The organism is Mucilaginibacter dorajii (assembly GCF_024808255.1).
Taxonomy (GTDB): Bacteria; Bacteroidota; Bacteroidia; order Sphingobacteriales; family Sphingobacteriaceae; genus Mucilaginibacter; species Mucilaginibacter dorajii.
On record NZ_JANTYS010000005.1, the window covers coordinates 173,014 to 230,684 of the forward strand.

Below are 57,671 nucleotides of genomic sequence, written 5' to 3' on the forward strand. Positions count from 1 at the left end.
CGTCAGAAGCATTTGACCTGCGCTGTTACATCCGCGAGAACCTGGTGAGCTATATCCAGCAAAATTATCCGGGTAGTTTACCAAGAATCCGTAACGAGATCAGCAACCTTGAACAATACATGCAGCCTAAAACAACTAACTAAGCAGCGTTGGCCAATTCAATGCCACTGCCTATAACCAGGGCATCTTCAATAGCGCCAACAAGCGGATCCATCACATGACTGGTTTTAACAGCGCCTTTGCGCAGGTAAAAGCTGCCGAAGGTAGAAGCCAGGGCCGAAGCCCCTCCAATTAACGCGCCCATAGCAGCTTTGCCGCCAATGGCTTTGTAAACACTGGCCCCGGCCAGGGCACCAGAAAGCATCCTGAAGCCTATAGACGATCTTTTAATTCGGTTTGGGGTTGATGGTAGTTTATCGCCTATTACTTCGCCAACGGCAAGTACTTTTAATGCAAGCGCTACATTTTTTGATTGCATGAACTGTAAAGGCGAATGATCAAGCTGCCTGGATTGGTGATGACTTAGTATATGACTTGCAATAGCAGGCGCAGCTGTTGAACGCATACCCGCTAACGCGCCCAGACCTACCACCTGCCAAAACGGTTCCGATATTTTGAGTTTCATGGTTGATATTGAATTGATAATTATAAAACCCTGCAAATTGCATTATGTTTCTGATTAAAAAATATAAAGTAATAACGAAGACAACCGACGGAAGGGAGTTCATTAATTCCTATAAAAAACAAATTATTATGTTAAGAGCCCAGGGCAAACGCATCTAATTGGGTTAACATAACTTAACATATTTCAGATAAGACACATCGCAATTAACTATAAATCAATATTTTATATTTTAACAAGGTTAACACTAAACTGATGTATCACGTAATTTAGGTGCACCCAAATATTTGGCTGATTGAGCGCTGAATATTCGCCTCATAGATCATATAAAATATTCTTCAAAGAAATTTAAACGGGCTCTAAATCGGCTATTTAAACCAATTCGGTTGAATGGGCTGATCAACAGCATTAAATTTTAACTTCCTTATAAACCAAAATAGCCGCCAGGATTACTCCGTGCGGCTATTTGGTTTATTTTATTTAGTTATTTAAAGTATTTCTGCTTCTTCCAACACCGGTTTTGTATGATGTTCTTCTTCCTTTTTACCAAAAAGTTTCAATTTAAGGTTATAACGGATAAGATACATACATGGCACCAGGATAAGAGTGATTACGGTAGCGAAACCTAAACCGAAGATCATTGTCCAGGCCAAAGGTCCCCAGAAAGCCACGTTATCGCCACCGAAGTGAATGTGTGGTGCAAAGTGACTAAACATCTCTACAAAGTCGATATTGAAACCTACGGCTAATGGGATTAAGCCCAATATGGCGGCGGTAGCAGTTAATAATACCGGCGTCATACGGGTATGGCCAGCTTCAACAACGGCATCGTGTACACTTGCACCCTGTTCTATCAGCATATCGGTAAACTCAACCAGCAAGATCCCGTTTCGCACCACAACCCCCGCAAGCGCTATAATACCAACGCCAGTCATTACAATAGCCATGGTCATACCAAATATGCTTACTCCTAATAATACACCAATGATACTAAAGAAGATCTCACTGATGATAATGAGCGTTTTACCTATCGAGTTAAACTGGATCATCAGGATGATTAAAATCAAACCGAACGACGTAGCCAAAGCACCACCAAGGAATATTACAGCTTCCATCTGATCTTCCTGACCACCACCCTGACGGATGATCACATTATCAGGTTTTTTAAAATTGTTTATGGCTTTTAAGATCGCAGCATTTACATCATTGGCGTTATATGGTTTAATTACATTAGAACCAAGTGTCAAAACTCTGCGTTGCTGCTTGCGTTTAATATTACTATACGTATTTGTATATCTTACATCTGTAAATGCAGAAATTGGAACCTGACGGATTGCACCACCTGTGGCCAGATCACGGTAAGTGATTTTAAGGTTGCGTAATTCGTCGATATTTCCACGCTGACTTTCTAAAGCCCTAACCTTAATCTGGTAATCGTCCTCTCTTGTATTTCTAAAATCGCCGGCTTTGGCACCAAATATTGCCGTACCTAATGCTTTATTAATCTGGTCGCTACTTATACCTTCGCGATTTGCGCGCTCCCTGTCAATGTCAAACACAATCTCCGGTTTATCATTTTGAACATCTGCTATAAGGTTTTCTATACCTGCAATGTTCTGTTTGGCAAGGTAGCTTTTTAAGCGATTGCTGGTTTTAACAAGGGTATCAAGATTATCACCTGCAATCTCTATAGATATATCTTTTTGAACAGGCGGCCCACTGTTTTCCTGGGCTACAGATATTTTTGCACCAGGTACACCCTGAACAGACGCGCGGATTCTTTTCAGAATTTCTTTAGTATCCTTACCGTTACGTTTACCAAATTCAACAAAAGCTACTGTTATTTTACTCTTGTTTTCGTAATCTCCCTGATCTTCATCAGTCGGATCGCTGACACTTTTAGTAACGTTTGATATAACCGATGAAACGACGTCCTTATCTGGTTCAACCACTTTAGCTACGCGTTGTTCAATTTGTTTGGTTATCTCGTTAGTTGTCGCCTGATCGGTACCGATAGGCATTGTCACATATACATAAGCAAAATTCGGATCTCCAGAAGGGAAAAACTCTGGTGTTTTGCCTAAAAAGTGATTGATTACCAAGGCAAGTACAAATAAAACAAATGTACCGCCAAGTACTGTTGCCGGCCTGTGTACTGCGCGTTCAAGCCACTTGGCATACCATTTTTGAAATTTAGGCCAAACATTATTTTGGAACCTATCTATCACCCTCAGTAATACAAAATGATTAAGCAGGTATAATATGATACAAAGCACCAAAAGATTACCCATGCCCATAGTCCATTTACCGGCCATAAACATCCCATAACTCAACAGCGCTAATACGCCCATTACAAGCGTAGCACGGATGGTTTTTTTATCGAATTTTGGATTATCATGTTCGCCTTCGATGTGTGGTTTCATAAAATCAACCGCGAAAACGGGGTTCATGATATAGGCCACCACAAGCGATGCAAGTAATGTAATGATTAGCGTTATAGGTAAAAAGAACATGAAATGACCTATCAAACTATTCCAGAATGCCAATGGAACAAAAGGAGCCAAAGTAGTCATGGTACCAGAAAATACAGGTAAAAACACCTCTCCGGCAGCCATTTTTGCCGCTTGTTTAATAGGCACCTTTCCGTTGGCAAAAATACGGTGTGTATTCTCGATAACCACAATGGCATCATCTACCACAATCCCGAGTGCTAACAGGAACGAGAACAAAACAATCATGTTCAAGGTAAACCCGATAGCCGGCATTATTAAAAACGCGATAAAGCACGATAAGGGAACCGATAGCGCCACAAATATGGCGTTTGTAGTACCCATAAAAAACATCAGGATTACGGTAACCAACATAAAGCCGATTACAATAGTGTTGATCAAATCATTAAGCGTTGTACGTGTTTTATCAGATTGATCACCGGTTACTGTGATATTTAATCCTTTAGGGAAAACTGTTTTTTGCTTTTGCTTAATCAGTTCATTTATTTTATCTGAAGCCTCTATAAGGTTCTCGCCTGACCTTTTACTTACATTTAGGGTAATTACATTTTTAAATTTGGGGTTTTCCGGCGTTTTTAGGCGTGCATAACTTTCTTGTTCCAAAAATGAATCTTTTACTTCTGCTATATCGTGCAAATAAACCGCCTGGCCCTTAGGATTTCTAATAACCATCGCTTTTACTTCATCGGCACTTTTAAAATCCTGTTTAATATCAATACTGCGGCGAACCCCGTCTGTTTTTACTGTACCTGCCGATGAAAGTATATTTTCATTTCCTACTGCCTGGATAATGTCATTGAAGCCAATTTGAGCGGCTGCCATTTTATCCATGTCAACGTTTACCTGAATCTCTGGAGTTAAAGCCCCAACTTCTACAACCTGCGAAATTTCCTTAAATCCTTCAATCTCATCTTTTAAAACATCAGCATATTCCTTAAGTTTTTTAAGATCATAATCGCCAGAAATATTAATGTATAAAATGGGAAGATCCGCAACATTTATATCTGTAATTGAAGATTCTTTTAAGTTTGGGTCGCTTTGCGGTAGATCTTGTTTAGCTTTATCTACAGCCTCTTTTACATCTTGTTTAGCATCCCTGATCTTAACATCCGCCTGAAATTCAGCCGTAATGATAGAAACATTTTGCACAGAGTTTGAAGTAACTTTTTTAAGTCCTTTTAGTGATTTCAGTTGTTTTTCTATCTGCCTGGTTACCAGGTTTTCCACATTTTGAGGTGACTGCCCTAAAAACTGCGTAGTTACAAACACCTTTGATTGCGCAATATCCGGGAAGTTTTCTTTGGGCAGATTATTATAGCTAATTAAACCCAATACCGTGATCAGAAATATGAGCACGTAAACTGCCGTTTTATTATCTATGGCCCAGCTTGAGGGGCCAAATTCTTTGTTCAGATCTTTCATAATTAACAGATCAAATGATTAATATAATTAATTGGCACCTTGTAAAACCTTCACTTTATCGCCATCCTCTATTTCAGTACCACCTTCGGTGATCAATTGGTCGCCTGCTTTTAAGCCTGACAGTATTTCTGTTTGGCCTCCATAAGTATTTCCAGCTTTAACGTTAACACGTTTAGCAATTCCGTTTTCGTTTAGCAAAACATAATCACCTTCTTCTGATTTCTGGATAGCTTTTACAGGAACCGAGATAGCATTGGTTTTAACATAGTTGGCTATCTGGATAATGGCAGTCATGTTAGGACGCAGGGTTTTACGTACTGGCAGTTTCACCTCTACACCAAAACTACGGGAAGTTGGATCAATTACTTTGGCCGCAAAGGTTACCTTGGTAACCAGGGAATCATTAGCATCGGGAACTAAAATCTTAACTTCGTTACCTGTGTTAACACTACCTGAGTAAGATTCCGGCACATCTGCTTTAACTTTTAGGGCATCGGCGTTAACAATACGGATGCCCACAGGGTTGGTTGGGCTAATGGCCTGACCTAATTTAAGATCCATTTGATCAACTGTTCCGTTTATTGGAGATACAATTTTATACAAACTTGCCTGCTGCCTTAGAGCATCCAAAGCTTTTTTGCTGGCTTGCAGCGTAGTTTGAGCCTGCAAAAATTGAACCTCGGTACCAATTTTTTGATCCCATAAATTTTTCTGACGATCGTACAACGTTTGATTTAAATTAACCTGCGCTTCAGATTGTGCAATGTTTTGCTTAACTACGCTGTTATCCAGTTGTGCAAGTACCTGGCCTTTGCTTACGTGATCACCCGGCTTTACATAGATGCCGGTAATAACAGCAGAGGCCTGCGGATAAGCGGTAACATTATCCTGTGCATCTATTTTACCCTGAATTTGTACATAGTTAGTAAAAGTACCTTGTTTTAGCGTCACAGTACTCACATCGGTAGTTTTTGAAGAATCGTTTGAACCTAACTCTGCTTGTAATTTTGTTATTTTAGAATTTAAGTCGGCCTGTTGATTTTTAAGGTCGGCAAGTTCGGCTTTTTTATCTTTTGGTTTGTTGGTGCAGGCTGCGGCCAAAAGAACCAAAGCAGCCGGTATGTATAATATTTTTTTCATGTCGTGTTTATATAGTGAGTTTAGTTTGTGTTTTATTGAATGCGTCCGTAGGCCTGGTCAAGGTCAACTTTGCTAACCAGCGCGTCATATAATCCCTGTATGTATTTATTATCAGCATCTTCAAGCGCTGTTTGGGCTTGTGTTACCTCAATACTTGAGCCTACCCCCTGCTGATATTTAATTTTTGATACCCTTAAAATTTCCTGGGCAAGTGCCTGGTTGGCCTTTTGATTGTTAAGCGTTTGCAGGCCATTAATAAAATTAACATTAGCCGTTTTAGCCTGAAGACTCAATTGATTTTTGAGGTCGTTAAGGTCATTTTGAGACTTCTGAACAGTTATTTTTGATTGCCTAACCTGGTTTAGCCTTTGACCGCCACTAAAAATAGGCACATTTAATGATAAGCCTATATAACTTGACGGAAATACAGCGCTATATAAATTACCAAAACTGTTATTTTGATATGAGGCCGTGTAGTTTCCATTGAAATTTAAAGATGGCAAGTAAGCTGTCTTTTTATTTTTAAGATCAAGCTGATTTAGTTTTACATTGGTTTGTTGTAAATTATACTCAATCCGATTATGGTAAAACGCAGTATCAACAGCTAAATCACCAGTATTATCTGTAAGATTTATATCCTGTAATTTACTGGTTAACAGCAAATTGTCTTCAATAGGCATACCCATTTGAAATTTCAATAACTGGTAATTTAACGCCAACGACCTGATTACGTTTTCGCGTTCGGTTACCAGGTTGTTGTATTGAACTGTAATTCTATCTACGTCAATTTTTTCAACGAAGCCTTGTTTATTCTGTGCTACTGTTTGATCTACTTGTTGTTTTAGCTGGGCAATATTGGCATCAAGCAATTTAACCTGCTCATTACTTACCAAAACCTGGTAGTAGGCCTTGGTTACATTTACATTAGCCGTGATTTTTGAGCGGGTATAATTGCGGGTTGATAACTCTTTATAAGTTTTTGAAGCCTGCAACCCTACAAAATAGCTACCGTCAAAAAGTTTCTGGGTTACGTTTACACCTAAGTTCGATTGGTATTTAACGCCAAATTTTACAGGTACAAATGTTCCCGGAGCACCAAAAAACTCGCCTGGTAATAAAGTGGTAGGAATTTTAAGATAATCCTGAATGCCGGCAGAACCGCTTACCTGTGGCAAACCTATACCGGTTGTCTCTTTAACTTTATATTCCGCGCTTTTAACATCCAGCCCTGAGTTTACTACTGCATTTTGGTGTTCATACGCATAGTTTACGCACTCCTGAATGTTGAAACTAAAGGTTTGACTATTAGGTGGCGTTTCCTGGGCATAGCTTTTGAAGGCTATGGCACAAAAAACTGTCGCCGTAAAAAGTAAATATTTCATTGTATATATATGTTGTTGGGTTATTGTTCTGTTTGTTGCTCAAATATCTTTTGCGTTAATGACAGCCGTGTGTCAGCAGTATTAACTTATTCTTCATTTATGTTTCTGTATTGGTTTAAAAGCTTATAACCTTTAAGCGTGCAAATACCATAGTTAAAATGATCTAAAAACTGCACCTGAATTTTCCAGGTGTTAAACTCTGCAACCGGGAAAAGCGAAGTATTAAAACCCAGTTCAACCGTGTTAACCCGCATGCGGGCAATAATTTTTACATCAATCTCCGGTCGAATGTACCCCTGTTTAATCCCTTTGGTTAAAAGCTCTTCTAACGTACTCACCAATACATCCGATTTAAAGTTTTGAAACTCTTTCCATGCTTCCGGGTGATATTTCTGCATATCATGGATCACAATGGGGTTAATGCGGGAAAACATTTCTTCCGAGCATTTAGTCATATTGATCATCTCTTCAATCACGTTGGTTGATCTGCTCATAAATTCGAGCATTTGATCTTCATCTTCTTTCAACTTCTTTTTCACCAGGGCTAACACCAACTCATTTTTATCTTTAAAAAACTGGTAAATGGTTTTTTTTGACATGCCCAGGTGTTTGGCAATATCATCCATGGTGACGCTTTTGATCCCTGCCTGCAAAAACAGATCTTCACCGCCCTGTATTATTCGTTCTAATGTTTGACTTTGACTCATTGACTTTCCGAGTCAAAACTAAGGAAACATTTTTTGATTTCAAAGTTTCCAAACGAAATGACGTTTCCAAGACAAAAATGTTAGATGTGCAGATTTCAGATGTGCAGGCGTGCAGATGAAAAAGCATGACTTTGTTTATAATGTGCAGATCTCAGATGTGCAGGTGTGCAGATGAAAAGCATCGTTTTTTATAAATCAATTTTTCAATTGACTATCGGCCATCCCTAAATTGGACATCGGCCATCAAAAAAATCTGCACATCTGAAATCTGCACATCTGCACATTCATTTTCCTATCTTTGCAAAAAATTATATTTCAATGAACTTTTCTCCTCTTTCAGCAATTTCGCCAATTGATGGCCGTTACCGTAACACCACCGCTGAACTTGCCGACTACTTTTCTGAATATGCCCTGATCAAGTACCGCGTATTTGTCGAAATCGAATATTTTATAGCATTGGTTGAATATCCACTGCCTCAGTTACAACAATTTGATGTCAATCTAACAGAAAAGTTACGCGATATTTTCAGAAATTTTGATGAAGCGGATGCCCAAAGCATTAAAGAGATAGAGAAAACTACCAATCACGATGTTAAAGCGGTTGAGTATTTTATTAAAAACGAATTTGATAAAATAGGTGGATTGGATGCTTTTAAAGAGTTCATCCACTTCGGCCTTACTTCACAGGATATCAATAACACAGCCATACCTTATACTTTTAAGCTGGCTATCAATAATACCTACTACCCTGCTATCAATGACCTGGTTAACACCCTTAAAGGTTATGCTGCCGATTGGGACCAGGTATCTTTATTGGCACACACGCATGGCCAGCCGGCATCGCCAACACGTTTAGGTAAAGAGATCACCGTGTTTGTTGAGCGTTTGGAAGGTCAATTGGAAATATTAAAGTCTGTTAAATATTCGGCAAAATTTGGTGGCGCTACAGGCAACTTTAACGCGCACCACATTGCTTATCCGGAAAAGAATTGGAAAGCTTTCGGTAATCATTTTGTAAATGATATTTTGGAGTTAAGCCGCTCACAGTTTACCACCCAGATTGAGCATTATGATAATTTTGCAGCGCAATGCGATGCGTTGAAAAGGATCAACAATATCCTGATCGATCTTGACCGCGATATGTGGACCTACATATCCATGAACTACTTTAAGCAAAAAATTAAAGCAGGCGAAGTAGGTTCATCGGCCATGCCACATAAGGTTAACCCTATCGATTTTGAAAACTCGGAAGGTAATTTAGGTATTGCTAATGCTTTATTTGAACACCTGGCAGCCAAATTGCCTATATCAAGGCTACAGCGCGATTTGACTGATTCAACTGTGCTGCGTAATATCGGCGTTCCGGTGGCGCACACACTGATAGCCATTAAATCGACCATTAAAGGATTAAACAAACTGCTGCTTAACCAGGACGCCATCACCGCCGACCTGGAAGCCAACTGGCCTGTAGTTGCCGAAGCCATTCAAACCATTTTAAGGCGCGAAGGCTATCCTAACCCATACGAAGCGTTAAAAGACCTTACCCGCACCAACCAGCAAATTAACGCAGGCACAATAGCCGGGTTTGTAGATACGTTAGATATAAGCGATAGTGTTAAAGATGAGTTGAAAAGGATAACGCCTTTGAATTATACAGGAATATAATTTGAAGATTTGAGAATTTGAAGATTTGAAAATGATAGCTGCGGTTGGATTTTCAAATTCTCAAATCATCAAATTTTCAAATGATCATTAAATCATAAAGGTGTCATAACATTTTAACTATTGCTTTTAAATCAAAAAGGTGATTAAATTTGTTTAATTAATCTAAATAGAATTTCCGATGAATATCAACGTATATACAGAATCAACGCCAAACCCGGCAACTATGAAATTCATAGTGAATAAATTGCTGATTAATGGCAGTGCCGATTTCGCTACAAAAGAAAGTGCCGAAAAATCACCCTTCGCTAAGGAACTATATAAATTCTCTTTTGTAAACGGCGTTTTCTTTGCCAGCAACTTTGTTACCATCACCAAAACTGATGATAGCGATTGGGCCGATGTTGAGCCAATAATGAAGGAGTTTGTGAAAGGTGCAGTAGAATCGGAATTGAAGGTCCAATTAGAAGAAACATCTGAAGAAACAAACTTTGAAGGATCCGACACTGAAGTAAAAATTCAGCAGATCTTACATGATTACGTTCGCCCGGCAGTTGAGCAGGATGGCGGCGCTATCTCTTACCGTTCATTTAACGAAGGTGTGGTAACTGTTGAGCTACGCGGCTCATGCAGCGGTTGCCCTTCATCAACCATCACGCTTAAAGCCGGTATCGAAAACCTGTTAAAACGTATGGTGCCAGAAGTTACCGAAGTGGTATCCGAAGCATTATAATTGCACACGAATGGCACGGATTTGATCGAATTTCACGAATTAAATAAAAACACGAATGGCACAAATTTATTCGAATTACACGAATGAATTTGTGCCATTTCAGTTAATAACTATTTCGCATAGAATTGTCAATCAAAGGAATTTCGAGCCAATTAGCTGCAATTCGTGAAATTAGTGTTACTTAAAATATTTCTGTATAGCGCTCAGCATCTCCCCTGTTATCTTTCCGTTAGTAGCTAACAATTCCCTTGCTTCTAATACCTCACTGCCGCCTTTAAAATTCAAGATTTCGCCGCCTGCTTGTTTTACTATAACTATACCTGCAGCTACGTCCCAAGCGTTTAGGTTGTATTCGTAAAAGGAATCGAACCTGCCACAAGCCGTATAAGCTAAATCTACCGCTGCAGACCCTATCCTGCGTAAACCGTGACTGGTCTTCATCAGCTCGGTAAACAGTTCAATATAGGCGGCCTGTTTGGTAAAATCATAATACGGGAAACCCGTTGCAATTAAACTTGTAGCCACTGTATTATTTTTGCTTACGCTGATTTGCTTACCATTCAGATAGGCCGGTTCATCCTTACAGGCCGAAAAACATTCGTCCTGGTTTATTTCATAAACAACGCCTAAAACAAGCTCGTCGTATTCTTTAAGTGCTATGCTTACCGAAAACGCGGGTACGCCGTGAATAAAGTTGGTGGTGCCATCTAATGGATCGATGATCCAGTTATAACGTTCGCCAACAGTTGTGGTCGTTTTTTCTTCGGTAATAAAGCCAGATTCGGGCAGGATTTTTTTTAAGCCCTCTACAATGATCCGCTCGGCATTTTTATCAACGTAGGATACCATGTCGTTAAGCCCTTTGTACTCAATCTTATCAGGATCGAATGACCTGCGTTCCTGCCTGATAAAGTCGCCGGCCTGTTTGGCAACTTCAATTACCTGGTTGATTATATTTTGGAGTGCCATGATTTTTTAATGATAGGCTAAATGAAAATGCTTTATGTATAAAAAAGCTTGCGAAAAACAAACTTAAAGCCGCGCCGATCCTGGCTATAGGCGGATAAATACCAAATACCTGGATCAGTATTTTGATAACCCCCAAATTTGCAAAAAAGCCTACAAACGCAACACCGGCAAAACGGAAGAATTGCTTGTAAAACGACGACTTTGATTCGGTAAAAACAAGGTATCGGGTGATCAAAAAATTTACCATAACACCCAGCACAAACGAAATTGCTAATGATAAAGTAGAGTTGCGAAAAGTGTATGCCCCTATAAGATAAGTATGCCTGGCAAGCAGGTTATGGTAAAACAGGTAAAATGCAGATACATCAACCAAAAAGCCGGCACCTGCCGAAAGTACAAACCTGAATACCTGGTTATTCAACAGTTTATTTGCATGACTTTTATTAGCCATGCTTTAAAGTAGCGTTTTCTTTATTCCTCATTCCGTTGATGATCAATGCAGCACCACCTACTACCATGATCAACGAGATCATTTCGGCCTGAGTAAAGCGAATGCCGGCTACATTATACTTGGTATTAACGCGGATCAGTTCGATAAAAAAACGTTCAACGCCGGCCAGTATCATGTAAACACCAAACAAAACGCCCGATGATTTAAAAACGTGCCTTAGCTTCCACAATAAAAAGAAAAGTAATAAACATATTACACACTCATAAAATGAGGTAGGATAAACAGGAGTTTGCAACTCATGACAAAACTTACCAATACAATTGGACATCGGTACACCTTCGTCATTTACATTGTGTGGGAATTTAAACGACCACATCCAATCTGGTGCCCAGCTTAACCAGCCCGGTTTAGGTGCTAAATTAGGTACCCCCCAATCACCATCGCCAGACATCTGGCAACCTACCCTGCCTAAAGCGTAAGATAGCATCATGCCAGGCCCGCCAATATCAAGCATATCCAGCGGTTTAATACCATGTTTATGTGCAATATAAAGCACCGCGGCACCACCGCAAATCAAACCGCCATAAAACGTTAAACCGCTAAAACCAACCAACATGCCCACAGGATCTTTCATAAACTGATCCCAGTTTTCAAGACCGTTAAATAATTTAGCACCTGCAAAACCAAATACAGCTGCCCAAAGTAAAATACTGCCCATTAATTCGGCCGGATGAGCATCTACTTCTTTTGTTTCGGGCTTGGGTAATTTATGTTTTTCGCTTTCGTAATAAGCCCAGTAAGCAAAAGCTGCTGCGCCTATGATCCCACCAATCCAGTTGCCGCGTGTGGACAAAAGGAAGCCCTGGGTATCCTCTAAAAGTTCGTGGTAATTAAGTATACAATCTACTATTTTATAGCCCAAAACAAAGCCAAAAATGCCATTGCCGACCAATTCTGTGGTACTTGCAGGGGCACCAATAGTAACCGTTTTTTTAAAGGTATGAATGATCCCTAACTGCTCTTTTCGTTTAAATTCCTGCGTAAAAGCCCAATAAGCCGCAACAAAAGCTATTGCCACAAAAAAACCGAAAGTTTGTATAGGCAAAGGTAAATTGAAGCCAAAAAGATATTGCAGAAGCGATGTTAAAGTAGGGAACATAGGTGTTATTTTGAAGCGAATATAGTGTTTTAATGCACTAATATTTCCTGGCTTTCTGTTATTTCGACGTCACCATCAGGTGAAATATTTGTTAAGTGAACCATTTTCAGCTCATTAACCAATACCGGATCATATTTAGCTTTTACCTTCACATAGTTGCGGGTAAAGCCGTGCATGTAGCCCTCTTTGATATCGCCCTCAAATAAAACCTCTTCGGTTTTATTAAGCTGGGATTCATAAAAGGCCCTGCGTTTTTTTTCAGATAAAATATGCAGCATTTTGCTCCTATCGGCCCGCATTGAACCGGGCACAGTACCTTTCATTTCGGCTGCCAATGTATTCTCCCTTTCAGAGTAGGTAAATACGTGCAGGTATGATATATTAAGATCATTAAGGAAATTGTAGGTATCGATAAAATCTTCCCTGGTTTCGCCGGGGAAACCTACAATAACATCAACTCCTATACAGCAATCGGGCATTAACTCCTTTATTTTGGCAACACGGTTTACATACAGGTCGCGCTTGTAGCGGCGGCGCATTAAACCAAGGATCTTATCAGACCCTGATTGCAGCGGTATATGAAAATGCGGTACAAAGCGTTTTGATGTGGCTACAAAGGCTATGATCTCGTCGGTAAGCAGGTTTGGCTCGATGGATGAGATCCTGATACGGTCAATTCCTTCTACTTCATCAAGGGCTTTCACCAGGTCGAAAAACTTATCCTCGCGGTTACCGTTGCGGATCCCGAAATCACCCAGATTAACACCTGTCAATACTATTTCTTTAACTCCCGAAGCACTAATCTGTTTGGCTTGCTCAATAACGTTTTCAATGGTATCGCTTCTGCTTGCACCACGTGCCAATGGGATGGTACAAAAGGTGCAGGAGTAATCGCAACCATCCTGAACTTTCAGGAACGTGCGGGTCCTGTCGCCAAAAGAATAAGCAGGCACAAATTGATTGGCCTCGCTCACCGGCTGGTTGTAAACAACAGCTTTAGGCTTTTTGGTCAAATCGGTAATGTGGTCAATGATCTGAAATTTTTCGGCGGCGCCTAAAACCATGTCAACGCCGGGTATTTCGGCAATTTCCTGTGGCTTTAGCTGGGCGTAGCAACCAACAATGGTTACGTAAGCATTCGGGGAGATCTTGAGTGCCTCCTTAACTATCTTTTTACACTTTTTGTCGGCATTTTCGGTAACCGAACAGGTGTTGATCACAAAAACATCCGGGGTATTGGAAAACTCTACCGTATCATAACCAGCCTGGCTAAACAGCCTGCCGATGGATGATGTTTCGGAGTAATTGAGTTTACAACCTAAAGTATAAAAAGCGACTTTCTTATTCATTGCAAGGGCGCAAAGATAAGCAATTATTGAATTACTGAATTATAGAGTTATTGATTTTGACAATCTGTTAATTATTAAGCGGTTGAAACGTTATATTTACTAAACACTAATCGCCTTAAAATTTACCGTATGAAACCCCAACACGAGCTAATTCGCGAACAGCAAAAACTATCATGGGATAAGTTTTCACCAGGATGGAAAAAGTGGGACCAATTTAACATGGCGTTTTTGCGACCGATGGGCGAAGCTATTATTGCCGGTTTGCATATTAAAAGTGATGATGAAGTATTAGACATCGCGGCGGGAACCGGTGAACCCGGATTGACCATTGCCGCCCTTGCTCCTGATGGACAAGTAACCGGCACCGATCTTTCTGACAACATGCTTAGCGTGGCCCGGTCAAACGCCGAGGCTAAAGGGATCAAGAACTACCAAACCGTAGCAGCGGATGTTTGCGAATTACCTTTTAGGGATAACTATTTTGATGCGATCAGCTGCCGGATGGGTTTTATGTTTTTCCCGGATATGGATCTGGCAGCCAAAGAAATGCGCCGGGTATTAAAACCAGGGGGCAGAATAGCCACCTCGGTATGGAGCGGCCCCGAACTGAATAACTGGGTAACTACCATTATGAGCGTTATTCAGAAACACATTGAAATGCCGCCACCGGTTGCAGGGGCACCCGGAATGTTCAGATGCGGCAAGCCCGGCCTGATGAAGGAAGTATTTACGCGGGCTGGATTTAATAACATTAAGGAACAGGAAATAAAAGGAAGCGTAGATTATAAAAGCTTTGACCAATACTGGGAGATCATGTTAGATGTGGGCGCACCAATTGTAGCTGCCCTGTCAAAAGCCGATGACGAAACAAAAGAAATTATCCGGAAAGAAGTTGGGGAATCATTCAGATCAAGAAATGCTGATGGCGAAGCAAAGCTAAACTATGCCTCCATTGTAATTTATGCAGAAAAGACTGTATAGAAGACTTATTTTATTTAGTGCAATATTTAAAATTCCTATAAATCAATACCGTTACACTAATTTCCATCAATAATATAGAGGTTCTATATCAAGAAAAATCCGAAATCGAAGATCCGAATTCCGAAATTCTTACATTCCCTTCCACTCGTAGCTCTCATTCTCCAGACCAATCAAATCAATCACCCGGTTCACAACCGTCATGGCCAGTTCTTCAATGGTTTGCGGCTTGCTGTAGTACGAAGGAATGGCCGGGCAAATAATACCGCCTGCTTCGGTAACGGTTGCCATGTTGCGGATATGAATGAGGTTTAAGGGCGTATCGCGGGCTACCAGGATAAGTTTACGGCGTTCTTTGAGGATTACATCAGCGGCCCGGGTGATTAAATCGTCAGAAATACCTCCTGCTATCCTGCCCAATGTACCCATAGAACATGGCACAATTACCATGGTATCAAATTTGGCCGAGCCGGAGGCAAACGGCGCCATGAAATCTTTTTTAGCGTAAAAGCGGTATGGGTGGTTGCTATAATCTTCATTGCCCAATTCAAAACGCCACACGTCTTTAGCGTTATCTGACATTACAACGGCAACTTCTGCTATCTGATCTTTTAACTGGCTTAGCTTTTTTAACAACAGATCGGCGTAAATAGCGCCACTGGCTCCCGTAACTGCAACAACAATCTTTTTCTTCCTCATCATCATAATAACCTCAACAACCCTAACAGCTAAAAGTTATGGGCACAAAAAAGGGTCGAATACAAGTACCCGACCCTACATCTACCTATGAAAAACATGCCCCTTGAGAGGGCACTACAAATGTACTAACAGTTTTTATATTATAAAACAAATTTGTAAAAATATTTTTACAACAATATTTTGTTAAGATAAGTTCTGTTCTATTAACGTTTGGATAATACCATCAACCATACCAACACGGGGTACATAGATCTGTTTTATACCCGCGTTTTTCATTACTGTTAAATATATTTCACAGGCAGGGATAATCACATCTGCCCTATCCTGGTTTAAACCCAGCACATTAATGCGGTCTTTAAGGGAGAAAGAACTTAAGTATGTGTACAACGATTTTAGCTTGGTAAAAGCCATTGGTGCTTCATCCCCCTCTTCGGCCAGGCGATGTAGCTTATTGATATTGCCACCTGTACCTATACCCAAAAGTTGTTTGTAGCCCCGGGTATGCTCACGGATAAATTCGCGCATATCATCCCAGGTTTCCTCGGTGTCCTGGTTATCCAGAATGCGAATGGTACCTATATTGAATGATTTGGAAGCCATCAATTCTCCAGCCGAAAATAAAGAAAGCTCGGTACTACCACCGCCAACGTCAATATACAAATAGCTTTTGCTTTTATCTATGGTTTGCTCGGCATGGCTGGCGTATATAATCTTGGCTTCTTTTGAGCCATGAATGATCTCCAGGTCGATATTAGCTTCCTCTTTGATGAGTTTTACTACATCCTCGCCATTTTTAGCTTCGCGCATGGCCGATGTGGCATAAGCCAGGTAATCGGTAACCTTGTACACATCCATCAGGTTACGAAAAGCCGCCATTGATTTCACCAGGTCGGCGGCTTTTTTATCAGAGATATGCTGCTGTATAAAAGCATCATCGCCCAAACGCAGGGGCACCCTGATCAGTGTATTTTTTTTGAAGGAATATGAACCATGGTTTTCAATAATATCGGCAATAAGCAGCCTTACTGCATTTGAGCCAATATCTATAGCGGCGTATCTCAATTTGTTTTATTTTTAGATTTAAGGTAGTTATAGATCTCTATCTGTGCCCGGTGCGATTCCGCAGCGTGCGTTTTATGGTATTTGTTATTGTTGGCGCTATTGATCTCACGGGCCTTGGTGTTATCATGCAATTGGATATTGATGATATCTTTTACCTCTTTACGCAATTGCCCGTCATAAATAGGAAAGCCAACCTCTACCCTGGTATCAATATTGCGCGACATGAAATCGGCCGAGGTAAGATAAATCAATTCATCGCCGCCATTACAGTAAATATGCACGCGGGCATGCTCCAGGTATTTATCAACGATGCTGATCACTTCAATATTTTCGCTGAACCCTTTTATACCCGGTACCAAACAGCACATACCACGGATGATCATTTTAATTTTTACGCCCGCGTTACTGGCCTGGTAAAGCTTATTGATAATATCTTCATCGGCAAGGCTGTTCATTTTAAATATCATGTAAGCCTTTTTACCTGCTTTGGCATTCTTGATCTCGTTGTCAATCAACCTGTAAATAGCCGGTCTGGAATCTATGGGTGATACGATGAGGTTTTTGAGTCCTTTGGGCAACACATTGCGTTTAAGCGCTTTAAATATGTTAACCAGGTCATCGGTAATCTTTTTATTGACCGTAAACAGGGTATGGTCGGCGTAGATCCTGGCTGTTTTCTCGTTAAAGTTACCGGTTGACAAACAACCGTAGTAAACCATCTTCTGTTTCTCTAAGCGTGAAACCAGGCAAATTTTGGAGTGCACTTTATAACCGGGGATACCGTAAAGCACATTTACGCCCTCCTCCTCCAATCGGTTACTCCATGAAATATTGTTTTGCTCGTCAAAGCGGGCACGCAGCTCAACCAGGCAGTTTACTTTTTTGCCATTTTTGGCGGCGTTTACCAGGGCGTGTACTATCCTCGAATTTTCGGCAAGGCGGTAAACCGCTATACTGATCTCTTTAACTTTTGGGTCGATAGCAGCTTCACGTAAAAAGTGGATCACGTAATCATATGATTGGTATGGTGTACTCACCATATAATCCTTTTTCGCTATCAACCCTATTAAACTTTTGCCGAAGGAAAGGTCCTCTACCGGTAAAGCAGGGTATTTAGGATATTCCAGCTCGGGCTGCCCAACGTTAGGGAACGAGATAAAGTTTTTAAAATTATGATACCTGTTTCCAGGGATAAGGCTTTCGCCGTGCAGGCCCATTTTGGTTACCAGGTACTTTAACATATCCATGGGCATTTCGGTATCGTAAAGCAAGCGCATGGGCGTGCCTTTCTTACGTTTTTGTAAGCTTTTGGATAACGCGTCGATAAATTTGCCGCTTACTTCCTTATCCAGGTCAAGTTCAGCATCGCGGGTAAGCTGTAGGGAATAAGCCTCAATATTATCGTGATCAAAAATGAAAAAGATGTCCTCCAAACTATAACGGATAATATCATCCAACAGGATGATAAACTTCAGGTTATTAGTTTCGGGCAGTACCACAAATCGGGATAATGTATCCGGAAATTCAATAAGCGCGAACCTTGATTTTTTATTTTTGGTAAGCTTTACAAAAAAGTAAATGGCGCGATCCCTAAGCTCGGGCAGCGGCAGGCTGTCATCCAGCATTATAGGCACCAATGTGGCCAGCAGTTTTTCCCTGAAATAGTTTTTCACGAAAGCGCCGCGCGATACGTTCAATTGCTTATCGTTCAGGATAAAGATCTTTTCTTCGGCAAGTTGCTTAACAATGATATTCTCGTACAGGTTGTTAAACTTGCGTTCCTGCTTAACTACAATGTTTTTGATTTGATTAAGCAGTTTTTTAGGGTTATAACCTAAAATCTCTTTCGATTTTTCGTTCAAAGCCGCCAGGCGGCTCATCGTAGCAACTCGTACACGGTAAAACTCATCCAGGTTAGATGAAAAGATGGCCAGGAACCTTATCCGCTCAATCAGCGGCACCGTTGGGTCGGCAGCTTCCTGTAAAACCCTGTCGTTAAAATATAACCAGCTTATTTCCCTGTTAATTAATGGTGCCTGTTTATCCATATAAATTTGCGGCCCCGGGGCCACGTTTACAAAACTGCTTATTTATTTGTTAACTTAATATTAACTCATCAGCATTTAAGAGGTTTTTATTGATTATTATTTATTGCACTATGTAAACAAATTGATAACAACACTGTGTAAATGTTTACAATACATTAGTTTTGCAAACATTATAAATTCATTTACTTATGCCAACCTTTGATATAGTAAGCAAAATAGACGGCCAGACCCTTGATAACGCTATCAACACAGCTAAAAAAGAGATCCTTAACCGCTACGATTTTAACGATTCAAAAAGCACTATCGACCTGGATAAAAAAACCAACGAGATAACTATAATTACCGAGAATGACATGCGTTTGAAAGCCATCCAGGATAGTATCATCAGCCGTATGGTAAAGCAACACCTTGACTCAAGCGCGCTTGATTTTGGTAAAGAGCAATATGCCGCGGGCAATATGATCCGCAAGGAGATTAAAGTTAAAGAAGGTATTGATAAAGAAACCTCGAAAAAGCTGGTTAAAAAGATAAAAGACAGCGGCCTAAAGGTACAGGCTTCTATCATGGACGACCAGGTGCGGGTGCAAGGCAAAAAGATCGACGATCTGCAGGCTGTGATCAGCCTTTGCCGTGGCGAAAATTTTGGCCAGCCATTGCAGTTTATCAATATGCGTGACTAAACTTTAATTAAGTGGCTTGAGGGAAGCGGAACTTGTTTCAGCATCACAACGCCGTATTTATGTCATTGCGAGTTTTAAAATTCGCGGACTGCGAAGGTGGAAATGACAAAACGACGAGAGACTTACGAAGTTTTTAAAACTTCGTAAGTCTGGGATCTACAACTTGTCATGGGCAGCGCGAAGCAATCTCATGCTTACAGAGCGAATCTGCACAGTTCGCGATTGCTTCGTGCCTCGCAATGACATATTTTATAGATTTTTTCGAATAGCAGGTTAATTACCTGCTATTTCCATTTCTTCTTTAACCTGGTTAGGGCGACCATTTTTGAAAGCCTTACGTGGCGATAAACCCAGCAATTCAAACATAGCCATATCGGTATCAAATGACGGGTTTGGTGTGGTCAACAATTTTTCGCCAGCGAAAATTGAGTTTGCGCCTGCCATAAAACAAAACGCCTGCTCAACCACACTCATTTCTGTACGCCCTGCTGATAAACGAACAACCGTTTTTGGCATAATGATACGGGTTGTAGCAATCATGCGCACCATATCCCAAACAGAAACCCTCGGCTGATCTGCCAGTGGCGTACCTGCAACAGGAACCAGGGCATTAATCGGTACAGATTCCGGGTGCTTTGGCAGGTTTGATAATGTTTTCAGCATCGAGATCCTATCGGCAACGGTTTCACCTAAGCCAATGATTCCACCGCTACATACGCTGATCTTTGCTTTGCGTACGTGTTTTAAGGTATCTAAACGCTCGTCGTACGTACGAGTGGTAATAATACGCTTATAGTCTTCTTCAGAGGTATCCAAATTATGATTGTAAGCATACAGACCCGCATCGGCTAAACGTTGCGCCTGGCTCTCGGTAAGCATACCCAGCGTACAGCAAACTTCCATATCAAGACTATTTACAGCCTTTACCATATCAATCACTTTGTCAAAATCGCGGTTATCACGCACTTCGCGCCATGCAGCGCCCATACATAACCTTGAAGCACCACCTGCTTTAGCTTTTTCGGCAGCGGCAATTACTTCGTCTTTTGGCATTATAGCATGCACGTTAACACCGGTGTTGTAACGGGCGGCCTGGGGGCAATAAGCACAATCTTCAGAACAACCACCTGTTTTGATAGAGATCAACGAGCTGATCTGTACTTCGGCATAGTCGGTATTTTCGCGATGGATTGTTGCCGCCTTGTAAACCAGGTCGAGCAGTGGTGTATGGTATATTTCGGCTATTTCTTCTTTTGTCCAGTTGTATCTTACTTCAGTCATAAGTTCAAATTTATATATCTTACTATTACGTTGCGCAAAGGCACTAAAACGCAAATATTCAAAGATTATTTACTAATATCGGTATTTCAAATTTATTTTCGTGTTAAAGGTTTAAACAGCAAAGATTTAGATTTTTCGCGCAAAGCTCGCTGAGACGCAAAGTTTGGCGTGACGTTGATTGAGAGCCTGCAAAAAAAATAAAAAGATTGTTTTGCAAGAGTGAAAATCTGCAGACTCTGAAGGAAAGCATGATGTAAACCGGGCGCAGGCGACTCACCCGGTCGACGCTTCGCTGGACCGCCCTCTCTCCACTTCGTGCAACGAGGGCTGGAAAAAATAACAAAAAAACTTTTAAACCCTCTTTGCGGCTTGCCGGAGAGAGGGTCGGCCAGCGAAGCGTTGCCGGGGTGAGTATTCGCCAGCGTTCAAATCCAATGTTTATGTAAAATCGAATAGGTCACAGGTAGAAGAAACGACGAAACAATGACGATTCAATAAATACTTAATGATGTAATAAAAGTTTAGTAGCCAGGTATAGCGGCAGCAGGAAACCGGCGCAATCTGTAAAGGTGGTGATGATGATGGATGATGCCACAGCAGGATCGATCCCTACCCTTTTTAGTATCAATGGTATGGATGCTCCCGTGATGCCGGCAATAATTAAATTGCCCGTCATGGCCAAAAACAACACCAGGCCCAACATAGGGTTACCATCATAAAATAAGGCGATACAGAACACTACAAGGCCATTGGCGGCACCGTTGATCAAGCCTACTAAAAACTCCTTTATAACCGTGTTATAGGCCTGCCTATCGGTAAGGTTACTTAACGAGATACGCCTTACCGTTACCGCGAGGGCTTGCGTAGCCGAGTTACCACCCATACCGGCAATAATGGTCATATAAGCCGCGATACCTTTAACCAGCGCCACCGTATCATCAAAATGGCGGATCACCGACGCAGCCAGGTAAGCCGTAGCCAGGTTAATCACCAGCCAGGGTAAGCGGCTTTTAACAGCATCTTTCCAGTTACCGCTTAGTTCTTCATCCTCAGATACACCAGAGATCTTCAGGATGTCCTCGGTGTTTTCCTGCTCCATTACGTCGATGATATCATCTACCGTAACACGGCCAAGCAGCTTCATATGATCATCAACCACCGGGATGGTAGTCAAATTGTATTGAGATATTAAACGCGCTACCTCTTCCTGGTCAAGGTCGGCTTTTACATAAACGGGGTCTATTCTTACCAGGTCTTTAACCTTGGCATCGGCATGGGCCTTTATAACATCTTTTATAGATAAGATCCCTTGCAGGGTGTTGTGATCATCTACTACGTAAATGGTGTAAAACTCCTCCATCTCTTCAGATTGACGGATGATCTCATCTATAGCCTCTTTTTTATCAAGCAGGATATTAACCTTAATCAGCTCGGAGTTCATCAAACCGCCGGCGGTATCCTCGGCGTAGTTCATAAGCGCGCGGATGCTGCTGGCATCTTCGGCATCGATATCCTCTAAAATCTCCTGTTGCTCATCTTCATCAAGCTGTGATATAATATCGGTAGCATCATCATAATCCAGTTCCTCAACTATCTCGGTACGCTTCTCGGGATGAAGGTTTAAAAGCAACTCGCCAGGGCTGTGCTCCTCGTCCATTTCCGACAAAACTTCCGAGGCAACATCGGTAGGCAGGATATTGATGATACGTTCTTTAGCTTCCTGCGGAAGCTGTTCAAACAGAATTGCAATCTCAGAGGCGTGGTAGCCTTGCAGAACAAGCTCTAAATCAACATCATCACCTTCAAGAGCGGTTTTAATGCGGAGCAGGTCGGTTTTATCTAAGTCAAAAGATTGCATATCCGACTAAATTAGGAATTTATGCCCAAACACAGCGAATTAAAAAGGCGTTAAATGCGTGTTAAAGTAAGCCCCCAGGGGTAGGCACAATTTAGTATAATCAGATGCCAGAAAACAATTCGGAACGCTATTTAAAGACTATAAGCTTCTGTCATATTTGATCTTCACTCCGCTCACTTTGCCTATTTTACCTAAAACCTGCTCAACCTGCATTTTACGAATAGAAAGCTGGATGTTGCAATCGTTATCAAACTGCTGATTCAATACAGTAAGGTCATCCTCCTTGATGATGCGCATTACATCATTCATCTGTAAGTAATCGAAAGAAACGGTATAGATATCGTTTACTGTTTTTTGAACAATAGTGGCTTGTTTTAAAGCCTCTTCGGTAGCAACTTTATATGCATTGATAAGACCCGGCACACCCAATAACGTGCCGCCAAAATAGCGTACAACCACAACCAAAATATTGGTAACATCTTTAGATAAAAGGATATTCAATATTGGCCTGCCGGCGGTACCCGAAGGCTCGCCATCGTCATTAACCCGAAATACAGACCTATCGGTACCCAGGCGCATAGCCCAGCAGTGGTGATTGGCTTTGGGGTGTTCGACTTTTAGTTTGGCTACAATGCCTTTGAGATCATTCTCAGAATTGATGGAATAAGCATACCCGAGGAACTTACTGCCCCTGTCGCGAAAAATACTTTCAGTTGGTTTTTCAATGGTTTGATAGGTGTCGTCAAAAAGCATTAGTAGTTATATCAAACCACAAAGCTACCGTTTTTAGATTTGGCCGCTCGTATCATGTTTGTAGTTTGTTCAATTTAGGTTGATGCTAAATATTATTGCGAAAGCCTTATAGGTTTGTTTTAGGAAAAGAAATTAATGACAAAGGCATTGATGGAAAGCACAATTAATTTAAATTTATGGGATGAAAACCTTACTCACTTTTGTTATCTCGGTATTGCTTATTAATAATGCTTTTAGCCAAACAGGCCTCATTGCAAAGGATACCCTGGTAAAAGGCAGCATTGAAAAAAACTGCCCGGGCGGATTTGCTGCTTTCAACGATTATATCAGTAAAGCTACCCGTGCACCAGCTATGATGTTCGAAAATAATAAAGAGGGTTGTGCACGCGTAGCATTCATTATTGAACCAGACGGTAAACTAAGCAATATACATGGGACTACAAAACTTGGTTATCAAATGGAAGATGAAGCCATTAGATCGATTAAGATGTCAGTTGGATGGATACCCTCTACAATCGATAGCAAAAATGTTAGAACGTCAATGGAAGTCGGCATTCAGTATAAAAGACTTTCAAAAAACACTGTAAAGGTTGAGGGCAAAGTTGTCGACTGATTTATCGAGGCCCTAAATGTGTAGAAAGCTTAATGTTTGCGGGAAATAAATAATAACAATAGCCAGTACCGCTACTGCCAGGCCAATTTTATTGAGTGTGCTTAACTTCTCTTTAAATATGAGTATGCCTATTAATGCACCAACAACAATAACTCCGATATTCATTGATGAAAACACCGATGATGGATTGTTGGCCAATGCTTTATGTGCCTTTAAATAAAACAGGATATTCCCGAAGTTAAACAAACCTAAAACCCAGCCAATAAAAATATGCGGCCAGGAAAAGCGCATTTTTTTGGTAAACACCTGGTAAAGCAACCCGATGAGCGACAATGCGAAGGCCAATATGAAAATAATGAATATGGCAGTTGAAAATGGCACGTTATTAACCTTGGTAAGCTGCTTAAGCAATACATCAATAACCCCGAAACCAAGAAATACTACAAGCAGATAAATCCATGACCCTTTGCCTGCTTCTTTACTGCTTACCCTGCTGTTTGATTTTTGCCAGGGGATAGAACATAAAATGGCGATGAAGGCCAAGGCAATGCCGATAAGCTTAACCGTATTAACGGCCTCGCCAAATATTAAAAACGCAGATACGATAGGGATAAATAACGACAAACGCTGCGCAACATCTGTACGCACGATGCCCGCTACCCTCACCGACGAGGCCATGATCACAAACAGGGATGGGAACAATATACCTAAAGCGAGATAGTTATAAATTGGCGCACCCTGCAGACTTGGGATAGATGGTTTAAAGAAAAACCACGTGAGCAATATAGCGATAGAATAGTTCCAGGTAATGGCCTGGTAAACATCAATATGATAGCGCTTGGCCAGCTTAAGCATAACCGACACAATAACACTACAACAAATACTTAAAAAAACGAACAACATAATTTAGGATTTGAGGAAGAATCAAGAGTCAAGAATCAAGAGTTGAGACAAAAGCAAAACGTTGAATGCTTGTAATCCCAAAACGACTATCGGCTTTATTATTTTCGAGTCTTGATTCTTGACTCTTGACTCTTGATTCTAATAATCAAATGATCGTCGCCTACCGACGACTCACCTGCAAGTATACCTGTTATTTGTGGTGATTTTATACCATTTGTTAAAACTGTTTTACCGGTAAAAATCCGGGCCTCGTCCCACAAACCGGCGTCGATAAAGGTTTGCAGCGTATGTGCGCCCCCCTCAATGATCACCGATTGAATATCCTGCAGGTATAACTGGTATAAAATATACTGGGGTACGTATCTTTCAAAATCCTCTAACGCGATATATTTATTTTTCCCGTCTACATTAAATTCAACTTCATTAAACACCAGTGTTTCAATAGATTGATCAAATATATTTAAAGTTTTATTTAACTCCAACCGCCTGTCAATCACCACCCGTTTGGGCGACCGGCCTTCCCAATACCTTACGTTAAGCCGGGGGTTATCTATAGCCGCGGTGTTTTTACCAACCAATATGGCATCTTCCTCGCTGCGCCACTTGTGTACCAGCCGGCGCGATTCGGGTCCGGTGATCCAAAGCTGACTGCCATCAGCCGGCGCAAAAAAGCCGTTGTTGGTTTCCGCCCATTTCAGGATGATGTATGGCCGGTGTTTTTGAACTTTGGTAAAAAATCGACGGTTAAGCCATTGACATTCCTTTTCTAATACACCGCTAATCACTTCAATGCCTGCTTCTTTAAGTTTTTCGATCCCTTTACCATCAACCTGCGGGAATGGATCGCGGGTGCCGATAACTACCAACGGGATCTGGTGTTTAATGATCAGATCGGCACAGGGCGGGGTTTTACCGTAGTGTGCGCATGGCTCCAATGAAACATATATGGTTGATTTCTTTAACAATTCGGCAGCGTTATCAAACCTGGCTACTACCTGCGCAATGGCATTAACTTCGGCATGGGCCTCGCCATACTTTTGATGGTACCCCTCACCTACTATTTTGCCATCATGAACCACAACCGCGCCAACCATGGGGTTCGGACTCACCAGTCCGGCACCAAGTTCAGCCAGTTCCAGGCAACGCCGCATAAATATTTCATGTTGAACCATGCTGCAAAAGTAGCTTTTATGTTACTTTGTTGCATGATTACTATTAAGGATGTTTTTGAAGATTACAAACAGCTGAACAAGATCTATAGCGCCAATGAAACAGAAGCCATTAGCTTATTGACCATCAGCGAAATAACAACCCTATCAAAAGCATCCATCAAGGCGTTTCCTGAACGTGAATTGACTGCCCAACAGGCCGAAAGCTTTAAAAATATCCTTGCGGAACTACTAACAGGCAAACCCATACAATACATTTTAGGTGTTACCGAATTTTACGGCCTGCCATTTAAAGTGAACGCCAACGTACTTATACCGCGCCCGGAAACCGAGGAATTGGTGGAATGGATTCTTTTGGAAGGTGAAAGATTAAAGGTGAAAGGCAAAAGGTTTTCGGGGAGGATATTGGATATCGGAACCGGTAGTGGCTGCATTGCCATTAGTTTAAAAAAGAATTTACCGAATGCACAGGTTTCGGCAATTGATATATCGGAGGGGGCTTTGCAAACGGCGAGTGAAAATGCCAACTTGAATAACGTCGATGTCGACTTTATTCATCGCGACATACTGAACTCAGAACTCAGAACCCAGAACTCAGAACTCAGAACTCACCATATCATAGTAAGTAACCCCCCCTATGTTACCCTGGAGGATAAAAAGCAGATGCATACCAATGTTACCGATTTTGAGCCCCATACCGCTTTGTTTGTACCGGAGGATGACCCGCTTTTATTTTATCGTGCTATCGCCGATTTTGCATTGGTAAATTTAGCTGCAGGCGGGCTGCTTTTTTTCGAGATTAATGAAAGCCTGGGTAAGGAAACAGTTCAGCTATTACAAGATAAAGAATTCATAAACATTGAGTTAAGGCAGGACATGAGTGGTAGGGATAGGATGGTTAAAGCCAGTCTGAACCGGGATTAAGCAGATTGATTAGATTTTTAGGATTTTGACGGAAAAAATCCTGCAAATCCTTTAATCCCATAAATCCCGGTTCAGACAAAACAGCAAACTGCCCACCGTAAACTGCAAACTCAGGAACGTGGATGAAACTGGCTTATCGTGCTCTTCAAATACTCCCTATCCAAATGGGTATAAATTTCGGTAGTGGTAATGCTTTCATGGCCTAACATTTCCTGTACTGCACGTAAATCGGCGCCGCCTTCCACAAGGTGCGTGGCAAAAGAATGGCGAAATGTGTGCGGACTGATGGCTTTGTTAAGGCCGATTGTTTGTGCCAGGCCCTGGATCATCAGGAAGATCATTTGCCGGCTCAACCGTCCTCCCCGGCGATTTAAGAAGACGATATCTTCCTCGCCCTTTTTTACAGCGATATGCACCCGCAGATTTTCTATATAGATCTTAATGGCTTTTATCGCTTCGCCGCCAATGGGCACCAAACGTTCCTTATTGCCTTTGCCGGCTACCTTTATAAATTCAATTTCGAGGTATAAGTTTGATAATTTAAGCTCGGTAAGCTCAGACACACGCAGACCACTGCCATACAGCGTTTCCAGGATGGCTTTATTACGCGGGCCCTCGGGCTTGGATAGATCGATAGCCGCGATGAGTTTATTGATATCCTGGTAACTTAAGGTATCCGGCAACTTGCGCGTAATCCTGGGCGATTCCAGTAATTCTGACGGATCTGTTTTTACCAGGTCTTCCATCAGCATATATTTATAAAAAGCTTTAACGCCTGATAAAATGCGGGCTTGCGACGTTGCTATCATGCCCAACTCGTTTATCCAGGTAATAAAATTGCGCAGATCGGTTAAAGTAACGGTTTCTGGTTTTAACTTAACTATTTGTATATCAGAAAATTGACACAATCGTTCTATATCCCTGCTGTAAGCTTCTACAGAGTTATCGGCCAGCGATTTCTCTAATCTTAAATAAGCCTGGAAACCTTTTATTGCCGAACGCCAATCCAAATTGATTTTAATTTAATGTATTTATAGTTAAGTTTGAACCAATGAAGATACAAATTATTAACGGCCCCAATTTAAACCTGCTTGGCGTACGCGAAAAATCAATTTACGGCGACGCCAGTTTTGAAAGCTACCTTGTAGAATTGCGTAAACGCTATTCAAACATCGATATTGAATATTACCAAAGCAATGTGGAAGGCGAAATTATAAATAAACTTCACCAAATTGGGTTTGAATATGATGGTATAGTAATAAACGCCGGTGCTTATACACACACGTCTATTGCCATTGCCGATGCCATTGCCGCTATCAATACACCCGTTATTGAGGTGCACATTTCAAACGTATACAAACGCGAGGAATTCAGGCACCACTCCATGCTGGCCGCCAGCTGCCGGGGTGTAATTGCCGGCTTCGGTATGGATTCGTATAGGTTGGCTATTGAGAATTTAATCCTGAAATAATTGGTATAGCTTAATTTAGGCGACCGGGCAAATCTGTAACCCTGGTTTTCTTTTTTGCGAAGAACTGCCAAACTATGCTGCCCTGGTAAATCCCGGTTAAATCCCATGATTTTGATATAACTTTTGGTTTAGGGCTTTTTCCTTTTGATTTAAAAAGACTGATCACAAAACTTTGGTGTGCCCTGCTCACTGCCCAGGCGTCTTTGCGTTTTCCATCCGCTAAAAACTTGAGCAAAGCGGCCAAATCAAGCCACATACGCAGGCTGATAAGCCATACTGCCCGCCAAAAAGGCAAATTCTTTTTAATGAGCCAAAGGTTGTTTCTAAAATTAAGATAGGTTTTAAAAGGATTTTCGGCATTAAGGGTGCCGCCGCCTACGTGATAAACAGTCGACTCGGCACAATACATTACCTTGTAACCCATATTTTTCAATCGCCAGCAAAGGTCAATTTCTTCCATATGGGCAAAAAATGATTCATCAAAACCTCCGGCCAAATCCCAATACTTCTTTTTAATAAACAAGGCCGCGCCCGATGCCCAGAATACCTCGCCCGATTGCTGGTATTGACCATGGTCTTTTTCCACCTCATTGAATAAACGCCCCCTGCAAAATGGGTAGCCGTAAACGTCGATAAATCCACCTGCTGCACCGGCATGCTCGAATGTATCTTTATAGGCGTAAGCCAGCAGTTTGGGTGCAGCGGCGGCTATCAGCGCATCGCTTTCCATCAGTTCAATAACCGGTTCAATCCAGTTGGGTGTTACTTCCACATCAGAATTGAGCAGGATATAATAATCCGCATCAACCTGGGCTAAAACACGATTATACCCGCCTGTAAAGCCGTAGTTCTGATCATTTTGAATGATATAAATATTTGGATAGTTCTCCCGTAAAAAAGCGATAGAGCCGTCGGTAGACGCGTTATCACCCACCACAACTTCAAGACCGGGCCAGGTAGAGGCCATAACAGTGGGAAGAAATTGTTTGAGGTACTTAACACCGTTCCAGTTTAAAATTACTACGGCAACTTTGGGGTTATTGATCATTGTTGCAAGTCCTCCGGCCCAAATTTCCACCTCCTGTGCGACCATATCCAATATTGCGGTTCCCGCCTGATCATGCTATCCAGGTATTGCACATGCATATCTGTAATTTCGTGTTCGGCAGTTTCTTTGGGGGTTTCCGTAAGCGGTATTAAAGTATAAGTATAATAGCCGCGTTTAACCCTTTTCATATCGTAAAAAACAACAGCGGCATCAATGGTTTTGGCTATTTTTTCGATACCTAAAAACACAGCTGTTGGCTGGTTTAAAAAATCAGTAAAGTAATTAACTTCGTGCCTTACCGGGGTTTGATCGCCAACCAATACGCTTACAGTTAACTCTTTCCTGTACTCCACCATTTTACGCAACGTTTGTTTCATGGCTACAGGCTGCCCACCAAAGCGGGAACGGATCTTGATAAAAAAATCATCAAACATTTCGTTCGATAAAGGTTTATACACGATCATGAAACGTTTATCGGTAACAAAATTGAAATTGAGTGCCGCCATTTCCCAATTGCAATAGTGACCGGCTACCGCGATAATGCTTTTGCCTTTTGCAAAATACTCATGAACCAGTTCGGAGTTGGTGGCCACTACCCTTTTTTGAATTTGCTTTTCAGATACGGTGATCATTTTTACCGTCTCTACAATCAAATCGGCAAGGTATCGATAATATTTGCGCTCAATTTGCCGGCGTTCCTGTACAGATTTTTCGGGGAAGGCATTTGCCAGGTTTTGCTGCACTACAGCCCGGCGGTAATGTACTATGTAGTAGATCACCACAAACAGCACATCAGAAATAAGGTATAAAAACCAAAAGGGCAATAACGATGTGAGGTATAAAAATACAATCCCCAACCTTAAAAGACCCTTTTTTAACATTATTTTAACCAATTTTGACCACAAACATAAAATATATGATTGAAAAAGGTGCTGTATTACCTATGTTTTATCTTCCGCCGGTTGAATATTTTGCAAGCTTGAACACTTACAAGCCTGATATACTGATAGAAAGAGAAGAACATTTCCCTAAGCAAACTTATCGTAACCGGGCCAATATTTACTCGCCCGAAGGGATTCTTACACTGGTTGTGCCGGTGGTTAAAGGTTCAAAAACGCATACCAAAATTAAAGATGTTAAAATAAGCTACGACTTTCGCTGGCAGCGCATACACTGGCAAAGCCTGGAAGCTTGTTATCGGCGGTCGGCCTATTTTGAGTATTATGAGGATGATTTTGCCACGTTTTATGACAAACAGAAACAAACAACCTTCCTGTTTGATTTTAACGAAGAGCTACTGCAGCTGTTACTTAAATTCACCAAAATAAAGGCAGAGATTAAGTATACTGATGAATATCATGCCAAGTATCCGTCGGTACCGGATTTCAGGGCGAGCATCCACCCAAAAAAAGAATCAGAATTACAACAAAAACCTTATTTTCAGGTTTTTGAAGAGCGGAAAGGTTTCCTGAAAAATCTGAGCATTGTCGACCTGCTTTTTAACCAGGGTCCGCAAAGCATAAATTATTTATAAATGAACAACATTATAAAAAGGGTAAAATATGACGCGCGCAGGCACAGCGGTAATGTAGGTGATCGTCCGGGGCTTGTTGTAGTGCCTGAGGGCGCTTTAAAGCCGCATATAGCCATGTTTAGCTATAATAAGGATGAACTGATCACGTCTGAAGGTAAAGACATTAAAGTGATCCTGTCGCAGCTTAAAAAATGTGATAACCATACCCATTGGATCAAAATCAATGGTTTGGGCGATGCCGGCTTGATTGAGCAAATTGGCGAGCATTTAAAAATTAACCCCTTGGTATTAGAGGATATTGCCAACATTCATCAAAGGCCCAAGTTTGATGAGTATGAGGACTATGCCTTTAGTACCAGCCGTATTGTGCATTTTAATGACGAAGATGAGCTGATCAACCACCAATTTTCAGCAATCATAAAAGATAATATCATCATCAGTTTTGAGGAAGACCACGTAGAATGTTTTGAAGCTGTAAAAGCCCGCTTAAAAGCAGGCAAAGGAGCTATACGCACCGCGGGCCCTGGTTATATGTGCTACGCTCTTACGGATACCATTATTGATACCTACTTTATACTATTGGCCAAAATTGGCGATAAGTTAGACGCCATTGAAGATAAGGTTTACACCGATGCCGATAAAAGCATCATGTTTAACTCGCAGCAAATTAAGCGTACGTTGATCATCATCCGCAGGGCAAGCTGGCCCGAGCGGGATAAGATTAATGACATGATCAGGTCTGAAAGTCCGCTGATTACGCCCGAGGTAAAACTGTTTTTACGTGATGCTTATGACCATTGCATCCAGGCTATGGATCTGATAGAAAACTATAAAGAGGTAACTTCGAGTATCATCGATTTGTACTTATCCATGGTAAGCAACCGCATGAACGAAATCATGAAGGTGCTAACCATTATATCGGTAATCTTTATCCCCCTCACCTTTATTGCCGGCATTTACGGAATGAATTTTGCCCACCAGGATGATAAAGGCCACATTCTTCACAATAACATCCCCGAGCTTTACTGGCCAAATGGTTATCCGTTCGCCTTAATGTTAATGTTATCTATCGCGGTTGCCCTGGTAGTTGTATTTTGGAAAAAAGGATGGTTTAATAGATTGTAGGCCCCTCTAAATCTCCCCTGAAGGGGAGACTTTAAAAAAAACATAATTTCTCGTTTAAGCCCTACCCTTTAGGGGAGGGTTGGGTGGGGCTTAAACTCCGGTTTAAGATCGGCTGCCATCGCTTTTCTGAATTTCATCACTTTGGGTGTCGAAACTGATTCGATATAAGGCTGATCAAGATGGGTTTTATAATAACCCTGGTGATAGTTTTCGGCAGCATAAAATACTGTAAAAGGTACTACCTGCGTAACTATGGGGTTATTGTAATGCTTTGATTCGTTTACCTTTTTAATGGTAGCCAGCAGCGTGTTCTTTTCCTCTGGTGTACGATAAAAAGCAATGGAACGGTAATCGGTACCTTCATCAGGTCCCTGGCGGTTAAGCGTGGTTGGATCGTGGGCAAAAAAGAAAGCATCGGCAATGGTAGCGTAGCTGATCACTTTAGGATTGTAATAGATCTGTACTGTTTCGGCATGATTGGTGGCACGGGAACTCACCTCTTCATATGTCGGGTTTTTAGTATTGCCGCCAGCATAACCCGAAACTACTTTATTAACTCCCTTAAGTTCAGACATGGCCTCGCTCATGCTCCAGAAACAGCCGCCGCCAAATGTAGCAACCGCCTCACCTGCCTTAACTTTAGGTAGCGGTGCCATGGCATCACCACCACCTGAAGCCTGTCCGTTTGCGCAGCCAACAAATAAGAACATCCCTGCGATATACAAAATTAGCTTGTTCATAATCTTTTCTGTGTTTAGACGAATTTACGAAGCAAACCTTACAGCAGATGGTCAGTAAAAAGCAATCTTAATTTACCGTAGTTTAGGGCTGCTACCCCCACCCTGTTTAAGTGATTTTTTAACCATGAACAGAATCTCGCTCAAGCCGTTTGTTTTGATCTCGAAAACAGTGGAGAGCATCATACCCATCTTATCTTTGGTAAAACCTTTACCTGCCATCCATTCCAGGTAGCTGATAGGGATATCCGCAATAATAGTGCCCTTATACTTGCCATAAGGCATAGGCGTTTGCACAATGTCTATCAAAATTTGGGGATCGGGTTGTATGTTTTGCACAGCGGTAAAAGTAGCTGATTTAAATCAGGAAGGTATAACTTCCGGTTGTTTGTTTTCTTTAAGCTGAAACACCAATATGATGATAAGCGCGCCAAAGCAGGCAACGATTCCAAAGGCCCAACGTAACCCTATAGCCTGCGCAATAAAACCAACAGTTGGGGGGATAACTAAAAACCCAAGATAGCCTACTGTTGATACGGCTGCCAATGCTTGCCCGGTATTCATACTTTGCGATTTACCGGCCATGCTAAATACGAGTGGCACAATGCATGACACCCCAACGCCAACCATCGCATAGGCGATGTAAGTGGTAATGACATAAGGTAAAATAATACAGAACAACAAGCCACTGGTGATAAGGATACCACTTAGCATCAGTACTTTTTTAATACCGGCAGATGCCACCAGTTTATCTCCGGTAAAACGCCCCAGCGTCATGGCAACCATGTACACCACAAATGCAGCCGTGGCTGCGGATTTTGAAGGATGTACAACTTTTTGAAAATAGATAGCGCTCCAATCGTACATGGTGTTTTCACAGGCCATGGACGCAAAGCATATCAGCGCGAACTTGATCAGGTACTTATCGGGCAACCTAAAACCCGCAGTACTTGAAGTAACTGCCGGTTTTTCATCGTATATGTACGGATAAAAAATGGCTGTGATTATCAGCATAGCTATCCCTACCATCAATAAATGCCATGAGGTAGCCACATTAAACGATACCATTAAATACCCTACTGCCGCCCCTGCAAACCCGGCAATGCTCCAGATGCCGTGAAAAGTCACCATGATTGGCTTATCGTAAAAAACCTGGATGCTCACGGCCTGCGCATTGGTGGATAGATTATAAATATTACGAGCTGAGCCAAAAAAGAACAACAGGATAACCAATTGCCACACATAGGTGGTAAAGCCCGGGAGGCATAACAGTAAATTAAAGGCTATAACGCCAACCAGCATAATCCGTTTGCTGCTAAAGTGCCTAAGCATTTTTGCCGTTATAGGTATGGTGAGCATTAAACCTATTGGCAATGCAAATAAAACAGCCCCTAACTGCGCTTCATTTAAATGTAAATGCTGTTGTATTGATGGGATACGCGAAGCCCAGGACGAATAACCGAAGCCCGAAATAAAGAAGAAGACTCCGCATGCAAATCTCAATCTTGATGGGCTGGGAACAGTGGCATTATCCATGCCGCAAAAGTAAAAAATAAATCACTTGCCGATGCCCCTTTTACAATGCGGGCCAGCGTTTGGAATATGTGTATCAATTATCGGCTAATTGCAATTTTGAGGCATTTGTTTGGGATGCCAATATTTATGGCTTATTTTTGATAGGGACAAATCATAAAAAGGGCATACAGCCCCGGTACGTTTAAAAGAAATAATGAAAACAAAAAGCTTATCAGCTGAACCAACATACAAAGCCGCGCGTAATGTAGCCCCTACATTGGAGCGTCATTTTAAATATTTCCATTCTTTGGTTAATTCCGAAAGTGCGGCCGATTTTTCGGCCCCTACACCGGATATCGCCACTATTGAAACCATTATAGATATTTCATTTTGGGCCAGCCTACGCCGCGAGGAAGGTTATTCGCCAAAATTCACCCTGGCTTTTTTACCGCCGGAGAGTGCAGGTCAACCTTTACTATTTGGCCATAAGATACCATTGGCCCCCAACATCCTTACCAAATTTGCTTCGGCGGTACAACAGCCAGGGATCCATCTGGGTGTTTGGGTTGAGGATGGTGAATTGTACGTTTGGGGTACTACACTGGCTATCCCCGCCTACTGTTTTGTATTGGAGGTGATTGAACCTGGCCTATTGGTGATTAAACACCGCCGGGTTGATGGCTTCGGAAAATTCCTGAACATAGCCATTTTAAAGGGCGATGAGATAAAAGTGGTAGATGAGCAGGGTTCTTCGCTGTCCGACTGCCCTACTATTCTTACTTCGATGCTCGATTTTACGCTTCCATCATTATGGAATGATCCTGTGAATGTACTGGTACAGCTTGCGGCATCAATGCAGGCCCACAAACGCGGGGGAATCCTATTAGTAGTACCGGCGGGTAACGACGACTGGATGGAATCCATTATTTCGCCTATTTCCTACCCCGTTTCTCCGGCATTCTCGGGCCTTACCGATCTGATGATCCATGAGGGTATCGAAAAATACCACACGTCGTGGCAGGAAAAGCTTCGTCGTGCTGTTGATACCATAGGGGGGTTAACTTCCATTGATGGTGCTACCGTGATCAATGATAAACACGAGCTGCTTGCTTTCGGCGCTAAAATAGGCCGCTCGTCAAAAAGTACGCGTGTAGAAGAGATCATTGTTACCGAACCTATTGTTGGCTGCTCTACCAAGGTTATACATCCGGCACAAAATGGCGGTACCAGGCATTTATCGGCGGCTCAGTTTGTGTACGACCAAAAGGATGCCATTGCGTTAGTAGCCTCGCAAGATGGCCGGTTTACAGTTTTTGCATGGTCGCCAATTGTGAATATGGTACATGCGCATCAGATAGATATATTGTTGCTGTAAAGGGCCTCACCTAAATACTCTCCAAAGGAGAGGACTTTGAAAAAATAGTTTGAATGACTTCTAAAATACGCAAATCAAAAGTCCTCTCCTTTGGAGAGGATTTAGGTGAGGCTTTTTAAAACCTCAATCCAATTGAAATATACGGCAAACTGCCTTCTTTTGAAAAGCCCATTACAGCTTCTATAAGAACCAGTTGGGCTGGGATAATATAGATGCCACCACCGTAGCCATCGTGCCATTGGTCTGATTTTTCGCCGGGAATCCATACACGGCCTACATCATTAAAACCGATCACTCCAAAGGAGCCTGGCAGCAGGTATGATGTAAAGTCCAGTACTTTAAGCCGCAGTTCCAGGTTGTTGTAGGCTATGGATTTGCCTGTGAACCTGTTGGTATGAAATCCCCTGAAGTTTTGAAAGCCGCCTAATTTCATTTGTTGAAAGTAAGTGGCATTGCCAATGGTTGTTCCTAAACCTGTTCTATCAGCAATTACTAAAACAGAATCTTTATCCGGGTTTAAATAGAAGCTAAATTCAGAAAGGATCTGTCCGTAAGTATTATGACTGTCTTTGCTTAATCCCGTAAAACCGCTAAGTGTTGTGCTCCAGAAAATACCTTTGGTTGGTATAGTAGCTTTGTTACGGGTATCCAGTTGGGCGGTAGTCTTCAGACCTGTATAGATCTTGGTTCCGAAAACATTATCGCCGGGATGGGCTTGATTATAATCATTCAAAAAACGAGTTGTGTTATTATCCGCCTTGCTGTTGTAATATTGCCCGGCTATGCCCTCGCTAAATTTCCAGTTATCCTGTGTTTGTTTCAAGGAAACATCGCCATAAATAAAATCGTAACGGTTACGGTAATAGCTGATCTCTTTATCGCCCTTATTTTCAAAAACGGTATTGTTGCCTAACCCGAAGAAATTACTCAGGTTATGCGGCCCCATAGAGGTGATGTTAACTGATAAGCCATTATTGCCAATTAACTTAGTCCAATCTGCCTTATAAGTAAGCAGAAATGATTCCCGCCCAAGGTTATAATTTACCAGAAATTCATCTCTGAAGGCATAAGGTTCTTTACGGAAGCCATGTTTCTCGAAGGACAGGCCGGCAATTAACGAAATACCAAGATCAGGGCTGTAATTAGCCAGGATGATAGGCTCGAACCGGTCAAACTTAAAACTCTTTTTATCATACTCATTTACAGCAGTATCTGTAGAGGTCCGAATTTTAGCATCTGATGATGAGGGCAGTTTGTTTTGCTGATCTGAACGGTCATAAACAAAAAGATTGCTTCGGTTATGCAGGTTTTTATCTACATAAAAACTATCTACCCCGTCGCCGCCAATCATACGCACCCTGATTGGCGATGGCGTTGTGCCGATAACCGAAAACTGATCGTCGCCGTCAAAACCATATAGTCTTACCTCCTCGGTAACATCGGGCTTAAAGGTTCGCTGATAGGTAACTTTATCAATTGTGCCGTCTTTTTTGATCTTATTTAAGATAACAGTTAAGTTGCCGCCGGCTTCATTACTAATAGTGAATTTATCTGTTTTATCGCTTGCCGGGATCTCAACATCTTTAGAGATAAACTTATAATACTCCAGCGCTTGTTTTTGCAGCGTATTGCGGCGGGCTATCATTTTGCCAATGATCTCGGGGCCGGATAACCTGTAGATGGTATCGGGCATGAGCTTTACAGCACTTTTGATCAGCTCATCGGTTAGCTTGCTTTGCACGTATGCAATTTGCTCTTTCCAATCGTCTTCACTCAAAGCGTTCAAAAAGTAACGGTCAAAATAGCGGGCATTAAAATTCCACCCGTTGATATCCCTGATCTCGTTACTATAACCCTGAAATTTTGATTTTAACCACTGATGTGCCACTATCCATGGAAATAAACCCGAGGTTTTATAGTACACCTGGTCACGATCACGCGGTACAGGTTCATAAACAGTTTCGTGCTTTCCGTCAATTTTTTCCCAACGCCATTGGTCTTCATGCCTGTCCCAATCGCCCAGCAGCATATCTAACAGGCGCGCGCGAAGCACTATTTTTTGGTCAACCCGGTTGTCATTATCGTCCTGGAGTTTCTTTTGTACTTTGTCAGTGTTGTCGGTTTTCTCGGCATCCAGTGGTTCACGCTCTTCAAACAAAAAAACCTGGTTGGCAAAATCTTTCTGGTATTGCCCCAATGCTGGATCATCTGGTACATACACAATACGTGGATTTGAATGCGGGATGCCCAGCGCTTCGGCCAGCGGTGGAACTGTTAAGGCCGAAAAAGGGTGTGCTGCAGATACCTGGTCTTGCAAAATATCTTTCGCTACAGTTGGCCGTAAATCAACAGGTAAACCTTTTTCGGGATATTTTTGAATGGTTCTTAAAACCCATTGCTGCCCGGTTGAATCCTGCAGTCGTAATGATTTGGTTTGCTGTCCCCCTCCTTTTTGCAGGATCTTTAAGCCACCTTTTTCTGATGAGATATGAAAGATTTTTAAAGTAACCGGCGCCGCCCAAAGCTTGCGGTAATTTTCGCCCAGGAAAAAACGATGGGTACCACTTACCTTATTATAATCGGGTTCGATGGCCAGTTTGATGCTATCGCCGGCAACCTGCGCTTTGACGCTGATGTTCGATAACAAGCTTATTCCTAACAGAAAAGGGAATGCTTTTTTTAAATACGCTGTGCTAAAGTAAATGTGTTTCAAGGCTAAACAACTATGTAATGCATATTACAAAATAGTTTTTATACCTGATAGTTTTATTTTGACGAAGCTGTTTGATAATTAACCCCTACCCTAAGTGCTTTAAGGCCGGTAACGCCCTGTAGTTCTTCTAAATCAAGGTATTCCAGATCGTCATTTAACACATTTTGCTCCTGCAGGTATTTGATGTACTCGTGATATTCGGCGGCCTCATTGGGGTTAAAATACACCATTGCTATTTTGCCTGGCTGTGTAAGGCGTTCAACAGAACCGGCTATCAGTACTTTATCGATACGCTTTTTGATGATCTCGTACCGGATATTGTAAGCCCCTTCCACATCAAAGCGGCGTTCATCATTCCTGAAACTGATATCGATAGCGTTTGAATGGATAAAGATTAATTGCGTGGTTTCCAATGGGCGCTCAATCTGCCCGGCCAACTCATGAGTAAGCTTTGCAATCTCGGCCATCGACTGTAATTGCCACAACCTTATATTTTTAAGGTACAGCACATCAAACGCACGCGTTGGCGATATAGATTGCCCGATATAAATATCATACTCAACACCATCGGTCCTGAATTTTTCAAAATAACATGGATAAGATCCCTGCACATCATCCTGTACCAGCTCAAGGTAATGGTTAATGGTATTATTGATCAACTGCATGGAATTTTCCAGGTTACGGCGATTGGCGAACGCTATACCGGTATCTTCTGCCAAACATTCAAAATAGGCATCTATAACAGGTTTCTCTTCGGGGTAATTTTCCCTGAAGTAATTGAAGAACGGGTTTACCTCCTTTTCCAGGAAACTATCAAGCGTTAGTTCATCGTTGGTAGTTATAAAGCCACTTATCTTTTGCTCCCAATCTTTACATTTATAAATGAGGTTATCAATCAGGTTTAAATGAATGTGCTCTTTCAGAGTCAATAATGTTTTAATGATGGTAGCCATTAAAGCCTTTAGGTCATCCTGTAAAGCCGTATTGCGCTCAATGGTAGAATTACGGATATCGATGGCACCAAATAGCGGGTAAACATTATTAAACACTACTGTTTCAATCTCCTGGCTTTTATTCTTTTTATTGCCTGTTTTAAGGTAGTTCCAGGCTACTTCGTTAAATTTCCACTGAACTGATGGCTGTAACGAGGTAAACTTTTCTTTGATAACCTTTTCAAGCCTTTCATCAAATTGATCTATACTGTTTTGCAGCAGCTGGGCAATAAGCGGCATAGCATTTTGCAGTTTGGAAAGCAATTTTTCATAAAGAGCGATCTCATTGTAGGAGTATACCTCCATAATGCCTACATTTTTCTTGTTGTAGTACACCGGAAAAATACCGTACGATTTGATCCTGGCCTCTTTCAGTACCTTTAAGAATGGAAATTTTGCTACCTTTTCATCTGTAATGGTATTGAAAAATACCGGCTTCGGATTTTTATTGTAATCAAAAGCCAGGGCCTGGAAGGTTTCTTCGGCTGCATTAAAATGTTTTGCCTCAGAAATGATCACACTTTGCGAACACTCAGCGGTGTCAAATATTGGCTGGTTATTAACCTTTAAAAATGGCAGCAAACCAAATTCTATACAAGGGTCTTCTGATAGTGTTTTCAGCGAGCTGATAATGTGCTCATATTGCTCAGCTTCATTGGCCGAGTGGTTGACCAATTCGTCCCTGATGCTTTCCATAGCGTGGCTAAGTGTAACATCGGTTAAAGTGATCACCGTAAAACCCTGGAACATAAAGTTAGATAGTGGCAGTATGCGTTCCAATATCTCTATCCCTTCAAAATCGTTCAAATAAGGTTCAATAGTTTCAAACTTCAGTTCGGGCAATTCGCCCCTGAGCACAATTTTAACAAACTCCGCATTGGTAAAAATGCTGTAAAAACGTGTTAGCTTGGTTTCGGGATCTACATAGCTGTAAAGCAGTTCGTTTTTAAGTACGGTACTAAAACCATACATCCGCTCCAATATCAGGTTGTATATGAATCTTTTCTGACGCTGGGTAAACAACTCATCATCGGGCATATTCACTGCGTACAAACCAGAATGGTGGCTTGAATGAAAATTAAAAAACGCCTCTGTACTAAAAAATATCTTTTCGGGCACAGGGGTACTTAAAGCCCAGTAAAACTCTTTTTCGTTAAGTATTGGCGGGGTAAGGATACTGTAAATAAGCTCAAGCGATTCTCTAAACCCTTCCGCGTTTTCCGGCTGTATATCCAGGCTAATGCAGGGATCTGCCTCAAACTTGTTTAATACATATTTATAAAACTCAGTTTTCAGGGTCTTTTCGGTAAGTACACGCTCCTTCAAATGCTCCACAAACGGGTTAAATGTAAGGCACATATCTACCTGGCAAATGGTGCAGTTATTCTTACTTATATTGATTACTTCTGTATGCATTATAAAAACCTATGGGCAAAGGTATAACTATGGCAATTATTTATAAGTAATGATTTTGTAAATAATCTGTAGATTTTGACACCAGCTAAAATCTTAATATTCAGATGACTGTAAACTGATGTTCATATGATAATGTCAGGGAGTATAACTGAATTTCAGAACGTTTCCCATGTTTAATTTTCCGCCTTCATTTGATATATACAAATTTTGCTGTGCATCAAAAGCGATTCCCTCAGGCTGGTTAAATGCCGAATTTAACGGGTAAACAGCCTTGATTTTCCATGAAGCGTCGGCCACCACCAGTATTTTATTTACCGACGATAAAATATACCATTCATTAGTAGCCTGATTTTTTGTCAATGCCGATGGATGGAAAGATATTTTCTTTTGACCGGCTAATTTTTCAATCGCCTTTACATCTACACTAAAGGTGCCCGTTTGCTTGATTGTACCATTTGTTTGGATACTTAAAATATAGCCGCTGCTGGCTTTGGTTGTTTTGTCATCGGCACAATGTTTACATAGCACATATAATGATTTTGATTTTTCATCGGCATACATCCCTTCGTACTCGCCTTCGGGTAAAATACCATCCTGTTTCTGCGCGTTTACCTCAGCGTTTTTCACCTGGCTAAACGGAAACGTAAATAACGCACCATCACTCCTTAATACAACCACCTGCCCGTTGCAAATGCCGAGATCTTCATAATCCCCCTTTTTACCAAAACGAACGTAGTTAGCCTGTTTATCGCCCAATTTAAGGTAGTAAACGCGACCGCTCTCATCTTCTTCGGCATAAAGCATATCGCTGCTGCCGTTAAAAAACGTGATACCCGAAATTTCAAGTAAACTTTCGGGCATATTAAATTTCTCCGGTTTCGACAGATCGTAGCCTTTGGGATTACCACTTGTTGCTGTTTCACCTGCCGCCTCAACCGCCTCTGTTGAGCCAGATTCACCTTGCTTTTGCGTACATGCCAAATTGATCATCAATCCGGCACATATCAGCAGGACGATAAAGAGATTGGCAGTTATATTTTTATTCCGTTTAACCCTCATACACTTTTAGCACTTAAAAATTCATAAATAGCCCTTTGCGATTGTATGGAAGGTTCCCCTTTGTCAACCGGGATATTTTGTAGCTGCGTATCTAATTTTACAGCCTGCACATTATCGTTGAGCTGTAAATCGAGCATCTGTATTACTTCGGCTTTAACGCTTTCATCATAAACGGGGAAACAAACTTCAACACGCCGGTAAACATTGCGGTTCATCCAATCGGCCGAGCCCATAAATACCTTTGGGGCATTGTTATTATTGAACACAAAAATGCGGCCATGCTCCAGGTAGCGGTCAACAATACGCGTAATAGTAATATTTTCGCTCATACCGGCTACGCCGGGAATAAGGCAGCAAATACTGCGGACGATCATATTTATTTTTACCCCCGCCTGCGATGCATCGTATAATTTGGCTATCAGGATGCGCTCCTCCAGGTTGTTCAGCTTAATAGTAATACCAGCCGGCAAACCTTGCTTCGCATTTTCTATCTCTTGATCTATGAGCGCTAAAAAGCCATCCTGTAAATTAAACTGGGCAACTAACAGGTGCTTAAAATCAACCGGGTAATCATCTGCCGATTTAACCCTTTTAGCCAGGAACATAAACACCAGTTCCATTTCGCGAAGCAAGGCCGGATTGGCGGTCATTAAAATATGATCAGTATAAAAGGCCGCGGTGCTTTCGTTAAAATTACCGGTGGCTAATAAGCCCGAATACTTTTCGCGACCATCCACATGTCTTTTAACCAAAGCAATTTTCGCGTGCACTTTAAGCTCCTTGTGGCTGTAAATGATCTCCACACCCGCAGCTTTCATTTTTTTTGCCCACTTGATATTATTAGCTTCATCAAACCGGGCTTTAAGCTCAACCATTACACGCACCTTTTTGCCATTGGTAGCCGCGCTGATGAGCGCGTTCACAATCCTCGAATCGCTGGCAACACGGTATAATGTTACCGAGATCTCCGTAACGGTAACATCTGTAGCAGCCTCGTTAAAAAAGCGCAGGATATTATTGTATGATAAATATGGTGGATGAAAAATGTAGTCTTTTTTATCTATCTGCTCAAAAAAGGAACCTTCCTCGGGGTGAATGCCACTTAAAATGGCTGGCCATTTGCTGTACTTCAAGGCAGAGTTATTTGCCGGTAAGCCCATCAAATCTTTCAGGTTGTGGTACATCCCCCCTTCTACAATACTTGTTCCCAGCAGGTTAAATTTATCGGCAATAAAGTTGAGGGTCCGTAACGGAATGCCTGGCTGGTGTAAAAATCGGGTAGCTATACCTGCATCACGTTTAAGCAACTGCTTTTCTATTTGTTCTGATACGTCACCCTCAAACTCGCCGTCCAGGTCAAGTTCCGCATCGCGGTTTACTTTAAAAGTGTAACAGCCGCTTAGCGTTTCGGTTTTGAACAGCTTATCCAGGTTATGCCTTATAATATCATCCAGGAAAACAATATACTGAACACCATCGCTGGCACCGATACTCAAAAAACGGGGCAATTGATTTGATGGAATGTTAAGGATAACATTCCGTTCAGTTTTGGCATCATTGCTCAAACTGATCAAAAAGTATAATTTGTTATTCTCCGGAAAGAATTTCTTTTTAGCATCAGTCAAATCAAGCGGCTGCAAAAAGGCAAGTACCTGGCTAAAAAAATAATCACTTACTTTATCGGCAATGATGTTAGGTATCGGCTCGTTAAAAAGCAAGTTGACTTTGCTTTCTTTTAAAAGCGGGATCAACCGCTCCCGTAACACTTTCCCAAATCGTTCCTGCTGATGGCCAACCAACTCCTGCGCCCGGTGAAAAACATCCTCTTTTTCACTTTTGTTATCTTCACCTAAGGAGTGCAATGCCATTAAAACAGGAATCCGCACCCGGTAAAATTCATCAAGATTTGATGAAAATATACCCAGGAAATTTACCCTTTCCATAGTGGGCAGCTCGTCCCTTTCGGCTTCCATCAAAATACGCTCATTAAAAAGCAACCAGCTCAGGTCCCTGTCAAAAAACGAATATTGTTTCATAAATAGCAAATTATGTATTAGCAGTAAATGCTATTAATTATATCACCGAAAATATTATGTAGGCAATTACCGCGGCTATTAAACCAAACATGAATATGTTATAGGAAACCCTTAACAAGCGATATTTTTTACCAAGTACCACGCCCTGCGAGTAATTATCGCGGATAAGGCTACCGTATAAAAACTCGCTATCGTCCATCATCTTCAGCATCCCATCGCTATAATCCTCATAACTCATGCGGTAAAAATTACCAAAGAAAAGCAGGTTTGTGGTTTTATTGGCGATGTCCTCACGCGTAAAAACGCCCATCGGGATAGATGGCCTGGTAGCCAGGATAGAGAATGTAATGGTAAGCAAACTAACGGTAAGCAGCATAAATGTAGGCCACAATAACTGCGAATGCTCATCCATTTTACGCAGCACCAAACTAATAATGGCCGAAAGGATGATGGAGTTAACCGTGATCATGATGTGCGCCTTATTATCGGCCATATCACTTAAGCGCTGATGATTTGCAGAACTGATACGAAACATGGTTTCGATACCTTTTTCGGGTTTCTTTTTCCTGAGGCTTTTTGAATGCTTTTCTATATCCTCGGCTACAGTTGTATCGTCGTCATCATCGGTATCAACTTCATCGTCGTCGTCATCATCCGTTATGATGGTGCTACCTGCAAGCGGCTCTATCAACGGTTTCTTGTCTTTTACCTCTTCCTGCTTTTTAATTAATTTATCCAGGTTCTTCTGCTGCTGATCGCCTAACAATAACCGGCAGTAATCGGTAAAGTATTGATGGCCCTGCAATAGTTCAATACTCTTTTCACGCCAAACATCTTTATCAATGGTGATACCTTTTACAATCTCAAACTCCTTGCGTACCATTTTGCTTTTCTCCTGGAAATCGCTGCTCCCTAAATGGAAAAGATCGGCATCGCAAATAATTTCCTGTAATAAACCATTGGGTTTTTGCGGCATTTCCGTAGCCAAAATACAGCCTTTAACTTTATCAATAACCTGCTGGCTAACCTTCAATTGCTTTAACTCATGCTCGGCAAGGCTAATACTTTTGGCTTCATGTTCGGCTTTATCGGTAAAATATCCTGTATCATGGAACCAGGCCGCTGCCACCACTGCAAAAAAGTCTTCGTCACTTAACTGGTAGTGATTGGCAATTTTGGTAGCGGCAGATACAACATCTTTGGTATGCTTTAAATCGTGATATATGAGGTGAGGATCCTGGTAGGCATCAAAGTAAGAAACAACATAATGCTTTACATCCTCTAATAACTGTTGAAATTTCATTTGGGCAGTGTAATTGTTTTTATCAAATTTATTCTAAAAATCTTTATTTACGGCTGAATTAAAATTATAAGCCCGATAATTAATAAGAATTTACATATAAACGAAATAGATTCTTGATCATACGCTGTATTCAAATAACAGGCCATCTCAAAAACCAACTGACAATCAGACGCGTAGCAAATCAATCGCCATTATAAAAAACGATGTATCGTTAAATTCATCAACAAAGCCGGTATACGATATGTAGCTTTGTTACTTTGATTCGGAACGATGAGCATCCGGCCCCTCATAACTGTAGTTATACGGAGGGTACGGTACGATAAAAGTATGCTCCACCCGCGATGATCTTCTAAAATAAGAGATCCAAATTATCGAAACTAAAATTGCGCGCACCAAAGCAAATTGTGCATCCTGGTTTAGTTTGTATTGTTGCGGCCCTTGCGTTGTTAAAGTTATAAAGTAATAGATGAATGCAAAAACAGTACTGTAAGCAAAATATCCGATGATGGCTTTGGGCAATATATCACGTTTGTTCAAAAGCAATACCAGGTTAAAAATAGCGTAGCCCATTAATATAATATTACCAACCACCGTAGTAACAATAAGTACCCTATAGTTTAAAGTAAATTTCCCAGCGAAACTATTCCAGTAACCCAATTCAAAAAACTTTCCTGTATAAAGGTTTATCAGCACATTAATGGCTGTGGCACCCAGTCCTATGGCTACCAAAATTAGCCAGCCACCAATGGGTGTAAAGGTTGTACCATGGCTAAACACAATACCCGGCGTTTCGCGCTGGTAAACCCATACACCTAAAAATACAAGGCCTACCGTAAGAAAGCCAGCCAGCATCACCATATAGCCGTTAACACTTGATTCCGGCTCGTGTACAGTACCATAACTAAAGCTGTAGCTTAAGCCGTCGTAATTAAGCTTTTTAATATCAGCTCTAAATTCGGCCAGCTTATTAGCCGGAACATAATCTTTAAGATAATTCAGTTTATAGTTAAGCAGCAGCGTATCGCCCGATGCCGAATAATCGGATGCGAACTTATAATAATCCCTGTTGATAGCTTCCTTACGGGTGGTAATATCCCAGCCACCAGGCAAGATCACGCTGATGGTATAATCATAATTGAGCGGATAGCTAAGCGATACCGGTGTTTTAGTTTGCCCGTTAATAGATGGCAGTTGATGCGAGATATAGTTTGCATACAAATCAACAGATCGTTTATTGGTTTCAGAATCTGTTGTGAAAAAGTCTTTGATAATATAGGTTTCTTTTGTGGTCAATACATTCTTCTCCAGGTCGTCGGTTACCGTTACAGAATCCTTGGGTTCAATTTTTGAATAGGTTTTGGCGTAATATTCCAGGTAGTTCTTTTCAGTTTCGGCCATACCACTCGATGCTAACCTGTTACGGATGTCATCTGCTTCATTTAGGGTATAAGTCGTTTTTACGGTAAACTCAACGGAAGCCTTATCGTTTTTTATTTTATAAATATCATTGAAAACTATTTTGCCGGCCTTTGATGGCGGTATACTTGTAAGCGAGGTATTACCTGGTTTTAAAACCAGGCCCATGGCATAATTGGGGAAATAAATATCAGTCCCGGCGCCGCCCTGGTAATCAATAGTAGCGTCAACCCACACTTGTTTACCGTTTACGTTGGCGGTAACCACCGCGTGGTCAAAGGCGTAATACGTTGGGATATAATCGGCGATATGTTCACGCACACTGGAGTTAACCAACACCATAGATGCATCTATTCCGCCTGCTTTAAGCATAGAAACCAGCAACAGCGATTTGTCTTTACAATCGCCATAACGTTGCTTAAAAACCTTTTCGGGATTATTGGCACGATGCGAGTACTGCCCTATTTCTATCCCCATATATCTCACCTCATCCTGCACAGTTCTTACCGCTTCGCGAAAGTATTTTACTTTATCCGTACCTGTTTTTGCTTTTATTTCGGCAATGCGGGCTGCCAGCTCTCCTTTTATATTAACGTCGGCCGGGTTAATTCCCAACGACCAGTTGACTACCTCGGCCCAACTGCCAAACTCGCTGATCTGTACCCTGGCCCTCCCCTCGTACCATGCAGGCTGGGTATCGTCATCGCGGGCAGCTGGTACCTGGAAAGCTTCATATTCATATCGCCTCAAACCGCCGCTTTCTGTTATGGTAGCCTTGGGTATGGTGTTGAAAGCCTTAAAGTTTAATTTTCTTTGTGCCGATGTGATGAGCACCGTGTATTGGTGCGCTATAGGCTGATACCATTGCAATGTAATATCATCGCAATACCGGCCATTAAATATGGGGTTACGGCCGGTAAGCGTGTACGAATATTCGATCCTATCGCCCTTCCGGATATCATCCAAGATCAACAAGGCAGAGTAGCTTCCCTGGTAAATAAAGTTAGATAGGTCCTTTTCATCGGCTATTACTTTGAAGCCCGATACGTTTAGGCGATTGATAGGTTGCCCGGCACGCCAAACTATGATTTCATGAAAATCAAGTCGCTGAAAACTGGGATCGAAGCCAACATTTATTTGCGACGCGTTTTGGATACCTGTTTCGGATATGATCTCTTTGATCACATGGTGATAGTCGGCTTGTTTTTCAACCTGTACCTGCTGCTCTATCAGGGCATAAAAGTAACCGTTCTCTATAGTGCGGGCAGATGGCTTTTGATTATAAGGTTTGCAGACGCTTAACCAGTTTGGCTTTGGCGAAACGTGTACCGCGGGATCACTGGCTTTAGCAACAAACGCGCTGATCAGTACAAATAAAACAATTACCGGGGATGTTAAATAAAATTTAAAACGTTTTTGCATCACGGCTATGAAAATAAATAAACAAGCCGACTTTATAATATTTATTTGATATTTAAAACGGGATACCCCTAAAGCAGGGAAATCGCTTTTACCCCCAAGTAATGCATTCGTGTTATCTTAAGGCGCCTTTTTTTTTGAGTTAGACGCGAATGCCCGCCGCCCCGGTTACAATTTGATCGAATTTCACGAATTCCGGAGTTGATCGGTAGCACAAATCAGGGCAAACGCATCTAAATAATTAACGGGAATAAGCTGTAATCTAATAATAGGTAAGGGAATAAGCTTAAGGAGTAGGAAAGCGATAAGCATCAAACAATACCTTGTTTTTATTGCCCGGTTCTGGTTAAATGATCCCGGTATTGAAGGGACTTGTATTGACCAGCAACAGGCACAAATATTGGGTGTGCCTAAATTGCACGGCACATCATTTTTGTGTTAACCTTGTTAAAATACAAAATATTGATTATTAGGAAATTAATATGAATTTTATCTGAAATATGTTAAGTTATGTTAACCCAATTAACTGCGTTTTCCCTTCCCCCTAAAGAACACAAGCCCTCTAAAACAAAAAATGGAACTATCTTTTAAGGATAGTTCCATCATAGTCATTAAAAAGCCGTTTTATTGTTGGCTGCCCAAAACAGGCTGAAATTTTTTAACGTAATCTTTCAGCTGACCGTCAAACTTCTTGAATAAACCGGTTTGGTTATTATCTTTCGCAAAATCGGCCATGCCGTTTAACACCTGCAGGCTAATTTGCACGTTACGCATATCTAACCCGCTGCCATTGCTGCTTAATAAATGATAATTATAATCAAGCTGATCAACCGCGTAGTTATCAATATTAGTCATCATGCGGGTACCTAAAACAACATCATTTAATTGAAAAGCCATTTGAGCTAAAAACATTTTACGCCCTGCAATATCAATGTACGGGTTAATATCAGGCATTTCCTGGTCGTATTTATGCAGTGCTTTTAACGCCAGGTCATTGTGACCTTCTTTCATCAGGTTTTGGATCAAATCGCTAAAAGTGGTCACCATTACCGGGTAAAACATCGATGTTGATTCATGATCAAGGTATTTAGCGGTTTTGAAATTGCCAAATTTAAACTTGGTCATAATGTTATTATACATCACCAAAGTATTGGTTTTGCTTAGTTGATCGCGAATGGTAGTATCTTTTTGGAAAGGTATTAAATGATAAGTAAAACCTTCTTTGTATAAGTAAGGCTGTAAACCAATCAGGTTTTCGTTACCAATAGTGGTAGTGAAACAGATAGGCCTTTTCCAATGGTTATGTGCCAGGATATCTAATATAGCCAGGTTTTCTTTAGTCACGTAATTTGGCGGAAATTTCCAATCCATCGTAGTCGCCAACCTGCTTTTTTGATCTGGTGTAATAACACCATTGCTTACAACCTCCTCGGGGTTGATAGTCAATTTCAGATTTTTGGTTGGCATATAATTGCCGTAATCTCCGCTTTGGTATTCAACCTGTGCAGCTTTATCATCAGATGTAATAAAGTCAAATACTTCTTTTACTTCCTGCGGGCCGTCAAGCTTACGGTCGCTGTAATAAATAGCATCCCTTACACCCTCTTTGTATTTATCGTAAGGCATGGTGATAGGCAACGGTTCAGACTGGTTCATTTTACCCTGCATCTGGCGGATATACCAATCACCGGTAAATAAGCTCAGGTTTACAATGCGAACGTCGGGCCTTATGCCTTCTACTTCCTGATCGTACCATAATGAATAAGTATCATTATCGCCATAAGTAAATAAAATAGCATTTGGTGGGCAAGATATCAGGTAATTGTATGCCATATCATGCGGGGTAAGCTTGGTTGAACGATCATGATCGCCCCACTCTTTACTTGCCAGCAATACAGGTGCTGCCAAAAGACAAATAACGGTAGAGCCGATAGCAGCCGTTTTGCCATCCAAAAACTTCCGCGCTCCTTCGGCAATAGCAATTACACCCAGGCCTATCCATATGGCAAACGCGTAGAAGGACCCCACGTAGGAGTAATCCCGTTCGCGGGGCTGTACGTTAGCTTGGTTTACATACAATACAATAGCAAGACCAGTAAAGAAGAATAACAGCAATACTACCAGCGCGTCTTTTTGTTTACGGGTAAAATGATAGGCTGCACCAATTAAGCCAATTATTAGCGGCAAGGCATATAAGGGTGTATAAGTTACAGCACCGGTTACTGATTTTGGCAAGTGCTTACTGCCATCAAAAATACCGGTAGTCCAGTTACCATCAATGCTTTCGGTGCTTTGCTGACCGTCGGCATCGTTATAACGGCCCACAAAATTCCACATAAAATAGCGCCAGTACATCTGGTACATTTGCCAGCTAAACATCCATTTTAAGTTATCGGTAAAGGTTGGTGCCTGCCCTTCAGGAATCTTTAACCATTCTTTATAAAACTGTACATCCTGCGCCTCGGCACTGTACATACGCGGTAAAAAAGTAGTATGATCATACTCATAGTCGGTTTTTTTACCGGCGTTTTCATACTTAGTTTTTCCCTTACGGTAAATGATGTTACCATCCTTTTGACCGGTTACCTGGGCATCATAATATTGGCCAAATAACAATGGGTTTTCACCGTACTGGATACGATTTAAATAACCGTAAAGTGTAAAAGCATTATCAGGGTGTGAGTTATTCAAATCGGGATTTGCAGTGGCCCTGATAGGGATGTAAGCAAATGACGAATAGCCCAAATAAATAAACGATACACATAATAATGCCAGGTTCAAAACCGGTTTGTTATTACGGATACTGTAAACAATACCGGCTACTAACGCCGCCACAATCAATAATACAAAAAATAGCGCTCCGCTGCCGAAGCCTAAACCTAAGGTATTTACAAAGAAAAGATCAAAGTAAGCAGCAAATTTGATAGTGTATCCCCTGATGCCGTATTGTACCAAACCAAGTATAACAATACCGGCTAAAATTGCCAGTATGCCATTACTCACGGTAACTTTTTTACTTCTGCGGAAGAAATAAACTATGGCCAAAGCAGGTATGGTTAATAAGTTTAATAAGTGAATACCAATTGATAAACCAATAACATAGGCTATAAAAATGAGCCATTTATCGGCACCTTTTTCATCGGCATGAGCATCCCATTTCAGGATAGCCCAAAATACGATAGCGGTGCATAATGATGATAATGCGAATACAATAGTTTCAACAGCCGAAAACCAAAACGTATCGGTATAAGTAAAGGCTAAAGCACCAACAAGACCGGCCCCCATAATGAGGATAAGATTTGTTTGATCAACAACATCGTCACGTTTGTTTAAGAGTAACTTTTTTGCCAATGCAGTAATTGTCCAAAACAAAAACATGATAGTGGCACCACTGGCAATTGCCGAACCCATATTGGTATAGTAAGGCACCTTTGCATTATTGCCGAATGAAAGCAGTGAAAAAAGTTTGCCCAGCATGGCGAATACAGGGTATCCCGGTTGGTGAGCTACTTGTAAACGGTAGGCGCACGAAATAAATTCGCCGCAATCCCAAAAACTTACAGAAGGTTCTAAGGTTAAGATGTAGGTTACAGAAGCTATAACAAAGCAAAGCCAGCCTAAAAGGTTATTGATTTTTTTGTACTGCATTTAATAATTAATAGTAGTGTTTTATCGCGCGGGCAAATATCATGATTTTTATGCCTTATTTAAAAAAAACCAATGTCGCCGGTCAAATTTAACATTTATTAACTTTTTTTGGAGCAAAGATTTTTGGAGCAAAGAGTAAGGATACATTTAACGACGCGAAACTCTCCCGTTTTATCCTTGTTCCTTTGTCCGAAAATCTTTAATCTTCAAAAAAACTAACAGAAACGAAATTTTTATGTTATGATAAATAATACTTATTTTGTTGCGATGCAAAAACTCTACTTCTTTAGTTTCAAAAAAACTTTTTTGTTAGCAGGAATTATCCTGTTTTCGGTGCAATTAAGTAACGCGCAGTCTACTTATCTGCCCGACTCGTACCAGTTATATCAAAAATTCAACGCTGATATTTATTCAACAAAAAGTGCGTTCCATACTTCTATGCGCCCTTTTTTGATTGATAGCCTAATTCAGCACACTTATGATTCGGTGATGAATGTGGGGGTAAGTGATAAAAGAAAAAGCTGGCTTAACCGTAAAATATTTAATGAGCACCTGTTTGACGTAAAAAAAGCCGACTATACTTTTTACGGCGACGTGATCCTGGACGAAACCATTGGCCGCGATTTCACCGGGAAAAAATCTACATATTTAAATACCCGCGGCTACCAATTTGGCGGTACAGTTGGCACTAAATTTTCATTTTTTACCAGCGGTTTTGAAAATGCGGCAAAATTCCCTACCTATTATAATAATGTTGTTGGGTCTACCGGATTTATTCCTGGTCAGGCTTACCTGCGCAATTATATAGGGCAAACAAAAAATACAGCGGATTGGTCGTACGTTACTGCCATTTTATCATACAATGTTACCCCAAATGTTAACATTACCATGGGTGAGGATAAAATGTTTATAGGTGACGGATACAGGTCATTATTACTATCAGATTATGCCGCCAATATGCCCTTATTAAGAGTTACCCTAAACTTAGGCAAACATGTGCAATACATGGCTACATGGGCTTACCTTGAAGACACACGTGAAAAACGATACGACACCTTTGGTGGCAATCGTCGTAAATGGGCATTTTTCCATTACATAGATTGGAATGTGAGTAACCGGGTTTCTTTCGGTTTCTTCAATGCGGTGATCTCGCCAGAAGCCGATGAAAACGGCAACAGACGAGGGTTTGACGTTAACTTCATAAACCCTATCTTATTTTCGAGTTCATTAGGCCCATCTCAGCAACCAAAGGACAACACCCTTGTTGGCTTTACAGGCAAGTATAAAATACTGGATAAAACCGCTTTATATGCGCAATTACTGTTAGATAGATTTAAAGGCAGTGATTTCTTCTCGGGCAAAACCAATGATAATACTAACGGCGTACAGGTTGGGATCCGCGGGGCCGATTTATTGGCTGTTAAACGTTTTAACTATTTATTTGAGTTTAATACTGTTAAGCCATACACCTATCAAAACACCAACACTATTAGCAGTTACGCTTTTTATGGCGATCCGCTTGCCCATCCATATGGCGCAAACTTTAGGGAGTTTTTAGGGATTCTTAATTACTCCATTGGAAGAATAGATTTGCAGGGGCAATTGAACTATGCTAAATATGGCCTGGATGCTACTACCACTATAAACAACGGTAAAATAGTAACCAAGCCAATTGTACCAGACGGCAGTACAACAATTGGGCAGGGTTTAAATACACAACTGTATTATGCCGAAGGTACCGTGTCATTCCTGATCAACCCAAAATACAACCTGCGCTTTGAATTAAGCGGACTTTACCGCAAGGAAAGCAACAGTGCCGCAGATAATAAAACCACCATGTTAACCTTTGGCTTGCGGAGCTCGTTCAGAAATTTATACCACGATTTTTAAACCGACTTTAATCTTAGATAACTAAAAATATTGTTTGACCGGGATGAGTAATTTTTCCGGTCATTTTTTTACACTCATAATGGTGCCGGTTACAACACCTATGGCAATACCAGCCTTAAAACTATGCAACGCAATACCTATTACTATACCTATTACAAATCCGCCTGCAAAATAATTTCCGTTTAGTCTATTCATTAGTTTTATATTGTTTCTATTGCTGACAGGCTGTTGTCATTTCGGCGTGGTAAATTTATAAAATATTAATAGCGTTACTATGGATGATCATCGCCTTGCCGACTTAAGAGTATACAACCAGCATATCAATAACCCTAAATTTAAAAACCCTGAAGACGTAGTTAAAACTATGCTGGCCATGCAGGCCCAGGATTACGCCGGTGCGAAATGGGCTATTGGTTTAAGAATGCAGAAAGCAAATGAGGCACTTATTGAGCAAGCTATAACCGATGGTAAAATATTGCGTACGCACTTATTAAGGCCAACCTGGCACTTTGTTTCTCCATACGATATCCGTTGGCTATTGGCACTTACCAGGCCACGAATAGACTCGATAAATGCCGGTATGTATAAAAAATTTGAACTTGATGCAGCCATTTTAAATAAAGGCAATGATGTATTTGCTAAAGCCCTGCAAGGCAACAAACAGCTTACCCGTGCCGAATTGGTGGAAGTTTTAAACCAAAACAGTATCCCTACAGACGACCTGCGATTTACTTTATTACTCATGCACGCCGAACTTGACGCGGTTATTTGCAGTGGTGCCCGTGTTGGTAAACAATTCACTTATGCTTTACTTGATGAACGCGCACCTGCTACCCCACAATTAAGTCGACAGGAAGCATTAACAAAATTAGCGGAGGCTTATTTCAACACACGCGGCCCGGCTACAGTACATGATTTTGCCACATGGTGTGGCCTTACCATCGCAGATTGCATCATTGGATTAGAAAACGTAAAACAGCAATTGGCAAGCGAAGTAATAGATGGTAAAACATATTGGATGCCAAATGATATTGAAGAAGTATCTACAAAACACAAAGCTTACCTGTTACCCGCGTATGATGAATTTGCCATTGCTTATAAAGACCGCGAGGCCCTGGTAAACCCTAAATACCTGGCACAGGCACGTCACGTAATTTTTGACCCCGTTGTTGTAGTTGATAACCAGGTTGTAGGAAACTGGAAAAGGACTATTAAAACAAGTAAAATCGACATCAGCCTTAATCTGTATGGTAAGTTGAATAAACAGCAGCTTAAAGCAGTTGAGGCAGCGGTCAAAAGCTACCAAAAATTTATGGAGTAAACCGCCTGGGAAAATTGTCCATGCATTGACGAAGTTCATCCATGTTATAAAATTGCCGGCAGTTGCATTTTTGTATTGTCAATAACGACAAATAAAAAATTACAACAATGACACGTTTAAAAGCACTAAATCCAGACGAAGCTACAGGTAAAACAAAAGAATTATTTAACGCCATACAAAGTAAATTAGGTGTAGTACCCAACATGATGCGTACCATGGGTAACTCGCCCGCGCTATTAGAAGGTTACCTTAACCTGAGCGGCGCACTTAGCCACGGTAAACTTGGCGCAAAAACAGGTGAGTTGCTTGCATTAGCTATATCAGAAAAGAACAATTGTGATTATTGTTTATCAGCACATACCTACATTGGCGAAAAACTGGTTCACATTGATGCCGAAGCTTTAAACAATGCCCGCAGCGCAAACAGTGCAGATGCTAAAACAGCGGCAATTTTAAACTTTGCCAATGTGATAACCACAAAACAAGGTATGGTAAGCGATGCCGATGTTAATGCGATAAAAGAAGCCGGACTTACTGATGGTGAAATTGGCGAAATTGTTGGTCACGTTGCATTAAACGTTTTAACCAACTACTTTAACAATATAGCTAAAACAGCGATAGATTTCCCGGTTGTACGGGCTTACAACTCAGTTGAAGCATAATTTAGGGAACAAGGATAAAGAGAGCAAGGAATAAGGACAAAGAGAATAAGGATAAAAGAACAATGTCATAATGTTATGTCATTGTTCTTTTATCTTCTGTTCGATCTTTGTTCCTTGATCCTTTTATCCTTTATCTTTGATACTCCTTTTATCCTTTACTTTGATATTCCTTTCACCTAAAAAACACATCATGGAAAACAAACGTTACCCCCTCCCTCCTTTTAATATGGAAACCGCCCTGCAAAAAGTGCAGGCCGCCGAAGATGCATGGAATACCCGCGACCCTGAAAAGGTTTGCCTTGCATACACCATTGATACCGAATGGCGCAACCGCACCGACTTTATTAATGGCCGCGAAGAAGTTAAACAATTTTTAAAAGCCAAATGGGAAAAAGAGCTGGATTACAAACTCAAAAAAGAACTTTGGGGTTTTCGTGAAAACCGGATGGCTGTGCGATTTGAATATGAATGGCATGATAAAACCGGCCAATGGTACCGCAGCTACGGAAACGAATTATGGGAGTTTGATGCTGATGGCTATATGCAAAAAAGATTTGCCAGTATTAATGATCTGCCCATAGCAGAAGCAGACAGGAAACTATTTTAAGCGTTTTAAATGACCGACCAATCTAATACTTTCACCCTGGTTGATCCTATAAAAGGCAACCTTGCCTTTAAACTGTTTTCGTTTGAAAACAACAGCTATTTTGATCACCTGCAGCGCAATAATTATTTTTCCATAATCTGGATAAAGGAAGGATCGGGCAAACTGAAATCCGATTTTTCGTCATATAGCTTTGATACGGATACCCTTTTAGCTTTTGCACCTTATCAGCCTTTTATGCTGTCAACAGATAAACCAATAAAGGGCGTTTCTATTCAATTTCATCCCGATTTTTTTTGTATCCATAAGCATCATAAAGAGGTATCATGCAGCGGGGTTTTGTTTGACAATATTTATCATCCACCATATGTAAAAGTTGACACCACAAGCGCGGCAACTTTCAACCTGATCATAAACCAGGTAAAAGCCGAAATACCCAACGATGGCCTGGCACAGTATGAGATATTAGTATCCTACCTCAAAATCTTCCTGATTACCGCGTCGAGATTAAAAACCGAGCAGCAGGTGATGGCCAAAATGCCGGATGATGCTAATAAAGAACCTTTTATTTTGCAGAACCTTAAGGAGGCTATTGAAGAGCATTACAAAACCAGGCATAGCGCCAGTGATTATGCCGATTTGCTTAACATTTCGGCAAAAGCACTTGCCCGTATCACCAAAACACACTTTAATAAAACCATCAGTAACCTGATTGCCGAACGCATTATTATTGAAGCAAAAAGAGAATTGTATTTAACCAACAAGCCAGTAAAAGAAATTGCCTGGGAGCTGGGTTATGAAGATGAATACTATTTCAGCAGGTTTTTTAAAACTAATGCCGACGTTTCACCCCAGCTTTACCGTGATACTGTCGGCTTTAACCGGATGGCAGATTTGGCTATAAACTAAAACTTATACCCCTATATTTGGTTAAATCTATAAAGACGTATAACATGCCAGAACTACCAGATCTTCAAGCTTTCAGCTATAATCTTGATAAAAAACTTGCCGGTAAAACAATTAAAGAGATTGTTACTGTTAACGCGAAAAAACTAAACGTTACTCATCAAGTATTGAAAGAAACCCTGGAAGGACAAAAGCTTGATAAAATTTATCGCGAAGGTAAAGAGCTTTATATTAAATTTAGCAAAGGCGATATATTAGGTTTACACCTGATGCTCCATGGTAAGTTATACCTCACTCATGGCAAAAACGACAATAAATACCCCATTATTGAATTATATTTTAATGATGATACCGGCCTTGTGCTTACCGATTTTCAGGGGATAGCTACGCCTACCTTAAATCCCGAA

General features: G+C 41.2%; 48 protein-coding genes (2 of these 48 only partly in view). 17 read left to right on the plus strand and 31 right to left on the minus strand.

The window, feature by feature from the left end; all coding sequences use genetic code 11:
• Positions 1-143 carry the 3' portion of a mechanosensitive ion channel family protein gene (locus FHS10_RS08680; protein ID WP_259089335.1) on the plus strand. Its footprint begins 976 nt before the window's first position, so 143 of the gene's 1,119 nt are visible here — the last part of the coding sequence; the start codon falls outside the window, past its left edge; its stop codon occupies positions 141-143.
• Here the strand turns inward: FHS10_RS08680 and FHS10_RS08685 are convergent.
• The 5 genes from FHS10_RS08685 to FHS10_RS08705 form a co-directional block, all read right to left on the minus strand.
• A complete protein-coding gene (locus FHS10_RS08685; RefSeq protein ID WP_259089337.1) occupies positions 140-625 on the minus strand; it encodes a DUF4126 family protein in 486 nt (161 codons plus the stop codon). The genes FHS10_RS08680 and FHS10_RS08685 overlap by 4 nt on opposite strands.
• A 485-nt stretch (positions 626-1,110) precedes the next feature.
• Positions 1,111-4,554 (minus strand): efflux RND transporter permease subunit, encoded by a 3,444-nt coding sequence (locus FHS10_RS08690; RefSeq protein WP_259089338.1) that lies wholly within the window; start codon positions 4,552-4,554, stop codon positions 1,111-1,113.
• A 27-nt stretch (positions 4,555-4,581) separates the two neighbouring features.
• The gene (locus FHS10_RS08695) at positions 4,582-5,694 is read right to left on the minus strand and encodes an efflux RND transporter periplasmic adaptor subunit (RefSeq protein ID WP_259089340.1); all 1,113 of its coding nucleotides are present in this window, start codon (positions 5,692-5,694) and stop codon (positions 4,582-4,584) included.
• 32 nt (positions 5,695-5,726) lie between these two features.
• Complete coding sequence (locus FHS10_RS08700) at positions 5,727-7,076, minus strand: TolC family protein (protein WP_259089342.1); 1,350 nt, start codon at positions 7,074-7,076, stop codon at positions 5,727-5,729.
• Positions 7,077-7,162: 86 nt separating this feature from the next.
• The gene (locus FHS10_RS08705; protein WP_259089344.1) at positions 7,163-7,783 is read right to left on the minus strand and encodes a TetR/AcrR family transcriptional regulator; all 621 of its coding nucleotides are present in this window, start codon (positions 7,781-7,783) and stop codon (positions 7,163-7,165) included.
• A 318-nt stretch (positions 7,784-8,101) separates the two neighbouring features.
• Between FHS10_RS08705 and purB the strand changes: the two genes are divergently transcribed.
• Both purB and FHS10_RS08715 read left to right on the plus strand, forming a co-directional pair.
• The gene (gene purB, locus FHS10_RS08710; protein ID WP_259089346.1) at positions 8,102-9,448 is read left to right on the plus strand and encodes an adenylosuccinate lyase; all 1,347 of its coding nucleotides are present in this window, start codon (positions 8,102-8,104) and stop codon (positions 9,446-9,448) included.
• Between the two features lie 178 nt (positions 9,449-9,626).
• Entirely contained in the window at positions 9,627-10,178 is a 552-nt protein-coding gene (locus tag FHS10_RS08715; RefSeq protein ID WP_259089351.1) for a NifU family protein, read from the plus strand.
• Between the two features lie 177 nt (positions 10,179-10,355).
• Here FHS10_RS08715 and FHS10_RS08720 read toward each other — a convergent pair whose 3' ends face one another.
• The 4 genes from FHS10_RS08720 to mtaB are packed head-to-tail and all read right to left on the minus strand — an operon-like array spanning position 10,356 to position 14,106.
• On the minus strand, positions 10,356-11,147 hold the full coding sequence (locus FHS10_RS08720) for an inositol monophosphatase family protein (protein ID WP_259089354.1): 792 nt from the start codon (positions 11,145-11,147) through the stop codon (positions 10,356-10,358).
• Positions 11,113-11,598: a GtrA family protein gene (locus FHS10_RS08725; protein WP_259089356.1), complete on the minus strand. Its 486-nt coding sequence runs from the start codon at positions 11,596-11,598 to the stop codon at positions 11,113-11,115. Before FHS10_RS08725 ends, FHS10_RS08720 begins: the two co-directional genes overlap by 35 nt.
• Entirely contained in the window at positions 11,591-12,757 is a 1,167-nt protein-coding gene (locus FHS10_RS08730; protein ID WP_259089366.1) for a prolipoprotein diacylglyceryl transferase, read from the minus strand. Before FHS10_RS08730 ends, FHS10_RS08725 begins: the two co-directional genes overlap by 8 nt.
• A gap of 29 nt (positions 12,758-12,786) precedes the next feature.
• Positions 12,787-14,106, minus strand: coding sequence for a tRNA (N(6)-L-threonylcarbamoyladenosine(37)-C(2))-methylthiotransferase MtaB (gene mtaB, locus FHS10_RS08735; RefSeq protein ID WP_259089371.1), 1,320 nt, complete (start codon positions 14,104-14,106; stop codon positions 12,787-12,789).
• Between the two features lie 129 nt (positions 14,107-14,235).
• Between mtaB and FHS10_RS08740 the strand changes: the two genes are divergently transcribed.
• Positions 14,236-15,087 (plus strand): class I SAM-dependent methyltransferase, encoded by an 852-nt coding sequence (locus FHS10_RS08740; RefSeq protein WP_259089373.1) that lies wholly within the window; start codon positions 14,236-14,238, stop codon positions 15,085-15,087.
• A gap of 129 nt (positions 15,088-15,216) precedes the next feature.
• On the opposite strand, the gene FHS10_RS08745 is transcribed toward FHS10_RS08740, so the two are convergent.
• The 3 genes from FHS10_RS08745 to ppk1 (FHS10_RS08755) form a co-directional block, all read right to left on the minus strand.
• Positions 15,217-15,783 carry a UbiX family flavin prenyltransferase gene (locus tag FHS10_RS08745; RefSeq protein WP_259089809.1) on the minus strand — a complete coding sequence of 189 codons (567 nt, stop codon included), beginning with the start codon at positions 15,781-15,783 and terminating at the stop codon, positions 15,217-15,219.
• 183 nt (positions 15,784-15,966) lie between these two features.
• Complete coding sequence (locus FHS10_RS08750) at positions 15,967-16,845, minus strand: Ppx/GppA phosphatase family protein (RefSeq protein ID WP_259089375.1); 879 nt, start codon at positions 16,843-16,845, stop codon at positions 15,967-15,969.
• Positions 16,842-18,893, minus strand: coding sequence for a polyphosphate kinase 1 (ppk1, locus tag FHS10_RS08755; RefSeq protein ID WP_259089379.1), 2,052 nt, complete (start codon positions 18,891-18,893; stop codon positions 16,842-16,844). Before ppk1 (FHS10_RS08755) ends, FHS10_RS08750 begins: the two co-directional genes overlap by 4 nt.
• Before the next feature lie 188 nt (positions 18,894-19,081).
• On the opposite strand from ppk1 (FHS10_RS08755), the gene FHS10_RS08760 reads away from it, so the two are divergent.
• Positions 19,082-19,573 carry a YajQ family cyclic di-GMP-binding protein gene (locus tag FHS10_RS08760; protein WP_259089381.1) on the plus strand — a complete coding sequence of 164 codons (492 nt, stop codon included), beginning with the start codon at positions 19,082-19,084 and terminating at the stop codon, positions 19,571-19,573.
• A 273-nt stretch (positions 19,574-19,846) separates the two neighbouring features.
• Here the strand turns inward: FHS10_RS08760 and bioB are convergent, their stop codons facing one another.
• The 3 genes from bioB to FHS10_RS08775 all read right to left on the minus strand — a co-directional run bounded on the left by bioB (position 19,847) and on the right by FHS10_RS08775 (position 23,465).
• Entirely contained in the window at positions 19,847-20,854 is a 1,008-nt protein-coding gene (bioB, locus tag FHS10_RS08765; RefSeq protein ID WP_259089386.1) for a biotin synthase BioB, read from the minus strand.
• 502 nt (positions 20,855-21,356) lie between these two features.
• Complete coding sequence (mgtE, locus tag FHS10_RS08770) at positions 21,357-22,712, minus strand: magnesium transporter (protein WP_259089391.1); 1,356 nt, start codon at positions 22,710-22,712, stop codon at positions 21,357-21,359.
• 138 nt (positions 22,713-22,850) lie between these two features.
• Positions 22,851-23,465 carry an IMPACT family protein gene (locus FHS10_RS08775; protein ID WP_259089393.1) on the minus strand — a complete coding sequence of 205 codons (615 nt, stop codon included), beginning with the start codon at positions 23,463-23,465 and terminating at the stop codon, positions 22,851-22,853.
• A 181-nt stretch (positions 23,466-23,646) separates the two neighbouring features.
• On the opposite strand from FHS10_RS08775, the gene FHS10_RS08780 reads away from it, so the two are divergent.
• Entirely contained in the window at positions 23,647-24,078 is a 432-nt protein-coding gene (locus FHS10_RS08780) for an energy transducer TonB (protein WP_259089395.1), read from the plus strand.
• A 12-nt stretch (positions 24,079-24,090) separates the two neighbouring features.
• On the opposite strand, the gene FHS10_RS08785 is transcribed toward FHS10_RS08780, so the two are convergent.
• Both FHS10_RS08785 and ribD read right to left on the minus strand, forming a co-directional pair.
• Positions 24,091-24,933 (minus strand): DMT family transporter, encoded by an 843-nt coding sequence (locus tag FHS10_RS08785; protein ID WP_259089397.1) that lies wholly within the window; start codon positions 24,931-24,933, stop codon positions 24,091-24,093.
• A gap of 146 nt (positions 24,934-25,079) precedes the next feature.
• Positions 25,080-26,153, minus strand: a complete 1,074-nt coding sequence (gene ribD / locus FHS10_RS08790; protein WP_259089400.1) for a bifunctional diaminohydroxyphosphoribosylaminopyrimidine deaminase/5-amino-6-(5-phosphoribosylamino)uracil reductase RibD — start codon at positions 26,151-26,153, stop codon at positions 25,080-25,082.
• Between the two features lie 33 nt (positions 26,154-26,186).
• Between ribD and prmC the strand changes: the two genes are divergently transcribed.
• Positions 26,187-27,074, plus strand: a complete 888-nt coding sequence (gene prmC / locus FHS10_RS08795; protein ID WP_259089410.1) for a peptide chain release factor N(5)-glutamine methyltransferase — start codon at positions 26,187-26,189, stop codon at positions 27,072-27,074.
• 110 nt (positions 27,075-27,184) lie between these two features.
• Here prmC and xerD read toward each other — a convergent pair whose 3' ends face one another.
• The gene (xerD, locus tag FHS10_RS08800; protein WP_259089416.1) at positions 27,185-28,084 is read right to left on the minus strand and encodes a site-specific tyrosine recombinase XerD; all 900 of its coding nucleotides are present in this window, start codon (positions 28,082-28,084) and stop codon (positions 27,185-27,187) included.
• A 41-nt stretch (positions 28,085-28,125) separates the two neighbouring features.
• On the opposite strand from xerD, the gene aroQ reads away from it, so the two are divergent.
• A complete protein-coding gene (aroQ, locus tag FHS10_RS08805; RefSeq protein WP_259089417.1) occupies positions 28,126-28,545 on the plus strand; it encodes a type II 3-dehydroquinate dehydratase in 420 nt (139 codons plus the stop codon).
• A gap of 10 nt (positions 28,546-28,555) precedes the next feature.
• On the opposite strand, the gene FHS10_RS08810 is transcribed toward aroQ, so the two are convergent.
• Both FHS10_RS08810 and FHS10_RS08815 read right to left on the minus strand, forming a co-directional pair.
• Positions 28,556-29,638, minus strand: coding sequence for a glycosyltransferase family 2 protein (locus FHS10_RS08810; protein ID WP_259089418.1), 1,083 nt, complete (start codon positions 29,636-29,638; stop codon positions 28,556-28,558).
• Complete coding sequence (locus tag FHS10_RS08815) at positions 29,590-30,474, minus strand: lysophospholipid acyltransferase family protein (protein WP_259089421.1); 885 nt, start codon at positions 30,472-30,474, stop codon at positions 29,590-29,592. Before FHS10_RS08815 ends, FHS10_RS08810 begins: the two co-directional genes overlap by 49 nt.
• A gap of 14 nt (positions 30,475-30,488) precedes the next feature.
• On the opposite strand from FHS10_RS08815, the gene FHS10_RS08820 reads away from it, so the two are divergent.
• Together FHS10_RS08820 and corA are read left to right on the plus strand one after the other, a co-directional pair.
• Entirely contained in the window at positions 30,489-31,127 is a 639-nt protein-coding gene (locus FHS10_RS08820) for a WbqC family protein (RefSeq protein ID WP_310504182.1), read from the plus strand.
• Complete coding sequence (gene corA, locus FHS10_RS08825; RefSeq protein WP_259089426.1) at positions 31,128-32,252, plus strand: magnesium/cobalt transporter CorA; 1,125 nt, start codon at positions 31,128-31,130, stop codon at positions 32,250-32,252.
• A 68-nt stretch (positions 32,253-32,320) separates the two neighbouring features.
• Here corA and msrA read toward each other — a convergent pair whose 3' ends face one another.
• The 3 genes from msrA to FHS10_RS08840 form a co-directional block, all read right to left on the minus strand.
• Entirely contained in the window at positions 32,321-32,992 is a 672-nt protein-coding gene (gene msrA / locus FHS10_RS08830) for a peptide-methionine (S)-S-oxide reductase MsrA (protein ID WP_259089427.1), read from the minus strand.
• A 72-nt stretch (positions 32,993-33,064) separates the two neighbouring features.
• Positions 33,065-33,328 carry a DUF3820 family protein gene (locus FHS10_RS08835; RefSeq protein WP_259089429.1) on the minus strand — a complete coding sequence of 88 codons (264 nt, stop codon included), beginning with the start codon at positions 33,326-33,328 and terminating at the stop codon, positions 33,065-33,067.
• 24 nt (positions 33,329-33,352) lie between these two features.
• Positions 33,353-34,525, minus strand: coding sequence for an MFS transporter (locus FHS10_RS08840; RefSeq protein WP_259089431.1), 1,173 nt, complete (start codon positions 34,523-34,525; stop codon positions 33,353-33,355).
• 193 nt (positions 34,526-34,718) lie between these two features.
• On the opposite strand from FHS10_RS08840, the gene FHS10_RS08845 reads away from it, so the two are divergent.
• A complete protein-coding gene (locus FHS10_RS08845) occupies positions 34,719-35,879 on the plus strand; it encodes a putative sensor domain DACNV-containing protein (RefSeq protein WP_259089432.1) in 1,161 nt (386 codons plus the stop codon).
• Between the two features lie 115 nt (positions 35,880-35,994).
• Here the strand turns inward: FHS10_RS08845 and FHS10_RS08850 are convergent, their stop codons facing one another.
• The 7 genes from FHS10_RS08850 to FHS10_RS08880 all read right to left on the minus strand — a co-directional run bounded on the left by FHS10_RS08850 (position 35,995) and on the right by FHS10_RS08880 (position 51,881).
• On the minus strand, positions 35,995-38,592 hold the full coding sequence (locus FHS10_RS08850) for a BamA/TamA family outer membrane protein (RefSeq protein ID WP_259089434.1): 2,598 nt from the start codon (positions 38,590-38,592) through the stop codon (positions 35,995-35,997).
• Positions 38,593-38,645: 53 nt separating this feature from the next.
• Positions 38,646-41,000, minus strand: coding sequence for a GAF domain-containing protein (locus FHS10_RS08855; protein ID WP_259089436.1), 2,355 nt, complete (start codon positions 40,998-41,000; stop codon positions 38,646-38,648).
• Positions 41,001-41,135: 135 nt separating this feature from the next.
• Positions 41,136-42,059, minus strand: a complete 924-nt coding sequence (locus FHS10_RS08860) for an SdiA-regulated domain-containing protein (RefSeq protein WP_259089445.1) — start codon at positions 42,057-42,059, stop codon at positions 41,136-41,138.
• The gene (gene ppk1 / locus FHS10_RS08865; protein ID WP_259089451.1) at positions 42,056-44,095 is read right to left on the minus strand and encodes a polyphosphate kinase 1; all 2,040 of its coding nucleotides are present in this window, start codon (positions 44,093-44,095) and stop codon (positions 42,056-42,058) included. Before ppk1 (FHS10_RS08865) ends, FHS10_RS08860 begins: the two co-directional genes overlap by 4 nt.
• Positions 44,096-44,132: 37 nt before the next feature.
• Entirely contained in the window at positions 44,133-45,398 is a 1,266-nt protein-coding gene (locus tag FHS10_RS08870) for a Pycsar system effector family protein (RefSeq protein WP_259089453.1), read from the minus strand.
• A 252-nt stretch (positions 45,399-45,650) separates the two neighbouring features.
• A complete protein-coding gene (locus FHS10_RS08875; protein ID WP_259089454.1) occupies positions 45,651-48,236 on the minus strand; it encodes a DUF3857 domain-containing protein in 2,586 nt (861 codons plus the stop codon).
• Between the two features lie 621 nt (positions 48,237-48,857).
• A complete protein-coding gene (locus FHS10_RS08880; RefSeq protein ID WP_259089456.1) occupies positions 48,858-51,881 on the minus strand; it encodes a glycosyltransferase family 117 protein in 3,024 nt (1,007 codons plus the stop codon).
• A 267-nt stretch (positions 51,882-52,148) separates the two neighbouring features.
• Between FHS10_RS08880 and FHS10_RS08885 the strand changes: the two genes are divergently transcribed.
• Positions 52,149-53,771, plus strand: coding sequence for a capsule assembly Wzi family protein (locus tag FHS10_RS08885; RefSeq protein WP_259089458.1), 1,623 nt, complete (start codon positions 52,149-52,151; stop codon positions 53,769-53,771).
• 60 nt (positions 53,772-53,831) lie between these two features.
• On the opposite strand, the gene FHS10_RS08890 is transcribed toward FHS10_RS08885, so the two are convergent.
• Positions 53,832-53,966: a hypothetical protein gene (locus tag FHS10_RS08890; RefSeq protein WP_259089459.1), complete on the minus strand. Its 135-nt coding sequence runs from the start codon at positions 53,964-53,966 to the stop codon at positions 53,832-53,834.
• A gap of 79 nt (positions 53,967-54,045) precedes the next feature.
• Between FHS10_RS08890 and FHS10_RS08895 the strand changes: the two genes are divergently transcribed.
• The 5 genes from FHS10_RS08895 to FHS10_RS08915 form a co-directional block, all read left to right on the plus strand.
• A complete protein-coding gene (locus FHS10_RS08895; protein WP_259089462.1) occupies positions 54,046-55,092 on the plus strand; it encodes a winged helix DNA-binding domain-containing protein in 1,047 nt (348 codons plus the stop codon).
• Positions 55,093-55,199: 107 nt separating this feature from the next.
• Positions 55,200-55,754 carry a carboxymuconolactone decarboxylase family protein gene (locus tag FHS10_RS08900; RefSeq protein WP_259089466.1) on the plus strand — a complete coding sequence of 185 codons (555 nt, stop codon included), beginning with the start codon at positions 55,200-55,202 and terminating at the stop codon, positions 55,752-55,754.
• A 190-nt stretch (positions 55,755-55,944) separates the two neighbouring features.
• The gene (locus tag FHS10_RS08905; RefSeq protein WP_259089468.1) at positions 55,945-56,361 is read left to right on the plus strand and encodes a nuclear transport factor 2 family protein; all 417 of its coding nucleotides are present in this window, start codon (positions 55,945-55,947) and stop codon (positions 56,359-56,361) included.
• 9 nt (positions 56,362-56,370) lie between these two features.
• On the plus strand, positions 56,371-57,267 hold the full coding sequence (locus FHS10_RS08910) for a helix-turn-helix domain-containing protein (RefSeq protein ID WP_259089470.1): 897 nt from the start codon (positions 56,371-56,373) through the stop codon (positions 57,265-57,267).
• 44 nt (positions 57,268-57,311) lie between these two features.
• Positions 57,312-57,671, plus strand: the start of a protein-coding gene (locus FHS10_RS08915; RefSeq protein WP_259089472.1) for a DNA-formamidopyrimidine glycosylase family protein. Its footprint extends 417 nt past the window's final position; 360 of the gene's 777 nt are visible here — the first part of the coding sequence; its start codon is at positions 57,312-57,314; its stop codon lies beyond the right edge, outside the window.

Coding starts and splice junctions, on each gene's coding strand:
- purB (WP_259089346.1), top strand. CDS start 8,102: ATGAACTTTTCTCCTCTTTCAGCAATTTCGCCAATTGATGGCCGTTAC.
- FHS10_RS08815 (WP_259089421.1), bottom strand. CDS start 30,474: ATGTTAAAAAAGGGTCTTTTAAGGTTGGGGATTGTATTTTTATACCTC.
- FHS10_RS08905 (WP_259089468.1), top strand. CDS start 55,945: ATGGAAAACAAACGTTACCCCCTCCCTCCTTTTAATATGGAAACCGCC.
- FHS10_RS08895 (WP_259089462.1), top strand. CDS start 54,046: ATGGATGATCATCGCCTTGCCGACTTAAGAGTATACAACCAGCATATC.
- FHS10_RS08810 (WP_259089418.1), bottom strand. CDS start 29,638: ATGGTCGCACAGGAGGTGGAAATTTGGGCCGGAGGACTTGCAACAATG.
- FHS10_RS08845 (WP_259089432.1), top strand. CDS start 34,719: ATGAAAACAAAAAGCTTATCAGCTGAACCAACATACAAAGCCGCGCGT.
- FHS10_RS08910 (WP_259089470.1), top strand. CDS start 56,371: ATGACCGACCAATCTAATACTTTCACCCTGGTTGATCCTATAAAAGGC.
- FHS10_RS08730 (WP_259089366.1), bottom strand. CDS start 12,757: ATGTTCCCTACTTTAACATCGCTTCTGCAATATCTTTTTGGCTTCAAT.
- FHS10_RS08725 (WP_259089356.1), bottom strand. CDS start 11,598: ATGGCTAATAAAAGTCATGCAAATAAACTGTTGAATAACCAGGTATTC.
- ribD (WP_259089400.1), bottom strand. CDS start 26,153: ATGGTTCAACATGAAATATTTATGCGGCGTTGCCTGGAACTGGCTGAA.
- ppk1 (WP_259089451.1), bottom strand. CDS start 44,095: ATGAAACAATATTCGTTTTTTGACAGGGACCTGAGCTGGTTGCTTTTT.
- FHS10_RS08780 (WP_259089395.1), top strand. CDS start 23,647: ATGAAAACCTTACTCACTTTTGTTATCTCGGTATTGCTTATTAATAAT.
- mtaB (WP_259089371.1), bottom strand. CDS start 14,106: ATGAATAAGAAAGTCGCTTTTTATACTTTAGGTTGTAAACTCAATTAC.
- FHS10_RS08900 (WP_259089466.1), top strand. CDS start 55,200: ATGACACGTTTAAAAGCACTAAATCCAGACGAAGCTACAGGTAAAACA.
- FHS10_RS08860 (WP_259089445.1), bottom strand. CDS start 42,059: ATGAGGGTTAAACGGAATAAAAATATAACTGCCAATCTCTTTATCGTC.
- FHS10_RS08705 (WP_259089344.1), bottom strand. CDS start 7,783: ATGAGTCAAAGTCAAACATTAGAACGAATAATACAGGGCGGTGAAGAT.
- FHS10_RS08700 (WP_259089342.1), bottom strand. CDS start 7,076: ATGAAATATTTACTTTTTACGGCGACAGTTTTTTGTGCCATAGCCTTC.
- msrA (WP_259089427.1), bottom strand. CDS start 32,992: ATGAACAAGCTAATTTTGTATATCGCAGGGATGTTCTTATTTGTTGGC.
- FHS10_RS08695 (WP_259089340.1), bottom strand. CDS start 5,694: ATGAAAAAAATATTATACATACCGGCTGCTTTGGTTCTTTTGGCCGCA.
- FHS10_RS08855 (WP_259089436.1), bottom strand. CDS start 41,000: ATGCATACAGAAGTAATCAATATAAGTAAGAATAACTGCACCATTTGC.
- FHS10_RS08685 (WP_259089337.1), bottom strand. CDS start 625: ATGAAACTCAAAATATCGGAACCGTTTTGGCAGGTGGTAGGTCTGGGC.
- ppk1 (WP_259089379.1), bottom strand. CDS start 18,893: ATGGATAAACAGGCACCATTAATTAACAGGGAAATAAGCTGGTTATAT.
- FHS10_RS08785 (WP_259089397.1), bottom strand. CDS start 24,933: ATGCTTAAGCTGGCCAAGCGCTATCATATTGATGTTTACCAGGCCATT.
- FHS10_RS08870 (WP_259089453.1), bottom strand. CDS start 45,398: ATGAAATTTCAACAGTTATTAGAGGATGTAAAGCATTATGTTGTTTCT.
- FHS10_RS08775 (WP_259089393.1), bottom strand. CDS start 23,465: ATGCTTTTTGACGACACCTATCAAACCATTGAAAAACCAACTGAAAGT.
- aroQ (WP_259089417.1), top strand. CDS start 28,126: ATGAAGATACAAATTATTAACGGCCCCAATTTAAACCTGCTTGGCGTA.
- FHS10_RS08885 (WP_259089458.1), top strand. CDS start 52,149: ATGCAAAAACTCTACTTCTTTAGTTTCAAAAAAACTTTTTTGTTAGCA.
- bioB (WP_259089386.1), bottom strand. CDS start 20,854: ATGACTGAAGTAAGATACAACTGGACAAAAGAAGAAATAGCCGAAATA.
- FHS10_RS08840 (WP_259089431.1), bottom strand. CDS start 34,525: ATGGATAATGCCACTGTTCCCAGCCCATCAAGATTGAGATTTGCATGC.
- prmC (WP_259089410.1), top strand. CDS start 26,187: ATGATTACTATTAAGGATGTTTTTGAAGATTACAAACAGCTGAACAAG.
- FHS10_RS08880 (WP_259089456.1), bottom strand. CDS start 51,881: ATGCAGTACAAAAAAATCAATAACCTTTTAGGCTGGCTTTGCTTTGTT.
- FHS10_RS08760 (WP_259089381.1), top strand. CDS start 19,082: ATGCCAACCTTTGATATAGTAAGCAAAATAGACGGCCAGACCCTTGAT.
- corA (WP_259089426.1), top strand. CDS start 31,128: ATGAACAACATTATAAAAAGGGTAAAATATGACGCGCGCAGGCACAGC.
- FHS10_RS08740 (WP_259089373.1), top strand. CDS start 14,236: ATGAAACCCCAACACGAGCTAATTCGCGAACAGCAAAAACTATCATGG.
- FHS10_RS08690 (WP_259089338.1), bottom strand. CDS start 4,554: ATGAAAGATCTGAACAAAGAATTTGGCCCCTCAAGCTGGGCCATAGAT.
- FHS10_RS08715 (WP_259089351.1), top strand. CDS start 9,627: ATGAATATCAACGTATATACAGAATCAACGCCAAACCCGGCAACTATG.
- FHS10_RS08720 (WP_259089354.1), bottom strand. CDS start 11,147: ATGGCACTCCAAAATATAATCAACCAGGTAATTGAAGTTGCCAAACAG.
- FHS10_RS08875 (WP_259089454.1), bottom strand. CDS start 48,236: ATGCAAAAACGTTTTAAATTTTATTTAACATCCCCGGTAATTGTTTTA.
- FHS10_RS08745 (WP_259089809.1), bottom strand. CDS start 15,783: ATGAGGAAGAAAAAGATTGTTGTTGCAGTTACGGGAGCCAGTGGCGCT.
- FHS10_RS08890 (WP_259089459.1), bottom strand. CDS start 53,966: ATGAATAGACTAAACGGAAATTATTTTGCAGGCGGATTTGTAATAGGT.
- mgtE (WP_259089391.1), bottom strand. CDS start 22,712: ATGCAATCTTTTGACTTAGATAAAACCGACCTGCTCCGCATTAAAACC.